Origin of the sequence: Marinomonas fungiae (genome assembly GCF_001418205.1) — a bacterium.
Lineage (GTDB): Bacteria > Pseudomonadota > Gammaproteobacteria > Pseudomonadales > Marinomonadaceae > Marinomonas > Marinomonas fungiae.
On record NZ_LIQF01000012.1, the window covers coordinates 43886 to 100696 of the forward strand.

57 protein-coding genes and 2 tRNA genes (1 of these 59 running past the window's edge) are annotated in these 56811 nt (G+C 47.3%); 36 read left to right on the forward strand and 23 right to left on the reverse strand.

Annotated features, from left to right (window positions below; translation table 11 throughout):
* Positions 1-228 precede the first annotated feature (228 nt).
* The 7 genes from ASC49_RS15400 to ASC49_RS15430 form a co-directional block, all read right to left on the reverse strand.
* Positions 229-312, reverse strand: a tRNA-Tyr gene (locus ASC49_RS15400).
* Between the two features lie 210 nt (positions 313-522).
* Positions 523-606, reverse strand: a tRNA-Tyr gene (locus tag ASC49_RS15405).
* A 53-nt stretch (positions 607-659) separates the two neighbouring features.
* The gene (locus ASC49_RS15410) at positions 660-1655 is read right to left on the reverse strand and encodes a ProQ/FINO family protein (RefSeq protein WP_055464142.1); all 996 of its coding nucleotides are present in this window, start codon (positions 1653-1655) and stop codon (positions 660-662) included.
* A 182-nt stretch (positions 1656-1837) separates the two neighbouring features.
* Entirely contained in the window at positions 1838-2305 is a 468-nt protein-coding gene (locus ASC49_RS15415; RefSeq protein ID WP_055464143.1) for a hypothetical protein, read from the reverse strand.
* A 4-nt stretch (positions 2306-2309) separates the two neighbouring features.
* Positions 2310-2531 carry a cell division protein ZapB gene (locus tag ASC49_RS15420; RefSeq protein ID WP_055464144.1) on the reverse strand — a complete coding sequence of 74 codons (222 nt, stop codon included), beginning with the start codon at positions 2529-2531 and terminating at the stop codon, positions 2310-2312.
* 47 nt (positions 2532-2578) lie between these two features.
* A complete protein-coding gene (locus ASC49_RS15425; RefSeq protein WP_055464145.1) occupies positions 2579-3769 on the reverse strand; it encodes a flagellar assembly protein FlgT in 1191 nt (396 codons plus the stop codon).
* 2 nt (positions 3770-3771) lie between these two features.
* Complete coding sequence (locus tag ASC49_RS15430) at positions 3772-4392, reverse strand: LPP20 family lipoprotein (protein WP_055464146.1); 621 nt, start codon at positions 4390-4392, stop codon at positions 3772-3774.
* 254 nt (positions 4393-4646) lie between these two features.
* Between ASC49_RS15430 and ASC49_RS15435 the strand changes: the two genes are divergently transcribed.
* The 9 genes from ASC49_RS15435 to ASC49_RS15475 all read left to right on the forward strand — a co-directional run bounded on the left by ASC49_RS15435 (position 4647) and on the right by ASC49_RS15475 (position 10979).
* Complete coding sequence (locus tag ASC49_RS15435) at positions 4647-5633, forward strand: hypothetical protein (protein ID WP_055464147.1); 987 nt, start codon at positions 4647-4649, stop codon at positions 5631-5633.
* Between the two features lie 80 nt (positions 5634-5713).
* Complete coding sequence (locus ASC49_RS15440; RefSeq protein WP_342667546.1) at positions 5714-6370, forward strand: alpha/beta hydrolase; 657 nt, start codon at positions 5714-5716, stop codon at positions 6368-6370.
* A gap of 9 nt (positions 6371-6379) precedes the next feature.
* A complete protein-coding gene (locus ASC49_RS15445; protein WP_055464149.1) occupies positions 6380-7195 on the forward strand; it encodes an inositol monophosphatase family protein in 816 nt (271 codons plus the stop codon).
* Positions 7196-7495: 300 nt separating this feature from the next.
* A complete protein-coding gene (locus ASC49_RS15450) occupies positions 7496-7957 on the forward strand; it encodes a DUF2489 domain-containing protein (protein WP_055464150.1) in 462 nt (153 codons plus the stop codon).
* 2 nt (positions 7958-7959) lie between these two features.
* On the forward strand, positions 7960-8328 hold the full coding sequence (locus ASC49_RS15455; RefSeq protein WP_055464151.1) for a hypothetical protein: 369 nt from the start codon (positions 7960-7962) through the stop codon (positions 8326-8328).
* Between the two features lie 24 nt (positions 8329-8352).
* Positions 8353-9180: a mechanosensitive ion channel family protein gene (locus ASC49_RS15460; protein WP_055464152.1), complete on the forward strand. Its 828-nt coding sequence runs from the start codon at positions 8353-8355 to the stop codon at positions 9178-9180.
* 103 nt (positions 9181-9283) lie between these two features.
* Positions 9284-9790, forward strand: coding sequence for a transcription elongation factor GreB (greB, locus tag ASC49_RS15465; protein WP_055464153.1), 507 nt, complete (start codon positions 9284-9286; stop codon positions 9788-9790).
* Between the two features lie 2 nt (positions 9791-9792).
* Positions 9793-10653, forward strand: coding sequence for a DUF72 domain-containing protein (locus ASC49_RS15470; protein WP_055464154.1), 861 nt, complete (start codon positions 9793-9795; stop codon positions 10651-10653).
* 14 nt (positions 10654-10667) lie between these two features.
* Positions 10668-10979: an NGG1p interacting factor NIF3 gene (locus tag ASC49_RS15475; RefSeq protein ID WP_342667545.1), complete on the forward strand. Its 312-nt coding sequence runs from the start codon at positions 10668-10670 to the stop codon at positions 10977-10979.
* Here ASC49_RS15475 and ASC49_RS15480 read toward each other — a convergent pair.
* From ASC49_RS15480 to ASC49_RS15490, 3 genes are all read right to left on the reverse strand, one after another.
* Positions 10960-11505 carry an NUDIX hydrolase gene (locus tag ASC49_RS15480; protein WP_055464155.1) on the reverse strand — a complete coding sequence of 182 codons (546 nt, stop codon included), beginning with the start codon at positions 11503-11505 and terminating at the stop codon, positions 10960-10962. The genes ASC49_RS15475 and ASC49_RS15480 overlap by 20 nt on opposite strands.
* Before the next feature lie 11 nt (positions 11506-11516).
* On the reverse strand, positions 11517-12773 hold the full coding sequence (locus tag ASC49_RS15485) for an HlyC/CorC family transporter (protein WP_055464156.1): 1257 nt from the start codon (positions 12771-12773) through the stop codon (positions 11517-11519).
* A gap of 71 nt (positions 12774-12844) precedes the next feature.
* Positions 12845-13612, reverse strand: coding sequence for a cytochrome C assembly family protein (locus ASC49_RS15490; protein WP_055464157.1), 768 nt, complete (start codon positions 13610-13612; stop codon positions 12845-12847).
* A 127-nt stretch (positions 13613-13739) separates the two neighbouring features.
* On the opposite strand from ASC49_RS15490, the gene ffh reads away from it, so the two are divergent.
* The 10 genes from ffh (at position 13740) to ASC49_RS15540 (ending at position 22901) form a co-directional block, all read left to right on the forward strand.
* A complete protein-coding gene (ffh, locus tag ASC49_RS15495; RefSeq protein WP_055464158.1) occupies positions 13740-15119 on the forward strand; it encodes a signal recognition particle protein in 1380 nt (459 codons plus the stop codon).
* A 152-nt stretch (positions 15120-15271) separates the two neighbouring features.
* Positions 15272-15520: a 30S ribosomal protein S16 gene (gene rpsP, locus ASC49_RS15500; RefSeq protein WP_055464159.1), complete on the forward strand. Its 249-nt coding sequence runs from the start codon at positions 15272-15274 to the stop codon at positions 15518-15520.
* Positions 15521-15535: 15 nt separating this feature from the next.
* Complete coding sequence (gene rimM / locus ASC49_RS15505) at positions 15536-16081, forward strand: ribosome maturation factor RimM (RefSeq protein WP_055464160.1); 546 nt, start codon at positions 15536-15538, stop codon at positions 16079-16081.
* A 21-nt stretch (positions 16082-16102) separates the two neighbouring features.
* Positions 16103-16855, forward strand: a complete 753-nt coding sequence (trmD, locus tag ASC49_RS15510) for a tRNA (guanosine(37)-N1)-methyltransferase TrmD (RefSeq protein WP_055464161.1) — start codon at positions 16103-16105, stop codon at positions 16853-16855.
* Between the two features lie 70 nt (positions 16856-16925).
* On the forward strand, positions 16926-17288 hold the full coding sequence (gene rplS, locus ASC49_RS15515) for a 50S ribosomal protein L19 (protein WP_055464162.1): 363 nt from the start codon (positions 16926-16928) through the stop codon (positions 17286-17288).
* A gap of 101 nt (positions 17289-17389) precedes the next feature.
* A complete protein-coding gene (locus ASC49_RS15520) occupies positions 17390-18097 on the forward strand; it encodes a thioredoxin fold domain-containing protein (RefSeq protein WP_055464163.1) in 708 nt (235 codons plus the stop codon).
* 153 nt (positions 18098-18250) lie between these two features.
* Complete coding sequence (locus ASC49_RS15525) at positions 18251-19546, forward strand: homoserine dehydrogenase (RefSeq protein WP_055464164.1); 1296 nt, start codon at positions 18251-18253, stop codon at positions 19544-19546.
* A gap of 12 nt (positions 19547-19558) precedes the next feature.
* A complete protein-coding gene (thrC, locus tag ASC49_RS15530; protein WP_055464165.1) occupies positions 19559-20944 on the forward strand; it encodes a threonine synthase in 1386 nt (461 codons plus the stop codon).
* A gap of 69 nt (positions 20945-21013) precedes the next feature.
* A complete protein-coding gene (locus ASC49_RS15535; RefSeq protein ID WP_055464166.1) occupies positions 21014-21724 on the forward strand; it encodes a 16S rRNA (uracil(1498)-N(3))-methyltransferase in 711 nt (236 codons plus the stop codon).
* A gap of 76 nt (positions 21725-21800) precedes the next feature.
* Positions 21801-22901: a GGDEF domain-containing protein gene (locus ASC49_RS15540; protein ID WP_055464167.1), complete on the forward strand. Its 1101-nt coding sequence runs from the start codon at positions 21801-21803 to the stop codon at positions 22899-22901.
* A gap of 93 nt (positions 22902-22994) precedes the next feature.
* Here the strand turns inward: ASC49_RS15540 and ASC49_RS15545 are convergent, their stop codons facing one another.
* Positions 22995-24233 carry a sugar MFS transporter gene (locus ASC49_RS15545; protein WP_055464168.1) on the reverse strand — a complete coding sequence of 413 codons (1239 nt, stop codon included), beginning with the start codon at positions 24231-24233 and terminating at the stop codon, positions 22995-22997.
* Between the two features lie 307 nt (positions 24234-24540).
* Here ASC49_RS15545 and recJ point away from each other — a divergent pair, with 307 nt between their 5' ends.
* The 8 genes from recJ (at position 24541) to ASC49_RS15585 (ending at position 34537) form a co-directional block, all read left to right on the forward strand.
* Complete coding sequence (gene recJ, locus ASC49_RS15550; RefSeq protein ID WP_055464169.1) at positions 24541-26271, forward strand: single-stranded-DNA-specific exonuclease RecJ; 1731 nt, start codon at positions 24541-24543, stop codon at positions 26269-26271.
* Positions 26272-26380: 109 nt separating this feature from the next.
* Positions 26381-27223, forward strand: coding sequence for a bifunctional methylenetetrahydrofolate dehydrogenase/methenyltetrahydrofolate cyclohydrolase FolD (gene folD / locus ASC49_RS15555; RefSeq protein WP_055464170.1), 843 nt, complete (start codon positions 26381-26383; stop codon positions 27221-27223).
* Between the two features lie 94 nt (positions 27224-27317).
* Positions 27318-27908, forward strand: a complete 591-nt coding sequence (locus tag ASC49_RS15560; protein ID WP_055464171.1) for a UPF0149 family protein — start codon at positions 27318-27320, stop codon at positions 27906-27908.
* 30 nt (positions 27909-27938) lie between these two features.
* The gene (locus ASC49_RS15565) at positions 27939-29264 is read left to right on the forward strand and encodes an aminopeptidase P N-terminal domain-containing protein (RefSeq protein ID WP_055464172.1); all 1326 of its coding nucleotides are present in this window, start codon (positions 27939-27941) and stop codon (positions 29262-29264) included.
* Positions 29265-29283: 19 nt separating this feature from the next.
* Positions 29284-30480: a UbiH/UbiF/VisC/COQ6 family ubiquinone biosynthesis hydroxylase gene (locus tag ASC49_RS15570; protein ID WP_055464173.1), complete on the forward strand. Its 1197-nt coding sequence runs from the start codon at positions 29284-29286 to the stop codon at positions 30478-30480.
* Between the two features lie 254 nt (positions 30481-30734).
* A complete protein-coding gene (locus ASC49_RS15575) occupies positions 30735-31748 on the forward strand; it encodes a Fe(3+) ABC transporter substrate-binding protein (protein WP_055464214.1) in 1014 nt (337 codons plus the stop codon).
* A gap of 27 nt (positions 31749-31775) precedes the next feature.
* Entirely contained in the window at positions 31776-33437 is a 1662-nt protein-coding gene (locus tag ASC49_RS15580; RefSeq protein WP_055464174.1) for an ABC transporter permease, read from the forward strand.
* A gap of 17 nt (positions 33438-33454) precedes the next feature.
* On the forward strand, positions 33455-34537 hold the full coding sequence (locus tag ASC49_RS15585; RefSeq protein WP_055464175.1) for an ABC transporter ATP-binding protein: 1083 nt from the start codon (positions 33455-33457) through the stop codon (positions 34535-34537).
* Between the two features lie 40 nt (positions 34538-34577).
* Here ASC49_RS15585 and ASC49_RS15590 read toward each other — a convergent pair whose 3' ends face one another.
* Entirely contained in the window at positions 34578-35444 is an 867-nt protein-coding gene (locus ASC49_RS15590) for an HDOD domain-containing protein (RefSeq protein ID WP_055464176.1), read from the reverse strand.
* A gap of 111 nt (positions 35445-35555) precedes the next feature.
* On the opposite strand from ASC49_RS15590, the gene ASC49_RS15595 reads away from it, so the two are divergent.
* Positions 35556-36752 (forward strand): class I SAM-dependent rRNA methyltransferase, encoded by a 1197-nt coding sequence (locus tag ASC49_RS15595; protein WP_055464177.1) that lies wholly within the window; start codon positions 35556-35558, stop codon positions 36750-36752.
* Positions 36753-36796: 44 nt separating this feature from the next.
* Here the strand turns inward: ASC49_RS15595 and ASC49_RS15600 are convergent, their stop codons facing one another.
* The 4 genes from ASC49_RS15600 to ASC49_RS15615 are packed head-to-tail and all read right to left on the reverse strand — an operon-like array spanning position 36797 to position 39755.
* A complete protein-coding gene (locus tag ASC49_RS15600) occupies positions 36797-37390 on the reverse strand; it encodes a Crp/Fnr family transcriptional regulator (protein ID WP_055464178.1) in 594 nt (197 codons plus the stop codon).
* A gap of 4 nt (positions 37391-37394) precedes the next feature.
* Complete coding sequence (locus tag ASC49_RS15605; RefSeq protein ID WP_055464179.1) at positions 37395-38291, reverse strand: DMT family transporter; 897 nt, start codon at positions 38289-38291, stop codon at positions 37395-37397.
* Positions 38291-39118, reverse strand: coding sequence for an arylamine N-acetyltransferase family protein (locus tag ASC49_RS15610; RefSeq protein WP_055464180.1), 828 nt, complete (start codon positions 39116-39118; stop codon positions 38291-38293). The genes ASC49_RS15605 and ASC49_RS15610 overlap by 1 nt, the downstream gene beginning before the upstream one ends.
* A 13-nt stretch (positions 39119-39131) precedes the next feature.
* A complete protein-coding gene (locus ASC49_RS15615; protein WP_055464181.1) occupies positions 39132-39755 on the reverse strand; it encodes an NAD(P)H-dependent oxidoreductase in 624 nt (207 codons plus the stop codon).
* Positions 39756-39997: 242 nt separating this feature from the next.
* Between ASC49_RS15615 and ASC49_RS15620 the strand changes: the two genes are divergently transcribed.
* The gene (locus tag ASC49_RS15620) at positions 39998-40507 is read left to right on the forward strand and encodes a LolA-like protein (protein ID WP_055464182.1); all 510 of its coding nucleotides are present in this window, start codon (positions 39998-40000) and stop codon (positions 40505-40507) included.
* 67 nt (positions 40508-40574) lie between these two features.
* Here ASC49_RS15620 and ASC49_RS15625 read toward each other — a convergent pair whose 3' ends face one another.
* Complete coding sequence (locus tag ASC49_RS15625) at positions 40575-41240, reverse strand: histidinol-phosphatase (RefSeq protein WP_055464183.1); 666 nt, start codon at positions 41238-41240, stop codon at positions 40575-40577.
* A 134-nt stretch (positions 41241-41374) separates the two neighbouring features.
* Between ASC49_RS15625 and ASC49_RS15630 the strand changes: the two genes are divergently transcribed.
* The 3 genes from ASC49_RS15630 to lgt are packed head-to-tail and all read left to right on the forward strand — an operon-like array spanning position 41375 to position 45016.
* Positions 41375-41875, forward strand: coding sequence for an RNA pyrophosphohydrolase (locus ASC49_RS15630; protein ID WP_055464184.1), 501 nt, complete (start codon positions 41375-41377; stop codon positions 41873-41875).
* A 35-nt stretch (positions 41876-41910) separates the two neighbouring features.
* Positions 41911-44196, forward strand: a complete 2286-nt coding sequence (gene ptsP / locus ASC49_RS15635; protein WP_055464185.1) for a phosphoenolpyruvate--protein phosphotransferase — start codon at positions 41911-41913, stop codon at positions 44194-44196.
* A gap of 22 nt (positions 44197-44218) precedes the next feature.
* The gene (gene lgt, locus ASC49_RS15640; protein WP_055464186.1) at positions 44219-45016 is read left to right on the forward strand and encodes a prolipoprotein diacylglyceryl transferase; all 798 of its coding nucleotides are present in this window, start codon (positions 44219-44221) and stop codon (positions 45014-45016) included.
* A gap of 78 nt (positions 45017-45094) precedes the next feature.
* Here lgt and ASC49_RS15645 read toward each other — a convergent pair whose 3' ends face one another.
* A complete protein-coding gene (locus ASC49_RS15645) occupies positions 45095-45946 on the reverse strand; it encodes a thymidylate synthase (RefSeq protein WP_055464187.1) in 852 nt (283 codons plus the stop codon).
* Between the two features lie 71 nt (positions 45947-46017).
* On the opposite strand from ASC49_RS15645, the gene folA reads away from it, so the two are divergent.
* Together folA and ASC49_RS15655 are read left to right on the forward strand one after the other, a co-directional pair.
* Entirely contained in the window at positions 46018-46518 is a 501-nt protein-coding gene (folA, locus tag ASC49_RS15650; protein WP_055464188.1) for a type 3 dihydrofolate reductase, read from the forward strand.
* Between the two features lie 5 nt (positions 46519-46523).
* Entirely contained in the window at positions 46524-46943 is a 420-nt protein-coding gene (locus ASC49_RS15655; protein WP_055464189.1) for a secondary thiamine-phosphate synthase enzyme YjbQ, read from the forward strand.
* 63 nt (positions 46944-47006) lie between these two features.
* On the opposite strand, the gene ASC49_RS15660 is transcribed toward ASC49_RS15655, so the two are convergent.
* The 3 genes from ASC49_RS15660 to ilvD form a co-directional block, all read right to left on the reverse strand.
* On the reverse strand, positions 47007-48230 hold the full coding sequence (locus ASC49_RS15660; RefSeq protein ID WP_055464190.1) for a PAS domain-containing protein: 1224 nt from the start codon (positions 48228-48230) through the stop codon (positions 47007-47009).
* Positions 48231-48272: 42 nt separating this feature from the next.
* Positions 48273-49115 (reverse strand): 23S rRNA (adenine(2030)-N(6))-methyltransferase RlmJ, encoded by an 843-nt coding sequence (locus ASC49_RS15665; protein WP_055464191.1) that lies wholly within the window; start codon positions 49113-49115, stop codon positions 48273-48275.
* 75 nt (positions 49116-49190) lie between these two features.
* Positions 49191-51035: a dihydroxy-acid dehydratase gene (gene ilvD / locus ASC49_RS15670; RefSeq protein ID WP_055464192.1), complete on the reverse strand. Its 1845-nt coding sequence runs from the start codon at positions 51033-51035 to the stop codon at positions 49191-49193.
* A 161-nt stretch (positions 51036-51196) separates the two neighbouring features.
* Here ilvD and ASC49_RS15675 point away from each other — a divergent pair, with 161 nt between their 5' ends.
* Positions 51197-52399 carry an EAL and HDOD domain-containing protein gene (locus ASC49_RS15675; RefSeq protein WP_055464193.1) on the forward strand — a complete coding sequence of 401 codons (1203 nt, stop codon included), beginning with the start codon at positions 51197-51199 and terminating at the stop codon, positions 52397-52399.
* 978 nt (positions 52400-53377) lie between these two features.
* Here the strand turns inward: ASC49_RS15675 and fdxA are convergent.
* A complete protein-coding gene (gene fdxA, locus ASC49_RS15680; RefSeq protein ID WP_055464194.1) occupies positions 53378-53701 on the reverse strand; it encodes a ferredoxin FdxA in 324 nt (107 codons plus the stop codon).
* Between the two features lie 114 nt (positions 53702-53815).
* Positions 53816-56467: a DNA mismatch repair protein MutS gene (mutS, locus tag ASC49_RS15685; protein WP_055464195.1), complete on the reverse strand. Its 2652-nt coding sequence runs from the start codon at positions 56465-56467 to the stop codon at positions 53816-53818.
* A gap of 74 nt (positions 56468-56541) precedes the next feature.
* On the opposite strand from mutS, the gene ASC49_RS15690 reads away from it, so the two are divergent.
* Positions 56542-56811, forward strand: the 5' portion of a protein-coding gene (locus ASC49_RS15690) for a CinA family protein (RefSeq protein WP_055464196.1). It continues 219 nt past the right edge of the window; only the first 270 of its 489 coding nucleotides appear in the window; the start codon lies at positions 56542-56544; its stop codon lies beyond the right edge, outside the window.

Here is a 56811-nt window from a genome sequence, read left to right on the forward strand (position 1 = left end):
TTTCTGCTTTCTGCTTTCTGCTTTCTGCTTTCTGCTATTCGCTATTTGGTGTGTTGAAATGGTGTGCTTGAAGCGTTCTAAGAAGGGTGCTGTGCTGACCCTGGCTTACGGCTTACGGCTTACGGGGAAGGCTTGGTTAGAGGTGGGGTGTTGATAGCGGTTGTTTGCTTGGAAAGATTGTTGAGGAATTTTGAGATGTTAATTTCAGGTTAGAAATTAAGAGAGAAATGGTGGAGGGAGGTGGATTCGAACCACCGAAACTTTCGTGGCAGATTTACAATCTGCTCCCTTTGGCCACTCGGGAACCCCTCCACAGCAGCGATACGTATGCTACGGATTGTTGTTGTTCTTGTAAAGGCTTTTGCGGCAGTTTGGTGAAAAAAATTATAGGTATATCGTTGATTTTAAAAGAGAAGATGATTAGAAGATGTGCAGGTGTTGCTATGTGTATCTGTAATAAGATAAAGGCTTTTGTAAGGTGGTAGAAGTAAGGGTATAGCGAGAAATGAGGAAAAGATAAGATGGTGGAGGGAGGTGGATTCGAACCACCGAAACTTTCGTGGCAGATTTACAATCTGCTCCCTTTGGCCACTCGGGAACCCCTCCACAGCAGCGAGGCGTATATTACTGATCGCCTCGCGCCTTGTAAAGCACTTTTTCTATTTTTTACCTAGAAGTTGTGCCAGTTTAGCTTGCATGCGCTCTTCAGCCGTTAGGTTATCAAACTGAGGATCCTGCTTAGGCTGGGCTTTATCCTTGTTAGTTGGACGTGGCTGGCCTTTTGCTTTGTTTGGCTGCGGTTTATTGTGTCCTTGTGGGCGTTTGCCTTTGTTGCTTTTAGGCATAGGCTTTTTGTCTTCCACAGGTTTTTTCGCGTTTGGCAGGGCTGGCTCATTGCTGACGGCATTACCTTCTAGGTCAATGCGTGGCTGACCTGAAAGTAAGCATTTCTTGTAGCGATCAGAGCGCGTGTAAGCGGCCATGGCGCGCTTTTGCTTGCTGGCGTTAAACTCTTCGTCCAACGTCATGTCTTTGTCGATACCAACCTTCAAAGGGCGTGGATTATTCCAATCAAATGCCTTTGGATAGCGCTCTTCTAGTAGCTTGATTAGACGACGGTTGTTCTTTTGGTTTTTCTGACGACGTTTCTCCTCGGCACTGAGTGCTGCTGTTTCAGGAGCGTCGCTTTGTGTCGTTGCTTGGGTTTGCTCAACTTCAGTCGCAGCAGTCTCTTGGATGTCAGCGCTGATCGCTGTTTGTTGTTCAGTAGTCATAGGAGAGTCTTTAGTTTCTTTAAGGTCTTCAGTTGGTTGATCTTCAAAAGCATTGTGAAGAAGGTCAAGGTTAAAATGGTTTTGGATCTCACTCGCAGTAGTGGTCTCTGATTGCGTCGGCTCTAGTTGCTCGTTGAAATCTGTTTGAGTGGTTGCAGAAGTCAGTAAATCCAAGCTGTCTTCGATGTACAGCTGCAGCTGCTCTTCGGTTGAGCGTTTGTGGCTCATGGTTGAGAGTAAGTCCAATGATACGTCACTGGGCTTGCTGTTGGGAGTAAGACTTGAGTCTGCTTTCAAACGAGCGATTTCTTGTTGTGCTTGCTGAAGCTGCACAACTAGGTCATCGATTCGATTTTCAAGGGCTTTGATTAAGCGGTCCATAGGTTAGTTTCCTGCGTCAGCCAGCCATAAGGGAACTCGAGGTGCTCCCGCACGGCCAACCATTTCATTGAGCTGCTTAGAGGTCGGGAGCACGATGTCTGCGGGAGCCTGACTTTCTACCCAGAGATACATGTTAATCAAAACGATGCTAACGATTAAAAATGCAAACAGCTTCATAGCGTTTAGAAGGTTAGGCCCGCACCAATGGTTGCGTGTTTGTCATAGGCAGTATCACTGCTACCATAGACTTTCATGAAAAGGTCTAGGCGAGTGTTATCGCTAATACCGATACGTAAGCCAATTTCTGGATAATATGCAACATTGTCTAACACGTTGGCACCTAAGCCAATATAAGTCCAGACAGGAGCGATGCCGTTAACGTAGAAAAGTGGTTCAGGCGTGTAAAAGCGACCGCCTAACTGAGCGGCCGTTTCAAAGCTATCGCGTAAAATGAAAGTGAAGCCACCGTAAACAGACAGGCTGCGTGGGTAAGAATACTCCATCAATGCATTGATCATACTAGCGGTGTTGCTAGTTGCTGTAGATGGAGTGCTGTATACGTATTCGTAGCTAATAAGTGGAGAAAATTGTCCAGCGGCAAATGCGCTGGTGGCCCCTGCAAGCAGTGCCGCTGTAACAAATTTTTTCATGCGCTTAATCCAGCTGGTTAAGTTTACTTAGCATTTGATTCAAGCTGTTTTCCCAGTTAGTGGTTTGTTCAGCTTGTTGTGTTAGTTTGGCTTGAGCTTCATCACGCTCTTCAGATAGCTCGTAGTTTTGCATTTCTAGTTCAGAGATACGCTGGCGCAGTGTAGAGATTTCTTCAACTGCAGCATTAATGCGTTGTTCTAGATGATGTAGTAATTCGTTATTCATGGTACTTCTGATCCTGATAATTTAAGTTGTGCGCTGATTTTATGGATTTACCAAGCGATCACAACATCTTGTTGTTGTACGTTTAGAATTCTTGCTTCCACCGCCAATTCACCGATTGCAAAATTAGGCTGCACTTGCGTAATAGTAACATTGATGTTGGCATTATTAAGCTGTGTTTGCGCATTCTGTAATTGGTCAAATATCTCATAGCGACGGAAAACTTGAAACTGGTCGCCTTTTTTAAGGCCGGCTAACGCGCCAGCATTTAGATAGATGCGGTTGCCTTCGGTGCGAAAAATATTCGCCACAAAAGGCTGGCAGTTTAAGTCGTCACTGGTGTCCAGCGACATGGACTTTAACGTTTGTGCGACAACTTTGCCGTACTGCAGAGCCCAAAACTGCGCTGAACCAAAACCTACCTTGTTATTGTCTTTGGTGTTCCATTTGCCAATCTCATCGTAACGATGTTGAAAGATTAACGCACCACTAAATCCATCATAAATATATAAATCTAAGACAAATTTACGTTGATCGTCCTCTTTGTTTGCCCAGCTGAGCAGGGAATTGAGAGGCGTCTTCTGGTTTGGGTGCTTCGGATACACTTCACCGATATCACGAACAACACCGCTGACGACGTATTGTACACCAAGCTCTTCACCAATGCGGGCAACATCGGTCAGAGAGCCGTCATTATTTGCCGAGGTCGGAGCATTAATTAAATCTGGGTAAACACTTAGGTGGGTGGCTGCTAAGGCTCGCAAGTAGCCTTGCTGATTCATGGCGTCAACTAGGCTTTTGGGCAGCTCTCGGCCAATATTATGTAATGCGCCCAAGGTTGCCTGCTGTGGTGTTTGTAAGGCGAAGCCTGTGACGCCCACTGACTTGCGATAATTATTGGTCGTACCATTGTCACACATACCTTCGGTTTCAATATCGGCTTCAATAGTCAAACTTAAAATGTCATCAATAATCTGCTCAGAGAGAATTCTGACGTCACTGGCTTGACCAGCCGATTGCACTCGGGTGTTGGACGTCAGAGCGCCATTGCTGAGGTTATCACTGGAGCGAACTGAGGCGCTCGCTTGTAAGCTGGCTTGTTTAATGGCCTGTTGTGTCGCGCGATATCTAGCATCATTAATATCTTGATTATAGATAACGGCCTGGCCATCAGCGCGCATGACCTGAGCGTGCATGCTCAACGACATCAATATTAGTAAGGGCGTAATCAGCGCTTTCATTGCTACTGCACACTATAAAACGTTGACGGTTGTTTTTTAGGGACGGATGTCGTGTTGCTGGTGCGCTTTGTTAGCTGACAATTCGGATTAGAGCGAATTGCTTCCGGTGAGCTGGCGCACTGGCGAAAGTTTTCCTGCAGGGCAAGTTCTACTACAGTTTCAAATGTGCCGTCTTCCAGTTCCCTTTGGGAAATAACTTTTGCTCCAACAAGGTAAGCATTAACGTAGGCACGAAGATCATCATGCTGGGCCATCATATTGCTCAAAGAACTAGAGCCATCCAAGCTGATACCGTAAACACGTTCAGATAAGTTGCGGTAGGCATCAAGTTTAGAACCACGTAGTGACATTAAGCGAGCTTGGGCTTTCGAAAACGATTTATTCGTTACTGGTGCGGAATAGCCTGTAGCGTTGATAATAATCGGTTCGCGAGGCTCAATGTCGACGATTTCAATGCTCTGGGCAGAAGGGTTGTAATTAGGGTTGCTGTTGGTCTGGCTGTTGATGCCATTCACGCAGGGGGAAGTGGAATTACACACTGGTGAAGTAGGTTGTGTAACCACGCACCCGGATAACAGTGTCGAAAAACATGCTAAAGCAAGCAAGCGACCTTTAAGACTCATTGAAGCTTCTCCATTTCTGCACCCGCATTGGGCGTCCAATCTGGTATCAAATTTCTTGGACAGTATCGATACGATCTTTTCCCCTAGTGTACGGTGTTTACTACCCAATCATGAAGTAAATTTGCTCAAAGTTAAGGGTTATTTGCGGAATTTTACGATTTTATGACCTGTCGAATGAAAGAGAGTCTGCCCTGTTGTCTGGTTAAATATTGATCGATGTCTATACTTACGAGGATATAGCGCGGAGGTGGTATATGATGAATGTTCTTGAACTTAGCTTGTTAAGTCAGGCTCATAACCTACCAGCTTCATTGGCAGAGCGTTTGCGTTTTGAAGTCGAGCAAACTCTAAAAGGGTTGTATGCTGATGAATCCTTGGTAGAGCGTATTGATGATCTCTTCTTACCTTTTGCAAGATGGGTTAGCGAGTACACCAAACCTAAACATACGCCTTTAATCTTAGGGTTAGGTGGCCCACAAGGGTGCGGTAAAACCACGTTTTGTTCAGTCGTCAGCCATATTCTAGCCAAGGGCTTTGATCTTAATGCCATAGAGGTTAGTCTGGATGATTTGTATTTGCAGCGTTCCGATCGTCTGCACTATGCCCAGAAAGTGCATCCGCTGTTTGCAACGCGAGGCGTACCTGGTACACATGATATCCCGCTGGCGTTGAATATTTTTGAGCGACTTAAGCACCTGCAAGCTGGCGAAGTGATGTATGTGCCTACTTTTGATAAGTCGCTAGATGATCGCAAGCCTGTGCATCGTTGGCAGGAAGTCGCAGGTCCAGTAGATGTTATTTTCTTTGAGGGGTGGTGTGTTGGTGCGCAGCCCATGTCCAAAGAGCACTTAATGGACCCAATTAATGCGCTTGAAAAAGACAAAGACCAAGACGGCAGCTGGCGTACGGCGGTGAATGAGCATCTTGAAAGTGATTACCGCAAGTTGTTTGATCTGATTGACGTGATAATGTGGATGCAGCCTCCTAGCTTTGATGTCGTATACGACTGGCGTAATAAGCAGGAGCGTGTATTAGAAGCGCATTTACATGATATTCATGGAGGGGTGTTAGATACCTTGGATATTAAGGTTATGTCACCGGAGGCCTTGAAGGGGTTTATGCAACATTATGAGCGTATCACGCGTCATATGATCTGCTCTATGTTACAGAATGCAGACGTGCAATTTGTCTTAGATGCAAAGCAGAAAGTGCTGGAGACAAAGTTGCCTATATCCCATTAAGTGGCGCAGTAGGTTTGTAAAATATGATAGGCTATCGCTTAAAACGATAGCCTATTTTTTTGGAGAGCTCTGTGTCTGAAATGCTTGAATACATTACCGTGGATACATCTGAAACCCCTACTCACGCCGTGATTTGGTTACATGGCTTGGGTGCTGATTGCCATGATTTTGAAGGGTTGGTGCCGCAGCTAGGTTTAGCGCATAAGGCCGTGCGTTTTGTCTTTCCGAACGCGCCGATTCGCCCTGTTACGATTAATGGTGGCATGAAAATGCGTGCTTGGTACGACATTTTGGAAATGTCGTTGGATCGCAAAGTGGATATGGACAATATTCAAGAGTCGATGACACAGATTGAAGCGATTATTGAGGCTTTGGGTAAACAGGGAATTTCGAGCGATCGCATCGTCATGGCGGGGTTTTCCCAAGGGGGGGTGATTGCTTATCAAGTCGCCTTGTTAGGTAAATACCCGTTAGCCGGTGTCATGGCGCTGTCTACTTACTTGGCTGATCCAGATGCGGTGCCGACGGCTCAAACTTCAGTGAACGGTAATGCACCGATTTTAATTCATCATGGCTCATTTGATCCGGTAGTGGCGCCGGTTCTTGCTGGTCGAGCGCGTGCACGCTTGGATGAGTTGGGGTATCAGACGCAGTACCAAGTCTACGACATGCCACATTCCGTTTGCCCGGAACAAGTGGGGGATATTGCTCACTGGTTATTAGAGCGATTGGGGTAGGGATATTGTATGGATGATGCATCGGTAAATGAATGGCTGGGCTATGCCAAAAGCTGGGCTACTCATGCAGGGGCTATGATGCTAGAAGCGCGTGAAAAAACAAGCTTCTCAGAGCAATACAAATCTGGGCATGAGCTAGTGACCTCCACAGATCTGGCGATTGATGACTACTTATGTGAGCAGATTAAGCAAACTTTCCCTGACCATTTGATCTTATCCGAAGAGTCTTCGCCGGATCTTGAGCTCGCGACACACAGCGATGTGCCTGTTTGGGTTATAGACCCGATAGATGGCACGATCAATTTTGCTCAAGGCTTGTTACATGTAGCGGTTTCAATCGCGGTGTATTACCAAGGTCAGCGCTGGGTTGGTGTAGTACATGCTCCTTTCCTAGGTGAAACGTATTCAGCGGTGAAAGGGCAGGGGGCTTGGTTGAACGGCACGGCATTGAAAGTCAGTGGGCGTTCTGAACTGCGCAATGCCATAGTGGCGACGGGTTTTCCGTATAACAAGGATACCTTGCCGGATTTAATAGAATTGCTAGGTCGTGTGCTTGAGCATAGCCAAGATATTCGACGCAATGGTTCTGCCGCGCTGGATTTGTGCGCCGTAGCTCGAGGTCAGATGGATGCTTATTATGAATCTGTAAAGCCATGGGATATGGCGGCAGGTGCTTTGATTGCTACTGAGGCGGGTGCCAAAGTAGGCCATTTTTCTGAATCCAAGCAATCTTGGCCGACGGCAATAAATGGTGATTATCTGATCGCGGCAACGCCTGATGTGTATCATCTCTTATTAGATGTTTTGCAAGTGAGTAAAAAATAAACTGATCTGCGTCATGCGCTGAAGGCTGGCTGAGTTCTACTCTTGCATCACAAGACTATGAACTAGGAGGTGGTTATGTTCTCGGATGGCGTTTTAATTGCAAGCATTGTGGTGATTGGTTTGTGTTCTGTGTTTATGGTTTGGTTTGGCATCATTGCCTACCGCCATATTATGCAGGATAAAAAATGAAATTTTAGGGCATTGTGCTCTGTACGATGCCCTGAATCCCTTCTTTTGCTGATCGTTTCCTGAAGCCTGTGTAGAATAGATGTCTTACATTGATAATGTTTCAGGAGACTTATGTCTATCGGTGCCTTTTCCATCATCCTAGCACTCTGCTTTGCGGTGATCGGTGTATCTATTTATTTTATCGTCAAGCAGCTTAAGCTGAACCGTCAGCGTGAAGAGCGTATTCAAGCGGGGGAGCAGCGCCTGAAAGAAGAGCGTGCGAAACGCATCGAAAGTATCCAAGTGATCATGCAGGCGATTGAACAGGATGAAAAGCTAACATGGACAGAAGCCTCCATTCGCGTGAAAAACTTATTAGATCAATTGAGTATCGATCTATCGGAGCATGAACATGTGCAAGCTATTTATGCGGTGGAAGCTGGCACTCAGCATATTCCAACTCATGAACAATGGAATACTCTGCCACTGTCTGCGCGTCGTAAATTTCGTGACGAGATGGAGGCTCTAGAAACTAAACATATTGAGCAACTGCGTCAGGCGAAAATCTATTTACTAGCCTACAAGTTTGATTGATCATGGCGCAAATGCTGTTTGCGATACTGATTAGCTTTATGTTGTTTGCGTCTGTCTTGGTGTTTTTTATAAAGCACAGGCAGCGCATGCCTTATTATCAGATTGACCAAGCGGGTTGTGTGCGTTTGTTAAAACAAGCCGTTGAAGGTGAGTTACTTGAGCGAGACTGGCATGTATTTATCGGTATCGGTGTGCGTTACGATCTTGAAATAGAACACCTGCGTTTGCAGTGTATTGAGATTGATGAAAATCATGTTATAAATTCTGTCACCAAAAAGGGGCAGACTTATGTTGTTTTCTCTAGGCAAGGCCTGTCTGAATTGCAGAGCCTGTTAGAGGAGTGGCAACATAAAGTGGACTACTTGGCCTAAATTAACAACAGAGTGAGAATATCTATGGATGAATTAGAGAAGTTATTGGATGAAGGGGGTCAGTGGCTACCTTGGTTGACCGAGAAGAGTGTATCGATTGTTGTCGGTATTCTGATCTTCTTTATTGGTAAGATGATTGCCCATCGTCTTGCCCATTGGATTGAAAATCGTTTATTGAAATCCAAGGTCGATAAAGCGGTTGCTGGTTTTGCTTCAAGCATTCTGTATGCTCTGATGTTTGCTGGCGTGGTTTTGATGGCGCTGGGTCAAGTTGGGGTCGAAACCACTTCCTTTATCGCCATCTTGGGTGCTGCAGGTTTAGCGGTCGGTCTAGCGTTACAAGGCTCGCTATCAAATTTTGCATCAGGTGTGTTGATCATTCTATTGCGCCCATTCCGTGCTGGGGACTTTGTTGATGCAGGTGGTCAAACGGGTACAATTGATCGTATTGAATTATTCCATACGTACATGAAGACCCCCGATAATCGTGTCATCATCATGCCTAACTCAAACATTATGGACGGTTCCATCATCAACTTCTCACGCGAAGCAACACGTCGTTTGGATTTGGTGATTGGTATTAGCTACGATTCCGACATTAAGCAAGCTCGTGACCTGATGACTCAGATTATTGAGGCGGATGAGCGCGCATTGAAAGACCCCGCCTTGGTTATTTGGGTGTCTGAATTAGCGGATAGCTCAGTGAACTTTAGTGTGCGTGTATGGGTGAATGCGGGGGATTACTGGGCGTTGCGCTCGGATCTACTAGAGAAGATTAAGTACACGTTTGATGCAAATGGCGTCGGTATTCCATTCCCACAAATGGATGTGCATTTGTCAAAAGAAGACTAAGTCTTCTTAGGGTCATCAAATGGCGCTACGAGATATCGTGGCGCCATTTTTTATTTGTAGGGTGGCTTTTTAGTGCTGCCGCAAAGATCTAAAGAGAGGTTGTATGAGTCGATATCGTCCACCAGGTGCTCCTAAAGGAGCTTACATCACTAAAGAAGGTGCCGATAAATTGCTGGCGGAGCTCAAGTATCTTTGGAAAGTAAAACGTCCGGAAGTAACACAAAGTGTCAGTGACGCAGCCAAACTGGGTGATCGCTCTGAGAACGCTGAGTATATTTATGGCAAGAAGCAGCTGCGGGAAATTGACCGTCGAGTGCGTTATCTAGAAAAGCGTTTAGATCAATGCACTGTTGTTGATCGTTTGCCAGTTGATCGCTCGATTGTGTTTTTTGGCGCTTGGGTGACATTGGAAGACGATGACGGCAATCAAGAACGCTTTCGAATTGTTGGGCCAGATGAGCTGGATCACCATGAAGCCTACATCAGCATGGATTCGCCAGTGGCAAAAGCGCTGCTCAAGCGTCATGAAGGAGATGAGGTTGTGTTACGTCGAGCTGGTGGAGAGCGAACGTTTTTTATTGAACAAATTGAATATGTGGAACCAGTGTGACCATGATTCGCTATGGTATGGCGCAGTGGCAGCATCCTGCGTGGGTTGACTACCTTTACCCACGCTCTGAAGCCACAGGTTTGCGTTTAGGGCATTACGCCAAATATTTTCATAGCGTCGAGGTGGGTAGTACCTTTTATACGGATGTGGCGCCAGATCAGATTGAGCGTTGGGTGGCACAAGTTCCTGATACTTTTCGATTCTGCTTTAAGGTACCGCGTGCAGTCGCTCATCAATTTGATGAGCTGAGTGAAGCGGAATGTTTGCAAGCTTGGCGCGCCTTTCAAAATCTACTCAAGCCGATTGAGCATTTGCTGGGGCCGACCATGTTGCAATTTCCAGCGTCAGTGGCGCCTCGACAGCTGCCCATCATCACGGCGCTGTGTCAGAGCTGGGCACTTGCTACACCCTTAAGCATAGAAGTCCGTAATCTTGAATTTTTCGATAAGGCGGAGCATGAAGCAGCTTTGTTACGCCTGTTGTCAGACTCGGGATGTAACAAAGTTGTGATGGATTCCCGTCCGGTATTCTCTTCTGAGGCCTATTGTGACAGCTTGATCGATGCTCAACGCAAAAAGCCCCGTGTGCCGTGTCATGCTGTGGCAACCGCTGCGCATCCTGTGGTGCGCTTTATTGGTCATCCTGATTTAGAACGTAATCATATCTGGTTGGATCAATGGGCTAATAAATTGGCCTACTGGCTAAAAGAGGGGCGTGAGCCGACGGTGTTTGTGCATTCTTCGGATAATATTGCAGCCCCCACATTGGCCAGTTGGCTCGATGCAAAACTGCAGAAAATCTTACCCAATTATGCTGCGCAGGTGAACTTGCCCGTGCAGCATGAACAAATGGGGTTGTTGTAAAAATGGAGAACGTAATGATGTATTCGTTAGTATTTTATGTGCCAGAAACGCATGCAGAAGCTGTAAAGTCTGCTGTATTTGCGGCTGGTGCTGGGCAGGTTGGCGATTATGAGCAGGTTTGTTGGCAGGTTAAGGGCGAGGGGCAGTTTCGACCCACAGAGCAAGCACAGCCATTTATTGGTCAACCTGGAGTGCTTGAAAAGGTACCGGAATACCGAATTGAAATGGTGGTGTTGGCGGAATATAAAGCAGCGGTGGTGAGTGCTTTGAAACAGAGCCACCCCTATGAAGAGGTGGCTTATCATCTTATTCAGGTTGAGTGTTGATAATAATGTTGTCTTCGTGGAAGCCATATTGGCCTGTTTTATGGTCTTCTAAGAAAAATTCTAGTGTTTTGCTGACGCTGCTAAAGGCTAGCTCATCCCAAGGAATGTCAGAAAATTCAAACAGTTCGACTTCGGAGCTCTCTGTAGTCGCATGAAAATCCGGTTTCTGTAGTTCAGCAATGTAATACAGGTGAACTTGATTGACATGCGGGATACTGATCATTGAGAAGGGTTGCTTAATGATTACGCGGGAGCCACTTTCCTCAAGTGTTTCGCGTAGTGCGCCACCAGTGGTCGTCTCGCCGTTCTCCATAAAGCCAGCAGGCAAGGTCCAATAACCAAAACGAGGCTCGATGTTACGCTTACAAAGAAGCACTTTGCCTTGATACAAGGGGATTGTGCCAGTGATCATGCGCGGGTTGTCGTAATCAATAAAATCACAGCTTGGGCACACCGGACGTTCGCGGTTGTCTCCATCTGGAATTTCCATGTTCACTTTATGACCGCATTTTGGGCAAAATCTCATAAGGTTACCTGCTAGCGTTTGTGTTCTAAGCGCGCGTATTTAACAACTTTATCTTCGATCTCTTGAATCTCGATCATGTAATTATCGACCCATAAGCTGATTGGATGCTCTGGGATAAACTCGAGTGTTTCAATAATCAGACCGTTCAAAGTTTTGGGTCCGTCTGTTGGGAGGTGCCAGCTCAGCGCTTTGTTAATGTCGCGGATGTGGGTGGTACCTTCAATGCGGAATGAGCCATCTTCAAGAATGGTGATTTCCTCTTCCTCATCTTCCATTGGTGGCGTAAATTCACCAACGATCTCTTCCAAGATATCCTCAAGTGCAGCAATACCTTGAACATCGCCGTATTCGTCGACCACGATGCCCATTTGTTGGTGATCTTTTTGGAAGTTTAATAGCACGGTGTTGATGGATGTGCTTTCAGGGATGAAGTAAGGCTCAAGTGTGGCTTTTAAAAGTGCTGCTTTGGTGGGGTTCTGCTCGCGTAAAAATTGCGCTGCATGGCGTGCGTGCAGAATACCAATAACCTTGTTGATCTCGCCGTTGTACACCGGCATGCGCGTGTGACGTGATTGGCAAATTTGTTCAATGATCTCTTCGATTGAATCTTCGATATCAATACCGATGACTTCGTTGCGCGGCACCATAATGTCTTCGACAGAAACCTTCTCAAGGTCAAGAATCGACAGCAGCATTTCTTGGTGTGCTGGTGGGATCAAGCCACTGGCTTCATTCACCACAGTGCGAAGCTCTTCAGACCCTAGTTTGTCATGGTTGCCATGAATATGTTTGATGCCAAATAAGCGCATTAGTCCATTAGACATGGTGTTAACAATGACGACTAATGGATAAAGTGCTTTTAGTAAAATGGTCAGCACCCAAGAAGCTGGGAAGGCAATTTTCTCAGGGTGAATGGTGGCCATGGTCTTAGGCGTCACTTCGGCAAAGATCAAGATGACCAATGTTAGCGCACCGGTCGCGATCGCGACCCCTGCATCGCCCCAGATGCGGACAGCAATAATCGTCGCAATCGCAGAGGCTAAGATGTTGACGAAGTTGTTGCCAATTAAAATGACACCGATTAGTCGGTCAGGTCGTTCAAGTAGCTTGCTCGCCTTTTTAGCGGATTTGTGTCCGCTTTTCACCAGATGTTTGAGACGATATTTGTTCATCGACAACATGCTGGTTTCTGAGCTTGAGAAAAAAGCAGAGAGAATGATTAGAAAAAACAGTATTCCAAAGAGAATACTTAAGGGAACTTCGTTCAAGAAAAATATGCCTCAGTTATTAGATCTGATCGGATTATTAGGGCTTGAGCAGCGAGTGTCAAATGCCATGCTCAATTACTCAGTATTTCCAGTGCAATCTGAGAGCCAAAATAGCCCAACATGAGAAGAACAAAACCGCTCAAAGTCAGTTTTACCGCTAATTGCCCGCGCCAGCCGAGGAATAAACGTCCCGCCAATAATCCTGCGAATACAAACCAGGATGCGATGGTGAAGGCTGTCTTGTGGACAAGGTGTTGTGCAAACATGTCTTCTATAAAATAGAAGCCTGTTGCCATGGTAATACTCAGTAAGACAAACGCCGCCCAAATAAATTCAAACATCAATCGCTCAAGTACCTGTAATGGTGGCACTCGTAAGAGCTGTTTCAAGTGGTGATGCTTAAGTTGGTATTCTTGAATGGCCAATAGAATACCAACACCGCAGGCGGCGGTAAAAAGGCTGTAGGCGACCGATGCAATCAAAATATGCAACGAAGTACCAAGTGAAGCACTGTGTAGCTGTTGCAAATCCCAAGGTTCGACCGCATTAAGAGCGATAATTGTCGCCGCCATAGGAAAAGCGATCGAAAGCAGTAGCGAAAGATCTTTGTCACGATTGCTAAACCAAAGCAATAAATTGCCAATCAGAGCAATTAAAAGACCAATGGTTAAGAAGTCGAAGCCATCTTTACTGGCGAGCAACTGTATTAGGGCCATAGTATGCAACACGATCGCAATCGCGCCTATGGACTGCGTTGTGCGAGCTCCGGGGCGCAGGTAGTAAGTGCCCCCAGCTGTGAGCGATAGAATACAAGCGAGCCAAAGCGTAAGATGTGTCATGTATAAGCCGATCCACTGGTTAAAACTATAGGGTGACGATCAAATCTTCGTTATAATAAAGTCAATTTCACCTTGGATAAACTGAATAAAACGGTTTTTTCCATCTAGAGCAATTTTTGAGGGCAACATGTTTGATAATTTATCAGAACGTTTAACGTCATCCTTAGACCGAATTCGTGGTCGTGCCAAACTCACCGAAGACAATATTAAAGAAGTATTGCGCGAAGTGCGCATGGCGCTGTTGGAAGCTGACGTCGCGTTGCCTGTTGTAAAAGACTTTATTAATGCGGTGAAAGAGCGCGCGGTCGGTACTGAAGTGACACGTAGCTTAAGTCCAGGTCAGGTGTTCCTAAAAATCGTTAAGCAAGAGCTTGAAGCGGTGATGGGGCAGGCCAACGATGAGTTGAACCTTAGAGCTAAACCGCCTGCGATCATTCTGTTGGCGGGTCTGCAAGGTGCGGGTAAAACCACCTCGGCGGCAAAACTGGCGAAGTTTTTAAAGGAGCGTCAAAAGAAATCGGTTGCAGTCGTCAGTGCCGACGTATACCGCCCAGCGGCGATTAAACAGCTGGAAACCTTGGCCAACGATGTGGGTGTCGAATTTATCCCAAGTGATATTTCGCAAAAGCCAATCGACATTGCCAATAACGCCATTGACGTTGCCAAGAAAGCGCACAAAGATGTGTTGATCGTCGATACCGCGGGTCGTCTAGCGATTGATGAAGACATGATGGCTGAGATCAAAGCGCTGCATGCGGCGATTGATCCTGTTGAAACCTTGTTCGTAGTCGATGCCATGACGGGGCAAGACGCGGCGAATACGGCCAAAGCTTTTGGTGATGTGCTGCCTCTAACGGGTGTAATTCTAACCAAAACCGATGGTGATGCTCGCGGTGGTGCGGCTCTGTCTGTACGTCACATCACAGGTAAGCCGATCAAGTTCTTGGGTGTGGGTGAGAAAACCGATGCGTTAGAGCCGTTCCATCCAGATCGTTTGGCGTCTCGTATTCTAGGCATGGGTGACATGCTATCGTTGATCGAGCAAGCTGAGCAGAAGATCGACAAGGAAAAAGCTGAGAAATTAGCTGGCAAACTGAAGAAAGGTAAGGGCTTCGATCTAGAAGACTTCCGTGAGCAATTGCAGCAAATGAAAAACATGGGTGGCATGGCTTCTATGTTGGATAAGCTTCCTGGTATGGGGCAGCTGGGGGATATCCAAGACAAAGTTAACGATAAAATGTTTGTGCAAATGGAAGCCTTGATTAATTCCATGACGCCTGCTGAACGTCGTAACCCCGATGCGATTAACGGTTCACGTAAAAAACGTATTTCTGCGGGTGCGGGTCTGCAAATTCAAGACCTAAACCGTTTGTTGAAACAGCACAAGCAAATGCAGAAAATGATGAAGAAATTCAGCTCAGCCGGCGGCATGAAGAAAATGATGCGCGGCTTGGGTGGAATGATGCCAGGCGGTTTTCCTGGCGGCGGGAATTTCCCGAAATTCTAAGACATGTGCTTAGAATGAAAAAATGTTTAAAGGGCGATCAATTCGCCCTTTTGTTTTTCGGTTGAATCGACTAGAATATGCCGCCTTCTTGTAGTAGGTCTCATAAAGAGGCCGACAAGAGGTGTTTCGTTAAGCAATAAGGAACCAATCATATGGTAACTATTCGTCTTTCTCGTGGTGGCTCTAAGAAGCGCCCATTCTATCACTTAAGCGTGGCAGACAGCCGTCGTGCACGTGATGGTCGTTTTATCGAGCGCGTAGGTTTCTTTAACCCAGTTGCTCGTGGTCAAGAAGAACGTCTACGTGTTGACCTAGACCGTGTTAATCACTGGGTAGGCCAAGGCGCTCAGCTTTCTGACCGTGTTGCTCAGCTTGTTAAAGAAGCTGGCAAAAACGCTTAATACTGAGGTAATGCTATGTCTACATTAAAGCAGGCGAAGGCTCCTGAGCAGGCGCTTGTAGTTGGACGCATTACATCAGTTTATGGTGTTAAAGGGTGGGTTAAGTTGTATTCCCATACCGAGCCAATGACTGGAATCTTTGATTACAAGCATTGGTGGCTGAAAACTCCCAGTGGGTGGAAAGTCATAGAACTAAGCCAAGGTCGTACCCAAGGGCGCGGATTGGTGGCAGCAATTAAAGGATATAACGATCGCGATCTTGTTAAAGAGATTTGTGGATTGGATATCTATATTGATGCAAAAGATCTTCCTGAGCTTGAGGACGGTGAATATTACTGGTCGCAGCTAGAAGGTCTAAAGGTGATTACTAAAGAGGGTGTTCTTCTAGGTAAGGTCTCACAAATGATGGAAACCGGCGCAAATGATGTGCTGGTGGTACGAGCTTGTGAGGGCAGTTACGATCGTGAAGAGCGTTTGATTCCCTATGCACCGGATCAGTTTATTCTAAACATCGATTTAGAAAAGCAAGAAATGGTTGTGGACTGGGATCCAGACTTCTAAATAGATCGAACGAGGCCTAGCGTGCGAATCGGTGTTGTGACGCTGTTTCCAGAGATGTTTCAAGCCATTACCCAGCATGGTGTAACGGGCAGAGCCGTCAAATCTGGCATTGTTGAAGTGGATTTTTTTAATCCCCGAGCCTTTGCGTACGACAAACACAAAACGGTCGATGACCGTCCTTATGGTGGTGGCCCAGGGATGCTGATGAAAGTTCAGCCCCTAAAAGATGCAATTGAGAGCGCCAGACAATGGGTTCCCAATGCAAAAGTTATTTATCTATCCCCTCAGGGGCGCACGCTAACACAGGAAGGCGTGCAACAGCTTGCTAAAGAAGCAGAATTTATTCTGGTAGCAGGCCGTTATGAAGGCGTTGACGAGCGTTTGATTCAATCTCAGGTTGATGAGGAATGGTCGATTGGCGACTTTGTCCTAAGTGGTGGAGAGTTGCCGGCTATGGTGTTGATGGACGCAGTCTTTCGCATGGTGCCGGGAGTGCTTGGTAAGCAAGCCTCAGCAGATGAAGATTCATTTGCCGATGGATTGCTGGATTGCCCGCATTATACTCGCCCCGAGGTACTTGAAGGTGAACCTGTACCACCTGTACTACTTAGTGGCAACCATGAGGCGATACGGCGCTGGCGATTAAAGCAAAAGCTCGCAAGAACTTGGCTACGTCGGCCTGACCTCCTGCAAGACCTTGAGTTGGACAAGGAACAGCAAGAGTTGTTAAAAGAGTTTATTCGTGAAACTGAAGTTTCAACCTCGGCAGAGTAAGAATCACGAGCTTGTCAGAACGTTAAACCTTCGCGCTGATAAGAAACCATATTCATTAGGAGTCACATCCATGAGCAATAAAACTAAACTGATTCAACAAATTGAATCAGAACAAATGACAAAAGAGATCCCAGCCTTCGGTCCTGGTGATACTGTTGTTGTTCAAGTAAAAGTTAAAGAAGGTACTCGTGAGCGTCTACAGGCTTACGAAGGTGTTGTAATCGCAAAACGCAACCGTGGCCTAAACTCTGCGTTTACAGTACGCAAAATCTCTAGCGGTGTAGGCGTTGAGCGTGCATTCCAAACTTACAGCCCGCTTGTAGACAGCATTGAAGTGAAACGTCGCGGTGACGTTCGTCAAGCTAAAATCTACTTCCTACGTGATCGTTCAGGTAAATCTGCACGTATCAAAGAGAAATTGGCTAAGCGCTAATCTCTTCGTAGTAAAAAAAGGCGACTTCGGTCGCCTTTTTTTATGGAACTTCATCAGGGTATGATGGCCTAATGGAGCAATTATAGAGAACAGAGGTTGATATGGGATATGTAGCCAAAACAATGTCAGCATTAGCGTTGGCATTATTCGGAATGACACAAGTTCAGGCGGGTGAACAGGAAGTACGTGATGCCGTAGCCAAGACTTTGCCGCAATACTCAATCGAATCGATTGAAGCGCATACGGGCAGTGGTCTGTATATAGTGACCCTGAATAATGGCCCAATACTGCACGTCACAGAAGACGGTAAGTATTTTGTCGCTGGAGATTTGTATCAGGTCGATGGTCAGAACCTTGTGAACGAAACTGAACAGGCAAAGTTGGCCAAGATCGAGCACATTCCAGAGTCCGAAATGGTGGTCTACAAAGCGGCCAACGAAAAAGCCCATATCTCTGTTTTCACTGACATTACGTGTGGCTACTGCCGCATGCTGCACAAAGAAATCGATGAGCTAAATGAGCAAGGAATTACCGTTCGCTACCTTGCTTATCCACGTGCTGGCGTCGGTTCTGAAGCCTACAATCAAATGGTCAATATTTGGTGTTCGGACGACCCTAAGAAATGGATGACAGCTGCTAAATTAGGTAAAGAAGTACCAGAAAACAAATGCACCAACCCAGTGGCTAATCAATATCGTCTCGGCAACGCTGTAGGTGTACGCGGTACGCCAAGCATCATTTTAGATAACGGCAAGTTCATCCCCGGATATCTGCCCGCAAAAGAGTTAGCAAAAGAGCTCAACCTTTAGTAATTTCGACAAATAATCTACCAAACTAGGGCGTAGTTCAGACTTTTCTACGTTGGGTTTATGCGCTACTGGCGTTATAATCCTTGAACATCTAAATCGCTTTATTTTTAGCGTGAACAAAATTATTAAAACCGTCAGTTGTGGGGTATCGTTTTGAAACCGGTAAAAGTCGGAATTTGTGGGCTTGGAACAGTAGGTTCCGGTACGTTTAACATCCTGCGTAACAACGCAGAAGAAATTACGCGACGTGTTGGCCGTAGCATTGTTGTTGAGCAAATTGCAGCACGTCAAGTTAACCCTACCTGTGACACCACTGGCATTAACACCACGAGTGATATTTTTGATGTGGCGAACAACCCTGAGGTTGATATTGTTGTTGAGCTGATTGGCGGTACAACGGTAGCCCTAGAGTTGGTGATGACCGCCATTGAAAATGGTAAGCACGTTGTTACAGCGAACAAGGCTTTGATTGCTGTTCATGGCAACGAAATCTTTGCTAAGGCGCAAGAAAAAGGCGTGATGGTCGCTTTTGAAGCAGCGGTAGCGGGTGGCATTCCAATCATCAAATCGCTACGTGAAGGTCTATCAGCGAACAAGATTGAATGGTTGGCGGGTATCATCAATGGTACTGGCAACTTCATCATGACGGAAATGAGCGAAAAAGGTCGCGCCTTCGATGACGTACTAAAAGAAGCACAAGCACTAGGTTACGCTGAAGCCGATCCTACGTTTGACGTTGAAGGTATTGATGCTGCGCATAAGCTTACTATTCTAGCGTCAATTGCTTACGGCATTCCGTTGCAGTTTGAGAAGACTTACACCGAAGGTATCAGCCGCATTACCGCAGAAGACGTGTCTTTTGCGAAAGAAATGGGCTACGCGATCAAGCATTTAGGTATCGCACGTCGTACTTCTGCTGGCGTTGAGCTTCGTGTGCATCCAACTTTAATCTCGCAGAAAACGCTACTTGCCAACGTTAACGGTGTGATGAACGCTGTCATGGTAAAAGGTGATGCAGTGGGGCCAACCTTGACTTACGGCGCTGGCGCTGGCGCGATGCCGACCGGTTCATCTGTCGTAGCGGATATTATCGATGTTGCGCGTACGTTGACTGCGGATCCAACTAATCGCGTACCACACTTGGCCTTCCAGCCAGAGCAACTGTCTGATGTAAGCATGTTGCCAATCGAAGAAGTGGAATGCGGTTTCTTCTTGAATATGAAGATCCAAGACCGTGCAGGTGTGTTGGCGAATATCACGCAAATTCTATCTAACAACGGCATTAGCATTGAGTCTGTCATCCAACGTGAAGGGACTGATCTAGTACCATTGGTGGTGATGACGCATGATGTGAAAGAGCGCAATATGAATGTTGCCATTGCCGCAATCGAAGCTCTGCCAGATGTCGCGGGTTCAGTTCAGCGTATCCGTGTTGAAAATCTGGCGTAAGAGGACCAAGTAATGAAATACATTTCGACTCGTGGCCAAGCTCCTTCATTAAGCTTTGGCGATGTTCTATTGGCTGGTTTGGCAAGTGATGGCGGTTTATACGTACCAGAGAAATTGCCAACTTATTCAGCAGAAGAAATCGCTTCTTGGGCGTCTTTGAGCTACCAAGAATTGGCTTTCAAAGTGATGTGGCCATTTGTAGAAGGCGAAATTCCTGCAGAAGAGTTCAAGCGCATGATTGATGAAGCCTACGCCGGCTTCAATCACTCTGCGGTCGCTCCAATGGTGCAAACGGATAACAACGAATGGGTATTGGAATTGTTCCGTGGCCCAACGTTGGCGTTTAAAGACTTCGCACTACAACTGCTAGGTCGTCTAATGGACTACGTACTAGCACAACGTGGTGGGAAGTTGGTGATTCTAGGGGCTACCTCTGGTGACACTGGATCTGCAGCGATCGAAGGTTGCCGTCATTCTGAGCACCTAGATATTTTTATCCTGCACCCGTACCAACGTGTATCGGAAGTGCAACGTCGCCAGATGACGACGGTGATTGATGACAACGTCTTCAACATCGCAGTAAAAGGCAACTTCGATGACTGTCAGGGCATGGTCAAAGCGAGTTTTGCCGATCAAAGCTTCCTGAAAGGCGCGAAATTAGGTGCGGTAAACTCGATCAACTGGGCGCGTATCATGGCGCAGATCGTTTACTACTTCTCTTCTGCTTTGGCAGTCGGTGCGCCACACCGTAAAGTGTCATTCTCTGTACCAACGGGTAACTTTGGTGACATCTTTGCGGGTTACTTGGCGAAGCAAATGGGGTTGCCAATTGATCAGTTAGTGGTAGCGACGAACCAGAACGATATCCTACACCGTACCATCGCGGCGAACGACATGAGCCGTCAGTCACTTAATGTGACGCTTTCGCCAAGTATGGACATCATGGTGTCTAGTAACTTTGAACGTCTATTGTTCGATGCCCACGGCCGTGACAGTGCGGCGTTAGCAGATCTGATGGCACGCTTCAACGCTGGCGACGTCACGCTAAACGATGATGCTTGGTCATTTGTGAAAGCGAACTTTGATAGCTACAAAGTAGACGACGCGCGTACTTGTGAAGTGATTTCTGAAGTCTTCAATTCGACTCAATACTTGCTTGATCCACATACTGCGATTGGCCTGGAAGCTGCGCGTCAGTGCTGGAAAGACAAGTCTGTGCCAATGATTACCTTGGCGACAGCGCATCCTGTGAAATTCCCTGAAGCAGTGGAAAAAGCGGGTTGTCAGTCACCAAGTCTGCCTGAGCACATGAAGGATCTGTTTGAGCGCGAAGAAGCGTACGAAGTGATCGACAACGATCTTTCTGCTGTACAAAGCTTTGTGGCTCAGCACATCTAAGCTCTATTCGGGTAGGCAGGTTCACCTGCTTACCCGTTATTCCTTCCTTTTATTTGGTTTATCTTTTCTATGAACCTTATCTTGCTTGCCCCAGATCAGGCTTTGTCTGACTCACATTACCAGCTCAACACTCGCCAACAAGAACACATCGCTAAAGTGCTTAAAAAAGCGCATGATGACACCTTGCGAGTGGGCTTACTCAACGGTTTGATTGGTGATGCGGTGCTCGATCTTGAGCGCTGGCAAGTGACGCTTGGTCAGCTCACCACTCAACCGCCTAAAGCTTTACCCATGGAGCTGATATTGGCGTTGCCACGTCCGAATATGCTTAAGCGCACCTTGATGAATATCACGGCCATGGGCGTAAAAACGGTGCATCTGCTGCACTCTGCCAAGGTGGAAAAAAGTTATTGGCAGAGCCCGGTGCTAACGGATGCATCGATCCATGATTATCTAATTGAAGGTCTAGAGCAAGCGCGGGACACGGTATTACCTGTGGTGCATCAGTACACCCGTTTTCGTCCATTTGTTGAGGATACGTTGCCTGACCTTTTACAAGGACGCGTGGGGCTTGTCGCGCATCCTTATCAGGCCGAAACCTGTCCTGTTGATCTTCAGGAACCTTGTGTATTAGCTATTGGTCCTGAAGGTGGTTGGAATGAATTTGAAATGGAAAAGTGGTCTGATGCAGGTATGCAATCTGTACATTTGGGCGAGCGGATTCTAAAAGTTGAGACGGCCGTGCCCGTGCTCTTGTCTCGGTTATACCCGGCAAAATAATAAAACTTTACTATCCAGTTGGTTGAGTTTTAAGCTATTGTCTAGTGGATCAAGTGGAAGGTAGGTTTTATTGAGCATGCCAAAGAGCAAAGCAATATTATGGCATCGAAAGTGGAAGCTGTGGTTTTCAACGACGTTGAATGCTGGTGAGATCAACCACTCGTTCACCAATAGCTCTCGTCGCGCTTTTATTATTAATCTGTTCTGTTTAGTTGGTGTTCTTTTTACTGTTCCATTAGGTATTTTATCGCTAGCAAAGGGTAATTTTTTAGTGGGCACAAGCCTGCTTACCATCGCTGCAATTTATACTTTAAATCATCTTTACCTCCGTCTAACTAAGAACTATTTATTTTCCGCAAACGTCATCTTATACCCCCTTTACACCTTAATGCTGTACTTAGTCTACAGTGGTGGTGTTAATGGAACGGGTCATGTTTGGATTTATTGTGTGCCACCGGTCTCGCTGTTTTTACATGGTTTGAAGCGAGGATTATTGGAAGTCTTCCTATTCATTCTGGCGCTGATTTTTATTTTATTTTTCTTAGACACGCCGTTTGACCGCTTGGGCTACCATCCTGATCTTAAGTCGCGCATCATTTACTCATTTGTCCTCATCGCATTTTTATCGACGATTTACGAATATATTTCCTCACGCTTCAACCAGTCTCTGCAAGAGCTTTCGGTGCAACTAGAACGCGCGGCAACCACTGATCCTTTAACCGGGTTATTGAATCGTCGTGGCTTAGAGCAGCAGCTCGAGCAACGTGACTGGGCTGCGCCTGCACTCTTGCTCATGGATGTGGATCACTTTAAACATATTAATGACGAGTATGGTCATGAATACGGTGACGCCTACTTGCAGCTGGTGGCCGCTACCTTGGAAGAACAGCTTACAAAGTATCCTAATCTGATTTCACGCTGGGGCGGTGAAGAGTTTCTGGTGGTACTAGAACAGACTGCTAGCAAGATGGATGTTGCCGAGTCGATACGCAAGGAGATCGCGCGAGTTCATCTAATAACGCAGCAAGGAGAGCCTATTAAAGCGACGATCAGTATCGGTGTGACTGAGCTAAAAGTAGGGGAAAGTGTGATCAGAGCACTGAATCGAGCGGATAAAGCCTTATATGAAGCTAAGAATTCAGGACGTAACAAAGTGGTTATGACAAAGAGTAAATGACGTATTTGAACGTCAAGACAGAAAACAGCTGCAAATAAAAAAGCCCTTTTAGTTCTTCTAAAAGGGCTTTTTCGTAATGTTAAAGCAGGGCAATTAATTGCGTACTTTAGAACCAATCAGACCGTAGTAGGCGATGTATAGGTAACATACGACTGGCAGTGCAAAAGAAATTTGCAGGCCAATGTTATCTGCTAAACCACCTTGCACCACGGGTACGATTGCACCACCAACAATGGCAAGACACAATAAGCCTGAACCGCGGCTCGTGTTGATCCCTAGGCCTTTTAGCGCCAAGCTAAAAATCGTTGGGAACATGATCGAGTTACACAAACCGACTAGCAAGATTGAGTACATTGCTAGCGCGCCATCGCTTGAAATAGACAGTGCGATCAAAGCCGCGGCGGCAACACTGTTGAAAGCCAGCAATTTGCCTGCGGCAACTTTTTGCATAAGGATGGCACCAGCAAAGCGACCGACCATGGCGCCTCCCCAGTAGTATGCGATGTAATGAGCGGCTTCAGACTCAGGTAGACCAGCGATGTTTTCTAGGCCGAAGTAGTTAACTAGGAAGCTGCCGATCGACACTTCGGCACCCACGTACATAAAAATAGCAACCGCACCTAATACAAGGTGGCGAAATTCCAATAAGCTACTTTGCGCACTGCCCACTTGGGTTTCTTCCTCAAGGTTAGGAGTTGGCAAGGAAATGCGGGTAAAGATAAGTGCGAGTACAACCAACACAATGGCAAGGCCAAAGTAAGGGGCGATCACGCTTTCCGCTTCTTGTGTTTTGGTGGCAAACTCTGCTGTGGCCGAGAAGATCAGGATGCTGCCGATGATAGGAGCAACCGTTGTACCTAATGAGTTAAAGGCTTGGGTCATGGTCAGGCGGCTCGAGGCAGTGTCTTCTGGGCCCATAATAGTCACCAGAGGGTTTGCGGCTACCTGCAAGATAGTGATGCCCGATGCCAATACAAACAGTGCCGTTAGGAAAACCCAGTAAGTTTGTACTTTGGCTGCGCCAATAAACAATAAACAACCAGCGGCGGCAATCATCAGTCCTATCCCTAGACCTCGTTGAAAGCCGACTTTTTTTACCAAGTTTCCCGCAGGAACCGATACCAAAAAGTATGCGCCAAAGAAACACAACTGGATCAGCATGGCTTGTGTGTAATTTAGCGAGAACACAGATTTAAGATGTGGGATCAAAATATCGTTCAGCGAGGTAATGAACCCCCACATAAAAAATAATGATGTCAGGGCAACTAACGCAAAGCGTTGTCCTGATGCACCTTGGCCCACTGGCGTGGCAGTCGTGGCTTGATTGCTCATAAAACCAACCTTTTTAATAGTTATGAATGGGATAGTTAGTGGGCGTGGATAATAACTGAGCCTGTTTCTGATGCGTCGTAAAAACGCACTAGAAACCTAGTAAATTCACTAAGCCTGCAAGGTTCTAGCGCCTATGTAACGCTTTCTTGCGTAGCCTAAATCATTGTAAGAAGGTGAGGGTGAAGATGTGATTACGGTACTTTAGAAAGGGGCTGTTGGCGCACCAATCCTCGTGTCACTTGTACTAGCGATAAATATGTTAAAGTGTCGCTTCCATTCGTTTGTTCAAGATAGGCCAACCGTTTTTATGCGCATTGTTACTCGCACTCAGCCGCAAGAGGTGGCGAATGATTTTCCTGCTACCTTCCCAGCCACTTTGGCACGCATTTATCGCGCCCGCGGTGTGGCGGGGCCCCAAGAGTTAGAGTACAAACTCACCAGTCTTGAGCATCCTAAGCAGTTTTTTGACATCCAAAATGCCGCCAAGATTTTGGCCGATGCCATCGAGCAAGAGCAGCGCATTGTCATTGTCGGGGACTTTGATGCAGATGGGGCGACCTCGACCACTTTAGGGATTTTAGCGCTGACCGCCATGGGCGCGATCGAGCCACAATACATAGTCCCCAATCGTTTTGAATACGGTTATGGTCTGACACCCGAAATCGTCAAGTTGGTTCAGGAATTAGAGGCTGATGTGTTGGTCACCGTGGATAACGGTATTGCCAGCATCGACGGCGTGGCAGCCGCCAAAGCAGCGGGTATGAAAGTTATCGTGACCGACCACCATCTACCGGGGGATACGCTGCCTTCGGCAGACGCCATTGTCAATCCAAGCCATCCGTTATGTCAATTTCCTAGTAAGGCTCTCGCGGGTGTTGGGGTGATCTTCTATGTGATGTCGGCGCTGCGTGCACTGCTGACTGAGCGTCAATGGTTTGAAAAAGCCCATATACGTCGCCCCAACATGTCCGACTACTTAGATATCGTTGCACTGGGCACCGTGGCGGATGTGGTGCCTTTAGATGCCAATAATCGAATCTTGGTGCAGCAAGGTTTAGCGCGCATACAAGCGGGCAAAGCGCGCCCAGGGATTCTGGCTCTATTGGAAATTGGTGGCCGTGATCCAAGTCGAGTCAAAGCCACCGATTTGGGTTTTGTGGTAGGGCCACGTTTGAACGCAGCAGGGCGTTTAGACGATATGTCGATTGGTATCGAATGCCTGCTGAGTGAACAAGTTATGTTGGCACGCTCCTATGCCGAGCAGTTGGATCTGTTAAACCGAGAGCGTAAGTCGATTGAATCGGATATGAAACAGCAGGCTGAAAGCTCTCTTGCAGAACTAGAATCGGGAACAGATTTGCCGTACGGCATGTGTTTCTATCGCGAAGACTGGCATCAAGGTGTGATTGGTATTTTAGCATCACGAATGAAAGAAAAATGTCACCGTCCAGTGATTGCCTTTGCTAAAGCCGATGATGACACCCTAAAGGGCTCAGCACGTTCAATCCCAGGTGTACATATTCGCGATGCCTTAGATTTGTTGGCGAAACGACATCCTCATCTTTTAACCAAGTTTGGTGGTCATGCGATGGCGGCGGGTATGTCGATAAAAATCGAACATTATGAGACGTTCGCCAAAGCCTTTGACGAGATCATTGAAGAATGGGTGACGCCTGAGCAACTTGAGGCGACTATTTATACTGACGGTGAGTTGGCTGCAGAAGATTTCAGTCTGGAGTTTGCGGAACAACTGCGTGTGGCGGGGCCTTGGGGGCAAGCTTTTCCTGAACCCTGTTTTGATGGTGAGTTTGAGCTACTACAGCAACGAATTGTAGGTGAAAAGCACCTCAAACTCACCCTAAGAGATCCCCAGACAGGATTGCTAGTGGATGCTATTCACTTCTTCTGTGATTTGTCTGTTTGGCCAAATACTGCGCAAAATGCCAAGTTGGTTTACAAGTTAGACATTAACGAATTTCGCGGGCAGCGCAATTTGCAGCTGTTAGTAGACTATATCGAGCCCATTGCAAGGAATTGAAAGAATAAATAGCGCCTATTTGCATACATGGGGGCGGCATTCTTCCGATAATAGGATATAATCGCCGTCCCTCACTTAACCACCGAATATTTTTTGCAGGAGTTCATTCATGGCTGCACTGGTTCTTGACGGCAAACAATGCGCGATAGAGACCGAAGAGCGTTTAGCAAAACAAGTTGCTGAACTAAAAGAACGTACCGGCGGTACCCCGATTCTGGCTACAATTCTAGTAGGCGCGGACCCTGCTTCTGCTACTTACGTAAAAATGAAAGGCAATGCTTGCCGCCGTGTCGGAATGGACTCTCTTGCGATTGAGCTACCAGAAACTACCACGACTGACGAATTGCTTGCGAAGATCGAAGAACTGAATGCAAATCCTGATGTTCACGGTATTTTGTTACAGCACCCGGTACCAGCACAGATTAACGAGCGTGCTTGTTTTGATGCGATCGCTGCCCACAAAGACGTTGATGGCGTTACTTGCCTCGGTTTTGGTCGCATGGCCATGAAAGAGCCTGCTTACGGCGCTGCCACCCCTGCGGGTGTGATGCGTTTGCTGAACGCTTACAACATTCCGATCGAAGGTAAACATGCCGTGGTCGTAGGTCGTAGTCCAATTCTTGGTAAGCCAATGGCAATGATGCTGTTAAATGCCAATGCAACGGTTACCATCTGTCACTCACGTACTCAAGGTCTGTCTGACATTCTTAAACAAGCCGACATCATTGTTGGTGCAGTAGGTAAGCCTGAGCTGATTAAAGCTGACTGGATCAAAGACGGTGCGGTAGTGGTTGATGCTGGTTATCATCCAGGTGGTATTGGTGACATCGAATTGGCACCTTTGTACGAGCGTGCGAGCGCGGTGACACCTGTGCCAGGTGGTGTTGGTCCAATGACAATCAACACTCTGATTTTACAAACCCTTGAAGCGGGTTTGAAACACTTAAGTTAAACTTGAAGTCACCCTAGGTGATCCTCATATAAGTGCTATCGAGCCGTGCCTTTGGTACGGCTTTGTTTTTTGTTGAAGATAAAGGTTGCTTTGCATGTCCACTGAAATGTTACTCGACGCGTTGGATTTTGATCTGATCGCAGACGTTTTTGTCACTGAATCCATTTCTGCGTCACCAGCTGAACTGCACGGCCAATTGTGTGGTTACTTGGCCTCTGGCGTAGGCTTGCCGCTTGAAGATTGGTTAACTATGGTGGCTGAGTTCTGTGATATTGAGGGCTGGAAACAAGACGCTAGCCGTGACGCGATAGTTGAGTTGTATCAATCGACCATTGCTCTGTACCAAAATGGTGAATACGCCCTAGTGCCCTGTATTAGTGATGACGATGCGCCCTTAAGTGAGCGCGGTACAACCTTATCTCAGTGGGCGCATGGCTTCTTGGCGGGATACGGTTTGTCGGGTCATAAACCAAATCTGTCGGACGATGCCAAACAAGTGTTGCAGGACTTCGCTAACATCTCGGCGATGCAAGCAGACATGGCGGACCTAGAAGACAACAACGACAATGATAATGACCTAACTGAATTGGTTGAATACGTACGTTTGTCAGCCATGATGCTGTATTCCGAGCACCATTCGCCATCTGATAACAGTCAGTCAGGCCAAGCACCACTGTTCCATTAATCCCCGAGAGTGATGTAAAAGGAGTAGGCAATGAACTTATCAAAAGAAATTTATCGCGAGCGCCGTCAGCGCTTGATGAATAACCTCGGTTTGAAGAACGGCATTGCCGTGCTGCGTTCTGGTGAGTTAGCCACCCGCAATAACGACTGTGAGTATGAATTTCGACCACATTCTAGCTTCTTTTACTTAACGGGTTTTAAAGAGCCGAGTGCAGTGGTGTTTATCCTGCCGTCCGGTGAAAGCCATATGGCCGTGTTACCCAAAGACCCTGAGCGCGAGCAGTGGGACGGCTTTCGCTACGGAATCACCGGAGCCATGCAAGACTTTGGCATGGATCAAGCGGTTGAGCTAGATGAATTAGATGACCTAGCACTGGAGCTTTTAGACGGAACGGATCAGGTGGCGTTGCTAATGGACGATGAGCTGCTACGTGATCAAGTACTAAATTGGCGTGATCAGCTGGCGGCGAAAGCGCGCCAAGGCGCTGTTGCGCCAGCCGGTCTAGTGGATGTAAGCGATACCCTGCATGAAATGCGTCTGATCAAAGATATGGGTGAGATTGAAATCATGGAGCGCGCCGCGCACATCAGTGTGCAGGCTCATATAGCCGCGATGCAAGCGGTAAAGCCTGGCATGATGGAGTTTGAGCTGGAAGCCGAGCTTAATTACATCTTTATGAAAAATGGTGCTCGTGTGCCGGCGTATAACAATATTGTGGCCTCTGGTAGTAATGCCTGTGTGCTGCACTATATTAAAAACGATGAAAAAATCGAAGACGGTGATCTAATTTTGATCGATGCGGGTGGGGAATTGGGCTGCTACGCATCGGATATTACCCGTACCTTCCCTGCCAACGGTAAATTTAGCGAACCACAGGCGCAGTTGTACCAACTAGTGCTAGACGCTTACCACGAAGCCTTGACGCATATGCAGGTCGGTAAACCTTATGAGGATTTCCACAACGCCGCCGTTAAAGTACTGACGACAGGGTTGGTTGAGCTTGGCTTACTTAAAGGTTCTGTGGAAGAGCTGATTGAGAGCAAGGCCTACCGAGAGTTTTATATGCACAATACTGGGCATTGGCTTGGTTTGGATGTGCACGATTGTGGTCGTTATAAAATCAATGGTGACTCACGTCCGTTTGAGGCGGGTATGGTGGTGACCTTAGAGCCTGGTCTTTATGTAAACCCAGATAACGAAAACGTGGACGCTAAATGGCGCGGCATCGGCATTCGTATTGAGGATGATATTCTCATCCGCGAAGACGGTCCTTACGTACTGACACAAGGGTTGGCAAAAGAAATCCATGAAATTGAAGCCTTAATGGCATCGAAAGCCCTAATGGCGTCTCATTAAGTTGAAGTAGAGGTTTGGCATGGCCAGAGAATACGACGTAATCATTGTTGGTGCCGGTATGGTGGGCGCATTAACCGCTGTATTAACGGCTCAAAAGGGGCTCACAGTGGCCTTGATTGATAAGCACTCTGGTCGCTATACCTTATCCACACCTCCCGCCTACGATGCGCGTGTCAGTGCCATTTCAAAGTTATCCCAGCAATTGCTTGAAGAAGCGGGGGCATGGCAACGTATCGCTCAAGATCGTCTGGCGCCATATCATAAAATGGCCGTTTGGGACGGACTTGGGGATGGTTATGTGGATTTCGATGCAAATTATCAACAGGCAGGCGATTTAGGTCAGCTTGTGGAAAACGCGGTGCTGTGCGATGCCTTGATGAAAAGTGTCCACGATACTCGAGGCATTGACCTGTATTTTGACGACAGTGTGGCGGCTCAGCGTCATAATGAAGCAGGAGTGGAAGTTGACTTGGCTTCGGATCGTCAACTGCATGGCGCGGTTTTGATAGCAGCCGATGGCGCCAATTCACAGCTACGCCAGCAAAATGGTTTTGACACAGTTGAGTGGGATTATGGTCATCACGCCATAGTGACTACCGTTGAAATCGACCAACCTCATGAAAATACTGCGTGGCAAGCTTTTGGCGAAGAAGGCATTTTGGCATTTTTGCCATTGCCAAGTGTCGATGACAAGCATTATGTATCGATTGTTTGGTCGGTTGCTCCAGAGGATGCTGAGCAATTGGTAGCACTGGACGAAGAAGCCTTCTGCAAACGCTTAACCTATGCTATCAATCGTCGTTTTAACGCTTTGTCGATTACGGTGCCACGCATTGCTATCCCGCTTCGTCAGCGTCATGCCAAGCAATATGTACAAGAAGGTTTGGTGTTGATCGGTGATGCAGCTCATACAATTCATCCATTAGCAGGGCAGGGCGCTAACCTTGGTTTTGCCGATGTCAGTGCGCTAGTGCCGATTTTGATCAAGGCACACCAACGCGGTGAGGCGATTGGTTCTTTAAAAATTCTTCGTCGCTATCAGCGTGCCCGCATGCTCGACAATATTGCCATGTCAGCGTCCATGGAAGCTTTTAAGCGCCTATTTACTACCCAGCAACCGATCGTAGTGCAGTTGCGCAATATGGGTATGAAACTGTGCCAATCTTCGCCCATGATTAAGCGCCAGCTGGTGGCGCATGCGGCAGGCGTTCGTTAATCATCTTTCGTTATGAAAAAGAGAACTTCGGTTCTCTTTTTTTGTCTATTCAGCCCCCTAATTTAGATTTATAGCAAGTCTGCGACCATCAAAGCGGAAAAGCTATGTAAACAAAAACAGTTTTCATTTATAGTGATATGTAAATCATTTACGCTACACAGTTCATGTGTCGGGCATTGGAAGAATAGGTTATTACGATGAAAGGTTCTGTAAAAGTATCGGGCGCTAGCCCACTTTCTAAAACGCTAAAAGCTATGTCTCTGTCAGTGGTTGCAGGTGCCTTGTTTACGAGTTCTCTCGCGACAGCTGCAGGGGAAGTAAACGTTTATTCTGCTCGTAAAGAAGCCTTAATTGAGCCAGCTTTGACTGCATTTTCAAAAGCACATGATGTCACCGTAAACCTTGTCACGGGCGATGCGGATGCTTTGCTTCGTCGCTTACAGGTAGAAGGTTCTGCTAGCCCTGCGGATGTATTTATTACCGTCGATGCCGGCCGTTTATACCGTGCCAAAGATGCGGGCGTATTGCAGTCGTTTGAAACGGATATCTTGAACGATGTGGTGCCAGACAACCTGCATGATCGTGATGGTTATTGGTATGGCTTGTCGCAGCGTGCCCGTGTGATTTTCTATAATCCAGAGAAAGTGGATGCAAGTGAGCTTTCGACCTATGAAGATCTTGCTGATCCAAAATGGAAAGGCCGCATTTGCACGCGTTCGTCTTCCAACATTTATAACCAATCTCTAGTGGCTTCAATGATTGAAGCCGATGGCGCGGAAGCGACCCAAGCATGGCTGAACGGCTTTGTTAGTAACCTTGCGCGTCCGCCATTTGGTGGTGATACCGATTTATTGAAAGCTGTAGCGGCAGGTGTGTGTGATGTGACGCTAGCAAACACTTACTACTTTGGCCGCCTTGGTCAGAGTGACAAGGCCAGCGATCGCGAAGTGTACGAAAAGGTGTCACTGTTCTGGCCGAACCAAGGGGAAGGTGATCGTGGTGCGCACGTGAACGTAAGTGGTATTGGTTTGACCGCGTCAGCCACCAATATCGACAATGCTAAGCTATTGGTTGAGTTCCTGACGAATCACAAAAGTCAGGTATGGTATGCGGATGTGAACAATGAGTACCCTGTGGTAGAGGGTATTGCTCCGCCTAAGAGCCTACAGCCATTTGGTGATTTCAAAGCGGATTCTATGTCGCTAAGCGTACTGGGCGATAACAACCGTCAAGCGGTTGAAATGATGGACGCTGCAGGTTGGAAGTAAGCTCGCTGAATTAGAGTAAGTGTTTTAATGTCGACATTGACCCAAACTCATCCCATTTCGAAACATCGAAGTGGGATTTCTTGGTTAAAGCTAAGCGCGATTCTAGTCGCCTTAATGCTGGCCATTCCTGTATTGATTGTTGTATTCAACATCTTCCTTGGTGGTAGCGGTGTATGGCAACACCTGTATGAGACGTTGCTGTTTGACTATGTCTCAAACTCTTTTCTGTTGATGCTTGGGGTCACCCTTGGCACTTTAGCGATGGGGGTGCCGGCTGCTTGGCTAACCAGTGTTTGTGAATTCCGTGGTCGTGGTCTTTTCTCTTGGGCGCTATTGTTGCCTTTGGCGATGCCCGCTTACATTATTGCTTATACCTATACTGGCTTGTTTGATTTCGCTGGGCCAGTGCAGACGTTCATTCGCGATGTCACAGGACTGGGTTATGGCCAATACTGGTTCTTTGAGATGCGCTCATTAGGTGGCGCTTTTGCCATGCTGTCGTTGGTACTGTATCCCTATGTCTACTTGATGAGTCGCGCCGCTTTTCTCGAACAATCGGCGAATACCTTGGAAGTGTGCCGTACTTTGGGTTACTCCGCACCGCAAGCCTTTTTCCGTTTAGCTCTGCCGATGGCGCGTCCAGCGATTGTTGCCGGTGTAACCTTGGCGATGATGGAAACCTTGGCTGACTATGGCACGGTTCAATATTTTGGCGTAACGACCTTTACCACTGGGATTATGCGTACCTTCTATGGTTTCGGTGATTTGGCTGCAGCCTCGCAGCTAGCCGGTATTTTGCTACTGTTTGTGGCAGTGCTGATTTTTGCAGAACGCTACTCGCGTCGTGAAATTAGCTACCACGGCTCAGGCCTGCGTAAAGCTAGTCAGCGAAAGATCGAACTGCGTGGTCTCTATGGCGCCGCCGCCTTCGTGGCCTGTGCCATTCCTGTGCTCGCAGGTTTTGTTATCCCTGCTGCGGTGCTTTTATACTGGGCTGTATTTGAAGCGGAAGCGGTGGGCTGGGACTTTATACAGTTGTCTTGGAACTCGTTCTATTTGGCGGCCTTAGCAGCGTTGATTACCGTTTCGTTGGCCTTGGTACTGGCTTACGCAGGGCGTTTGCATAAAGATAAAAGTGTACAAACCGCGATCATCACCTCCGGTATGGGCTATGCCTTGCCTGGTACCATTATTGCCATTGGTGTGATTGTGCCATTAGCTTGGTTGGATCACCGCATTATCGAGTTTGTGCAACACACTTTTGATAGCAAAATTGGTTTATTTTTCTCGGGTACTATTATTGCCTTGTTGTTTGCCTACACAGTGCGTTTTATGGCGGTTTCGTTAGGTTCTGTGCAAAGTGGTCTAGGTAAGATCAAGCCAAGTATGGATATGGCGGGGCGGTCACTAGGCTGTTCCCCAGCACAGGTATTGCGACGCATCCATGTGCCTTTGCTGAAGAGCTCGGTGCTCACTGCGCTGTTAATCGTGTTTGTGGATGTGTTGAAAGAGTTGCCCGCGACGCTGATATTGCGTCCGTTTAATTTTAATACGCTGGCGGTGCGAGCTTTTGAGCTGGCTTCCGATGAGCGTTTGGTTGATGCGGCCCCTGCTTCACTGATGATTGTTGCAGTAGGTCTGATCCCAGTAATTTTATTAAGTCGATCGATTTCATCGAGTGCACACTAGGCTTAATGGGGAATAACATGACGGCAATGCCACCAAATAAGATGTTAAAAGAACTAAAACTTAGCAACATTGCTGTGGGCTACCAAGGTATACCTGTGGTGCAAGAAGCAAACTTCCGTATCGTTGAAGGTCAAATTGGTTGTTTGCTGGGACCAAGTGGCTGCGGTAAGTCGACATTATTGCGTGCAATTGCGGGCTTTGAGCCGCTTATGGCAGGTGAAATTACCCTAGACAATGAGCTGTTATCGTCTGCAACGAAAACAGTGAGTCCGGAAAAACGCAGTATTGGCATGGTGTTTCAGGACATTGCCTTATTTCCGCATTTGACCATTGGCGCTAATATCGCTTTTGGCTTGAAAGGCTGGTCGAAGAAAGATGCGAGTGCGCGCATTGATTATTTGCTGCAATTGGTAGGCTTAAGCGGCTACAAAGATCGTTATCCGCATTCCTTGTCTGGTGGACAGCAGCAACGTATTGCGCTGGCTCGTGCCATTGCTCCAAAGCCTAAACTTCTATTAATGGATGAGCCTTTTTCTGGTTTAGATGCAAAATTACGCGAAGAGCTGGTGCCGGATATCCGTGCTATTTTGCAGCATGAAAAAGTCAGTGCCATCTTGGTGACCCATGATCAAGCTGAAGCGTTTGCGATGGCCGATCAAGTCGCGATCATGGAGTCTGGGCGTATTCTACAAGTCGGTACACCTTATGAGATTTATCATGAACCTGTATCGCGCTTTGCGGCAATGTTTATTGGCCAAGGGGATTTCTTGCCCGCGGTTGTGTGCGGTGAAAACTGCGTGCATTCAGACTTAGGTGAGATTCGTGGTCGGTTAAACCATGGCTTTGCGTCAGGGGCGGAAGTCGATTTATTGGTGCGTCCTGATGATATACTGCATGACGATGACAGTGCTTTCAAAGGCTTAATCGTCAGCAAGTGGTTCCGTGGTTCCTACTTCTTATATCGGGTGAAGCTGCCCTCTGGCAAGGTTACTTACTGCTTTGCTTCATCTCACCACAATCACTCGATTGGCCAAGAAATCGGTTTAAGTGTGAACCTCGATCACTTAGTCATGTTTCCAAGAGAGCCATTAAATTCATAACGAAAAAGAGCGCCGCGGCGCTCTTTTTTATGGACGATGATTACAGGTTGCCAATCCCTTGCTCTCGGCAGGTGTCAATAATGCCTTCAAAATCATATTCGGTCAGTTCCAAGTGCTCTAGGGCATAATGACCAATTTGCATCCATTCATAATCTTCCGTCGCTCGGCCCAACTGTTTATAAGTGGTACTGATGTGCTCTGCCATTTTTAAAATTGACATAAAGGTCAGATATTTACTGTCGCCAGCAATACGTTCTTCATACAGTTTCAGGGCTCGATGATGATGGGCAATCACGTAGCAACAAGCTTTCGGTAATGCCCATGACTTGGCTAAGTAGTAGCCAACAACGGAGTGGTTCGTACGAAACCGCTTATTTTCCATGTCGGTCAGTTCAAAATCAAAACTTTGATAACCTTGCTCTAGCACCTCTTTATAACCATCAAAGCGGCTCATCATCAGTGGAATGCCAGCGTTATGGAACAAGCCCAAGGCATAACACTCGTCTTGATATTTAAAACCTAGCTGGTTGGCAATACTGGAGCAGATCGAGGCCACGTCCATGGCGTTGTCCCAAAAATTGTGCAGCTCTTCAATGGCGCCATCGGACAGTTCACTTTTGACCGCTAAGCCATTAACAATGTTAGCGATGGAGCGGATGCCGAGCATCATGACGGCTTGTTGAATAGAAGAGATTTTGCGTGGCAAACCATAGTAAGCCGAGTTCACGAATTTTAATACGGCAGCTGACAGGCCAACGTCCTGAGAGATGATTTGCGCGATGCGAGACATGTCCGGTTCTGGCATCGCCTGCTCCATATGCAAATCAACCATAACCTGAGGTTGAGGTGGAATCGTAATTCCTTGCAGAACCCGCTTTAATTGCTCGTCATTTAGGCCAGTAGACATGGTAACCCCTGTAAATATTGGCGGTGAAATAATGTGAATTCCGCCATTAACGTAGAAATCCATAACCGAACACTTATAATAGCGTTTTTTTATGTAACCTTGGTGAGAACTTTGAGTGTAATTAGGTTAAAAGGGCAAGCAGACAGAAGACTTCGTGCTGGCCATCAGTGGATTTATAGCAATGAAGTGAATACCGATGCGACACCTTTGAAGCAGTTTAATGCTGGGGATCAAGTGATCGTGGAAACGGCACACGGCAAACCAATCGGTGTTGCCATGATCAACCCTAATACTCTGATTTGTGGTCGCCTGGTCAGTCGTAGCACGGATACCGTGTTGAACAAATCGACCATAGTGCATCGTCTAAAGATCGCCTTGTCATTACGTGAGATGAGTTATCCAGAACCTTACTACCGTTTGGTGTTTGGTGACTCTGATGGTCTATCTGGCTTAGTCGTGGATCGTTTTGGTGACATTCTTGTCGTACAGATTTCAACCGCTGGTATTGAGCGTCTGAAAGACGAAGTTATCGAAGCGCTGCAAGAAGTGGTCAAGCCAAGTGCGATCTTGATGAAAAACGACGGCAAAATGCGTAACGTGGAAGGCTTGGACACCTATGTGGAAGAAGTCTTTGGTCACGTGCCTGAAGTGGTATACCTAAAAGAAAACGATGTGTTGTTCCAAGCGCCAGTTTGGGATGGTCAAAAAACTGGTTGGTTCTATGATCATCGTGAAAACCGCAAAACCATGCAGACGTTCTGTTCTGGTAAGCGTGTGCTGGACGTATTCTCGTATGTCGGTGGTTGGGGCGTACAAGCCGCTGCAGCGGGTGCGACGGACGTGACCTTTATCGATGCCTCAGAAGCGGCGTTGGATCATGTGGAAGCGAACCTTGCTTTGAACCAATACGAGGGTGAATCTAACTTGATGCAGGGCGATGCGTTTGAAGCAATGAACGCTCTGATCGAAGAGAAACAACGTTTTGATGTGGTGGTGATGGACCCACCAGCGTTCATTGCTCGCCGTAAAGACATTAAAGCGGGCGAAGGTGCTTACCACCGTGCCAACCAACTAGCCATGCGCCTAGTGGCGAAGGGCGGTATCTTGGTATCCGGTTCTTGTTCGATGCACCTAGAAACCGGCCGTTTGCATGATATCGTGCGCAGTAACAGTCGTCAGCTAGAGCGTTTCTCACAGCTGATATATCGCGGTACACAAGCGCCAGATCACCCAGTGCATCCAGCGATTCCGGAAACGGAGTACCTAAAAGCACTGTTCTACCGAGTGCACAACAATATGGGTCTATAAGACTTTGTAAGATCTTAAAAACGCAGCTTCGGCTGCGTTTTTTGTTAGCGCTGATCGGTTTTCAATTGTGTTCGAATACGGCTTAAAGCGATCGGTGTAATGCCAATGTAAGAGGCAATTTGTTGCTGTGGCAGCGTGTCTTTGAGCTCAGGAAAGTCACGACAAAAGTCCAAATAGCGCTGCGTGGCTGAGTGCTTAACCATGGCGTGCTCTTTTTGTTCCTTGTGAATAAAAATGCTTTCCAGAAACATTGCATAGGCTTGTGTAAAGGCTAAGTCTTGGCTCATCTGTTGATAAAATGGTTGCCAAGGAAAAGAGATAGCAGTGCTAGCATGAAGCGCTTCAATACTGAATAACGCAGGTTGGGAAAGTGTCAAAGCCCGCGTTGAACCTACCAATCTAGGGCTTTTAGCAATGGTCTGTGTGTATTCCTTCCCACTTTCTGAAACACTGTAATAACGTACTAAACCACTGCAGAGAAAGAACATATTGGCAGAGCGCTCACCTTGTCTAAGTAAGCAGTCGCCTTTATTCAACATATGCACTTGAATGTCCGTCTGATACAAATCCCAATTAATATTGGCCTGATATTGATCGAAGAATTGCATCAGTTGCTGTGTTAAGTATTGCTTGTCCATCGTGCTATTCCAGTTGCTGTCTTGGTTGGCAGTCAATTAAGATCAAGGCCACTAAGACCATACATGAACCTATGATAAAGCCGTAAGAGTACAGCATCATTACTTGATTTTGAGTGGCCTGATAAACAGCTACCCAAATGGGTATGGTATAGCTGAAAGCTAATAGGCGCGATGCACCACCGCAACGAATAACGCGCTGCTGTAAGACAAAGGTTAAGAGGGTGGTAAACACCGTTAAATAGAACAGAAAGCGCCAGAACTGAGCGTTTTGCCACGCTACGCTGCCAAGGTCTCCCCATATCAGAGTGATGGGAAGCAGCCAAATACTACCAAATAGCATGATGCGATAGGCCCCGAAGAAGGCTGTGACTTGCCTGCCCCAACGCTGTACGCTGATCACGTGGAAAGCCAGTAAACCACAAGCGATAAAATAGATTCCATCACCGCTATGCCAGGTCAGCGCTCCTTCTCGGGTAAAAACTAAGACACTGATCGCACCAGCTGATCCCATCATATAGCCCAGCCAATGTTGGTAGGAAGTGCGTTGCCCAAAGAACAACATCAGAGCTGCCCCGAACAGAGGCACAAAGGTATAGATGACCGAAGTATTTAACGATGAAGTGGTTTTAAGGGCGCTGAATAAGCCAATGAAGAACCCCACGAGCGTGCCGCTGATCACAAGGTACTTGAACGTCAGTGATGTGGATTGAAACACGCGACTGAGCGAATCCTGTGGCTGTTTTGGCAGACAGTAATAGATCGGCGTCATCAGCAATAAAGCCATTAAAAAGCGTAGTCCCGTAGTCGCCAGCGGTGATGCGTAGGGGGTGACGTGGGCGGAGACTACAAATGACGAGGCCATCAACCAAGCCCATATTAAGGCGGCAAAAATGGATTGCATCAGCTGTGCCTCTCAATCGTGTTCGTAAGCCTTGGCGCAATATGGTGCGCAAACAGGAATTCGCAGACCTCTTGCTCGATGGTTAAGTTAAAAATCTGGCGCAATGCCTTATACAGAGCCTGTGGCGACTCAAGCAGAGAACTTTTAGTGCCTGCATTGGTTCGATGTTGTAAATGCTGATTGGTGATGACAAAGGTGGCGGTAGCGTTTTTTTGGCTGACGACTAAATTATTTACAAACACAGCGGTAGGATTCTTGTGTGAGTAAAAATGTCCCATATCGCAGTCTGCATCCGTATAGTGTGTTAAATCGAAACGGTACAGTAAGAATGGCCCAGCCTCTTGTTGCTGCCACAGCTCGAACTCTCCAAGAGTATTCTGCTGAATTTGATAGTGCTCAAAACCTGCCGATTGTATGGCTTGGCTATCTAATGCTATCGGAGCAATAGGGCAATTTGCGCCAAAACCAACGTCAACCAGATAGCGTTTACCTTCTATTTCAACAAGGGTGATTCGATGCGTCCGCGGTACCGCCCGCTCGTTATTATTAATGACTCTGGCGAGGACTATGCGTACTTTGTACCCCCAATAAGAAAGGGCTTCGTAAGCTAGCTTATTGTGTTCAAAGCAGTAGCCCCCCACACCGCGATGCACCACCTTATTGAGGACTGCCTGACACTCTAAGGAGATGTCTTCTTGTAGTAATACCGCCAAATTATTAAAGGTAAAACGTCCAATATGACGTTCGGTTAAGGTGCACAGAAAGTCTAAGCTTGGCTGTTGTGGCGGCATTAAATCTAATGCGTTTAAGTAGTCTGTGAAATTCATCAGCGAAAATCTCCTAAGCCAAAAAGTGAGCGAACTCTTCTGTTGGAATGCGCACTTTCACGGGCGGCTCAGCCGTCTGATCTCGGTAACCGATGGCGCAAATCACACAGGCGTTTAGCTGCTTGTCGTCCAATCCTAAAATTCGATTGAACGCTTCCGGCTCAAACCCCGTCATCGGACAGGTGTCAATTCTTTGCATTGCTGCTTCGCTTAATAACGCTCCCAAAGCGATATAGGTTTGTTGTTGCGCCCAAGACTGACCTTCTTGTTCATCTTTTACTGCTAAGGCTGACTTAATATGATCGGCGTAACCTTCAGCGCTGCCAATGGCAGCAGACGTTTGCTGGTAATAGCGTTGAAAATAACGATCCACGATCTGATCATTGATTTGGGTCTCATTGGCGAACACCAACAGATGTGAGCAGTGCTTTACTTGGCTTTGTCCATAAGCGTGCTCGGCCAGTTGTGCCAAGAGGGTTGGCTCTTCAATGATCCAAACTTGATAGGGCTGTAAACCGTAAGACGAAGCCGATAAACGGGCCGCTTCGATTAGATCATTTACTTGGGATTGAGGAACTTTACGGTTGCTAAAGTTTTTCAGGGAGTAGCGCCACTGTAAGGCTGGAAGAGTGCTCATTATATTTCCTCTGGTGTGTGATATTAGCGTTACTGTAATGCGTGCTTAGAAGGGCGTAATTAACCTAGGTTTAGAGAAGGAAATTTATTTGCCTTTGACCGTAATAGAGAAAAGGAGGATGCGGCTTGTAAGTGAGTCATTGGCATGCAAGGCACGTTCGTCTGCTAAACTGCCTGAGTACTAGCAACCATTAATTAAATATGTGTAGCAATTATTTTCACCGAGTTGAATTGGAGCCAATAATGAAAAAAATCTTAAGTGCTTTTGCGTTAGTCGCCATATTGCCAATGGTTGGCTGTGCTTCGAAACCTGCCACACCGACACTGATGATGGGAGAAAGTGTGATTTTAGATGGCATAGAAGACCAACGCGGTAATCGTTTTGAGCACCAAAACAGTATGCAAACGCTATTAGTTGTTGATGGTATGGATGCCAAAAATGTGGCCAGAGAAAGTCTTAAGAGCATTGATGTAAGTTGTATGGAAGCAGGCAAACTTGTCTATTTAGCCGACATCAGTAGCATGCCGAGTTTGATTTCCAATCTGATCGCAATTCCGAAGTTGCGTCATTACCCTTACTCGATTTGGCTTGACCGGGAAGGGGATGTGTCCGAATCGCTGCCAGTACGTGATGGTAAAGTGACGGTCATCGGTGTTAAGCATCAGGTTATTGAGTCGGTAATGTTTGCGGGGGATGCCACGACTTTATCCGAGCATATTGGTACGCTTTGCCCTCCAGTCACGACGCCATAGCGCCAGTCTAGTGAGGTGTTTAGAATGAAAAAAGCGAGTCACTTGGACTCGCTTTAGGGGGTGGTGATTACCAAGAGTTACCGCGTAGGGAAATATGCGGCCAGCCGCGTTCTTTGGCAATATCCGTAAGGGTTGGGTCTGCGTCCACAGCGATTGGATGATCCACTAGTTCAAGCAGGGGGAGATCGTTGCGTGAGTCGCTGTAAAAGTAACTGCCTTCCATTGAGTGGCCGGTTTCTTTTAGCCATTCGTTAAGGCGCGTCACTTTGCCAGCTTGGAAGCTAGGAATCCCAACGATGTTGCCTGTGTAGACATCGTCAATGACTTCAGGCACTGGCGCAATGATATGATCCATACCTAACTCGTCAGCAATGGGGCCCGTCACAAACTGGTTGGTTGCCGTGATCAAAAGTAAAAAGTGACCTTGATCTTTGTGGAATTTGAGTAGCTTGGTGGCTTCTTCCTGCATCATGGGACGTACTTTAAGATCCATGAATTCTGCATGCAGGGCGTCACGCTCTGCTTTACTAAAACGAGTCAGTGGTTTTAGGCTAAACGCAAGGTATTCAAAAATGTCTAACGTACCGGCTTGGTATTGCTCAAAAAAGCGGTCGTTTGCTTCTTTGTAGAGCTCTACATCTACCAATCCTTTCTCAACTAGAAATTGTCCCCAGTTGTAGTCGCTGTCGCCGCTAAGCAGCGTACCGTCTAAGTCAAATATTGCCAGTGTCACAGCATCACCTATCGATTAAATTGTGCGGTACAGTATAGCGATGGCATTGACAAATTACAGCCCGATTAATTGTGTGGAACACGGAATTATGGAACAATGCTGAGCATTAGATTTTAGTTATAAGGTGAAAGCTCGTGATTGATGCAGACGGATACAGACCGAATGTTGGCATCATCTTGATGAACGAGCGAGGCCAGCTTCTTTGGGCGAGACGCGTAGGTCAAAACGCGTGGCAATTCCCCCAAGGTGGCATTAAAGCGGATGAAACGCCAGAACAAGCTTTGTATCGTGAGCTCAAAGAGGAAGTGGGTTTAGAACCTCACCAAGTTGAGATTGTCGGTAGAACTCGAGGCTGGTTGCGTTATCGTCTTCCTAAGCGAATGCTTCGTCATAACAGTAAACCCTTGTGCATCGGACAGAAACAGAAATGGTTTTTGCTTTCCATTCGCTGCGCGGATGCGTGCGTTTGTGTTGACGGAACAGATTGTCCTGAGTTTGATGGATGGCGCTGGGTAAGTTATTGGTATCCGCTAGGCCAAGTGGTTGCGTTCAAGAAGGATGTCTATCGTCGTGCGTTGAAGGAATTAGTGCCTAATGCACACAGATGGCTAAAGCGTAGGAATAAGCCGTTGTAAGCTTCTTCCTACCCTACTTAGACAGTTGAGGATATATGTTAAGTTTATTGAGACGAATCACCCAAGAGGTTACTGCTGCGCAGTCGCTACAGGCTGCGCTCGAAATCATCGTGCGTCGAGTGCGTCGTGCGATGCGCTCTGAAGTGTGCTCAATTTACTTAGTCGATCCGAACACGCAAGATTATATCTTAATGGCAACTCGAGGCTTAAATGCAGACGCGGCCGGCAAACTGAGTTTGAAATCCGATGAGGGTTTGGTCAGTTTGGTTGGGCGACGAGCAGAGCCCGTGAACCTTGAAGACGCGCATGTTCACCCTGCGTTCCACTATCTAAGTGGTACTGGGGAAGAACGTTACAAGTCGTTCTTGGGGGTGCCGATTATTCACCATCGTCAAGTGCTCGGTGTTCTGGTTGTTCAGCATGAAGAACGTCGTCGCTTTGATGAAGGTGAGGAAGCTTTTCTCATTACTTTATCGGCTCAGCTTGCCGGCGTCATTGCTCACGCCGAAGCGACTGGCGCCATGATGTCGCTCACCTCGAATACCCCCGCAGGCTCCGACTTTCGTTATAAAGGGGTGGCGGGTAGTTCCGGTGTGGCCATTGGTAAAGCTGCGGTCATTTTTCCGCCTGCCGACTTGGATGTGATTCCTGATCGTGTACCGCAAAGTGTTGAAGCTGAAGTCGAAGATTTTTACCAAGCTTTAGAAGCCGTCCGTGGGGATATTAAGAAAGTCAGCAGCCGCTTAAGTCAGCACATCAGTGATGATGAAAAAGCTTTGTTTGATGTCTACCTGAAAATCCTAGATGACAACTCTTTAGCAGCCGAAATTATTAAGAAAATTGAAGAGGGTAACTGGGCGCCAGGCGCATTGCGTCAAGTGATTAAGTTACACATCTCCTTTTTCGAGCAAATGGAAGACCCTTACTTACGTGAGCGAGCGACTGACATTCGTGATTTAGGTCGTCGAATTCTGTCCCATTTGCAAGAGAAAACCCCGAGTGTGACCGAAGAGTTAACGGAGCCGGTGATCATTGTCGGTGAAGAGTTGACCGCTTCGATGTTGGGAGAGTTTCCACTCGATAAAGTCAAAGGTCTTGTGTCTGTGATGGGCTCAAGCAGCTCTCACGTTGCGATCTTAGCCCGCGCTATGGGCATCCCAACGGTGATGGGGGCTGTCGACTTGCCTTACAGCAAGCTAGACAAAGTGGATATGATCGTTGATGGCTACTCAGGCCAGATCTTCACTTATCCTTCCGAGGCGATCATCGACAGCTACCAGCAAATTGTCGATGAAGAGCGCCAACTGGAAAGCGAGTATGAGCAGCTCAAAGACTTGCCTTGTGAAACACTGGACGGTCAGCGCATCGGTCTATACGTCAATACCGGATTGCTCGCGGATATCAATCGATCATTGGATCGTGGTGCAGAGGGTGTTGGTTTGTACCGTACCGAAGTGCCGTTTATGATTCGTGATCGCTTCCCAACGGAAGCTGAGCAGGAGCAAATTTACCGTCAGCAATTGGAAGGCTTTGCTCCGGCCCCTGTGACTATACGTACACTGGACGTTGGTGGTGACAAGGCTTTGCCTTATTTCCCAATTAAAGAAGAAAACCCTTTCCTTGGGTGGCGTGGTATTCGTGTTACCCTCGACCATCTTGAAATATTTATGGCACAAATTCGTGCCATGATTAAGGCCAGTGCAGGGCTGCATAATCTTAAAATCATGTTACCGATGATTTCCAACGTGGCCGAAGTGGAAGAGGCGTTAGCCTTGATTCGCCGTGCCTATGCAGAAGTCAAAGAAGAAGGCTACGATGTGGTGATGCCACAAGTGGGCGTGATGATAGAAGTACCAAGTGCCGTGTACCAGGCCAAGGAGTTGGCTGGCATGGTGGACTTTATGTCCGTGGGCAGTAACGACTTGACCCAGTACCTGTTGGCGGTCGATCGTAACAATTCCCGCGTAGCGAACCTTTACCATACTTTCCATCCTGCCGTACTACGCGCTTTGGCTGATATCGTTGAGCGCACTAAGGGGGAAGGCGTGAAATTGAGCGTATGTGGTGAGTTGGCAGGTGATCCTCTGGGCGCCATTTTAATCATGGCGATGGGGTACAACACCTTGTCTATGAGCTCTACCAGCTTGCCGAAAGTCAAAGCGGTGCTGCGTAAATTAACCATGGAACAAGCGCAAGACATGTTGCGTCAAGTGTTGCCATTGGTACACTCCGATGCGGTACGCCAGACCATGATGAAACTCGTGCGTGAAGCCGGTGTCGAACGTCTGATCCGTCCGTCTAAAACGGCTGCGCTTCAATAATTCAACAGACTGTAGACCCTTTATGATTGCCTATCCAAATATCGATCCGATAGCGGTATCGCTCGGCCCTATTGCCATTCATTGGTATGGCCTAATGTACTTAATTGGTTTTGTTTCCGCTTATTACTTAGGCGTGTACCGCGCCAAGCGTTCTCATGGTTTATGGACCTCCGAGCAAGTCAGCGACATGATTTTCTATGGCGCGGTGGGCGTCATCCTCGGTGGCCGTATCGGATACATCCTGTTTTACCAATTCCCTTCGTTTATTGATAATCCCTTGGTGCTGTTCCGTATCTGGGAAGGGGGCATGTCCTTCCATGGCGGCTTGCTGGGTGTGATTGCCGCCATGTGGTGGTTTTCCCGTAAAACGCAAAAACACATCATTGATATCTTAGACTTTGGCGCGCCGTTTGTGCCGATTGGCTTAGGCCTAGGCCGTTTGGGCAACTTTATCGGCGGTGAGCTGTGGGGGCGTCCAACGGATGTATCCTGGGCAATGATTTTCCCGGGTGATCCTTTGCAGCTTGCCCGTCACCCATCCCAGTTGTACCAGTTTGCACTGGAAGGCGTGGCGCTGTTCACTATCTTGTGGTTCTTCTCACAGAAATCAAAACCAAGATATTGCGTCTCAGGCATGTTTCTATTGTTCTACGGCATATTCCGTATCCTAGTGGAATTTGTGCGCGAGCCAGACCCACAGCTTGGCTACATTGCCTTTGGCTGGCTCACTCAAGGCCAGATTTTATCAACACCTATGGTGTTGCTGGGCATTGGTTTGTTGGTGCTAGGTTTTAAAATGCAGCGCTATCCAGAAAAGTAAGCCGATCCGCCGAATAAAAAAATGCCGCCTGTTTTATGCAAAGCAGGCGGCATTTTTGTTACGCGTCAATTCGAGTGCCTACACTGAGAATGGGTAAGCGATAGGTTCGTGGAACTGGTAACCTTCTAGCTCAAAATCATCCAGTGTGACCCAAGTTTCCAGATCTTCTAAGGATGTAATGGCTGGATTAATCCTAAAGCTTGGTGCCGCGAATGGCTCACGTTTAAGCTGTACATCACGCATCAATTCTAGTTGGTCTTCGTAAATGTGGGCATTGACGATTTTATGGTAAGCCTTGCCCGGTTTTTTACCGGTGATTTGCGCCATAATGGCCAGCAGGAAGTACACCTGCACCATGTTGAAATTCAGGCCTAGGGGAACATCACAACTGCGCTGAGTGCTGTTGAGGTACAGTGTGTCCCCTAAAAGAGAAAAGTGGTGGCTGTACATACAAGGACGCAGACACGCCATATGCAGCGCACCTGGATGGTAGAAGGTAAAAATCTCACCACGGTTGTCTTGGCCTTTTGTTAGGTCATCGACGATTTGACGCAGTTGATCAACCGAGCCGCCGTCCGGCTTAGGGAAATTGCGGCCTATGGCACCGTAGCAAAGACCCATATCGTCTTCGCCTTTGCGGTAAGGGTTGTTCAGCCAAGCTTGGTTTTCGTTGGCGTTTGCGTCCCACGTTTTAGTTCCTAGAGCACGAAAATCGGCGGCGTTATCATAGCCACGCAAATAGCCCATCATTTCAGCAATGGCCGATTTCCAGTAACTTTTGCGGGTTGTGACCAAGGGAAATTCGCCTGCACCCACATCATAGGTGAGGTCAGCGTTAATCACCGTCAGGCAACGTTTGCCTGTGCGTTCATTCGCTACCCATTCGCCTTCATCAATAATGCGACGACAAAGATCTAAATATTGTTTCATGCAATTGAGTCCATGGTCGGTATAATATTGGCGCAAAGTATATCAAATTGCCTTCAGAGTTCGGAGAGAAAATGCTATCCCTAATCGTTGCGATGTCGACTAACCGAGTAATCGGTATTAACAACTCATTACCTTGGCACCTGCCGAATGACCTCAAATACTTCAAGCAAGCGACTATGGGTAAGCCGATTGTCATGGGCCGTAACACCTTTGAGTCGATTGGTAAACCGTTGCCAGGCCGTCGTAATATCGTCATCAGCCGTAACCCAGATTACCAGCCAGAAGGCGTGGATGTGGTGCGTTCCTTGGACGAGGCGATTAAGTTGGGCGAAGACATTTGCCTGATTGATGGTCAAGAAGAAGTGATGATCATCGGTGGTGCGCAAATCTACTCTTTGGCGCTTGAGCGTGCCGATCGTCTCTACATCACCCACGTGGATGCAGAGATCGAAGGGGATGCGTTCTTCCCAGAAGTAAATTGGGAAAACTATGAAAAGATTGCCGAAGAAGCGTTCCCAGCCGAAGGACCAAACCCTTACGACTACCGCTTTAGCGTGTATCAGAAAGGCTAATCCCGATGTGGTTGCAAAAAGAGATCAAGTTATCGCCCCGTAAGCGCGGCTTTCATCTGGTCACCGATGAAATTCTGCAACAACTGCCGGAGCTAAGAAAGTTTGAAGTCGGCATACTGAATGTGTTTATTAAACACTCCTCGGCCTCGTTGACCATCAATGAAAATGCTGATCCCACCGTTCGAGTGGACTTTGAAAGCTACTTTAACCACGCGGTGCCAGAAAATGAGCCTTACTATCGTCATGTCTATGAAGGTAGCGACGATATGCCAGCCCATTTAAAGAGTAGTATCTTGGGCTCTAGTCTAAACATCCCTATCACTCGGGGGGATTTGAACTTAGGCATTTGGCAGGGGATCTATCTGTGCGAACACCGTAATCACGGCGGTGCTCGCAGCTTGGTGTTAACGCTGCAAGGTGAATGATCTGCTAAGCATAAGAAAGGAGCCATTGGCTCCTTTCTAGTAAGATCGTTTCAAGCGAGAGTGCTATTCCGCAATGGAGATTGCAATCCCTGCTGTACGGCCTTTTTCTACCGCCGAGTTGGCGCTTTGGGCAAGCTCTTCAATAGTTTCACCATCCTCTGGGAAGGTCGCTAAGCCAACACAAAGGTTGAGATGACTAGCATCGGAGAATTCCAATACTTTTTGCTCTTCTTCACTTGGGTTCAAAAAGCCCTTAATCAACTTCTGGGCGTCTCTTAGGCTAGTATTTGGCAACAGCAGTAACAGCTTGTCTTGCGCTACTCGGGCTAAGATATCCGCTTCACGAATCTTCTTATAGATAAAACGGGCTGTTGTATGAATGGCCGTATTACGCTTTTCTAGTGGCATATCGGCAAGTAGGCCGCGAGCATCTAAGTCAATCTTAGCCATGGTTAAAGGCGTGTACTGGCGACGAGCCAAGCCCAGTTGTTTGGTGAAATGGGTCAGTGCCGCGCCACGATTTAGCAAACCGGTTAGCTCGTCAAAGGTAGCTTGCGAACGCAGATGTTCTTCCAAGGCTTTTTGAGAGCTGATGTCTTCAATAAAACCGATGACTTTTGCTACTTCTGCATTCGGGCCTTGGCTGTAGGTGCGGCCGCGTTCACGAATCCAAATGTATTCATCGTTACCACGACGAATACGGTATTCGGATTCATAGTAGCGTTGTTTATGCTTCACATGCTCTTCGACGGTGCGTTGCATTTTGGGCAAGTCATCCTTGTGTACTCGACTGCGCCATGCTTGACTGCTATGCGGGGTGTCTTCTAAAGAGCAGCCTAACAAGGAGGCAATGGATTGTGAGCAAGAAATGGTGTCTTCCTCAACTTCCCACATCCAAATTCCGGCTGAGGATTCTGTCAGAGCAAACTTAAGGAGGGTATTTTCAGCGACGCTGAAGTCCAAGTGCTCGGTGTGAGAAATATAGCCAAGTACATGCTCGTCATCGAGTTCGACCAGAGAAATTTCAGCCGTTAGGAAGCGATCACCCACTTCCAAGCGAGCGCTGATTCGCTCCACCTCTCCATGCTTAAGCTTGGCAACGATATCAGCAAGATTCGACTGATCATCATTCACCAAAGAACACCAAGTGTCTTGGCGAGCGGCACCGACATTTAGGTAAAGACTCTCCAAACGTTCATTTGCCGCTACGATGTCACCACTTTGAATCTGTGCGATAAACGCAGGAGTGGGCATATGATGAAATGCAGTGGTAAACGGGATGGACATTTAAAGACTCCTTATCAAGTCAGTGTGCTCGCCTATTGAGCATTACTCAGGTGTAATCCAACGCAGTTGGAAGTGTGCGTCTTGGTCTTCCGCTAACGCATCACGTAAAAATGGAAGAAATTCTTGCGCTTCTTTTTCCAGCGTCCATGGTGGGTTAACAACGATCATGCCACTACCCGCCATACCGCGCTTAGTTTCTGTTCCGCGAATATTCAATTCCAATAATAAAGTATTTCTAATTTTGGTTGCCGCGACCGCATTAATCAAATCGTCCGCTTGGCGGCGATTCAATACTGGGTACCAAATAGCATAGCTACCTTGGGAGAAACGTGTGTAGCCTTCTGCCAATGCCTTGACTACTGTTTTATAGTCATTTTTTACTTCGTAAGGTGGATCCATCAGTACGAAGCCACGTTTTTGTGGCGGTGGTAACATCGCTTTGACGGCCAAGAAACCATCATCTTTTACCACATTTGCCACTCTTTTTTTAGGGAAAAGTGAAGCAAGTAGTGGATAGTCATTTGGGTGAAGCTCACACAAATGCATTTTATCTTTTTGGCGCAGGTAATGGTTTACCACCATTGGGCTACCAGGGTAAACATTTAATTTGCCATCAGGGTTTAGTTCTTTGACGATCTCAACGAAGGCCTCAAGTGGCTCGGGTAAATCGTTTCGCTCCATTAGGAGACTAATACCGGTGTCGTATTCTTGGTTTAGCTGAGCTTGATCAGAATCCAGTTCATACAAGCCAATACCAGCATGGGTATCCAGATAAAAGAACGGCGCTTCTTTTTTTGTTAAGTGACGGCAGATTTGACTTGCAACAAGGTGCTTAAGAATGTCGGCGTGGTTGCCAGCATGATAAATATGGCGATAACTAAGCATGGCATAGGGTCCAATATAATTAAAAAAAGCCGCTCCTCTTGTGGAGGCGCGGCTTTCAGAGGTTTAACGGTCAGCTTAGTCTAGTTGATCTAGATCGCGTACCGCACCTTTGTCTGCACTGGTAGCAAAGTGTGCATACACTTTCAATGCAGGAGATACTTTACGTGGGCGAACTTCGGCAGGTTTCCAAGCGTCCGCGCCTTTCGCTTCCATCGCTGCACGACGGTGCGCTAGTTCTTCATCAGACAGCAATACGTTGATAGTACGGTTCGGAATGTCGATTAGGATACGGTCGCCATTTTCCACCAAACCAATCGCACCACCCGCCGCTGCTTCTGGTGAAACGTGGCCAATTGATAGACCAGAAGTGCCACCAGAGAAACGGCCATCTGTCAGTAGGGCACAAGCTTTACCTAGGCCTTTAGACTTGATGTAAGACGTTGGGTACAGCATTTCTTGCATGCCTGGGCCGCCTTTAGGACCTTCGTAGCGAACGATCACAATATCGCCTGCTTCGACTTTGTCAGCCAAAATGTTGCTCACTGCTTCGTCTTGAGATTCCGTGACGTGGGCACGACCTTCAAATACTAGGATCGATTCGTCTACACCAGCACTCTTCACTACACAGCCGTCTAGGGCGATGTTACCGTAAAGAACCGCTAGACCACCTTCAAGTGAGAAAGCATTCTCTAGAGAACGGATACAACCGTTTACGCGGTCGCCGTCAAGTGTTGGCCAACGGCATGATTGGCTAAAGGCCACTTGCGTTGGAATGCCACCAGGACCTGCTTTGTAGAATTCTACGACTTCAGGCGTTGGTGATTCCATGATGTCCCATTTCTTTAAGCCATCAAGCAGAGTATCAGAGTGCACTGTGTGAACTTGGTTGTGCAGAGCGCCAGCACGATTCAGTTCACCTAGTAGACCGAAGATACCACCGGCACGGTGAACGTCTTCGATATGGTATTTTTGAGTGTTCGGCGCCACTTTACATAGCTGAGGTACTTTACGAGATAGACGGTCAATGTCTTTCATCGTGAAGTCCACGCCCGCTTCACGAGCCATCGCTAGCAAGTGAAGGATAGTGTTGGTTGAACCGCCCATGGCAATGTCTAGGGTCATGGCGTTTTCGAACGCTTCGAAGGTTGCGATAGAGCGTGGTAGCCACTTCTCTTCGTCTTTTTCGTAGTAGTTCTTAGTGATTTCAACGATGCGGCGGCCAGCTTCAAGGAATAGACGCTCACGGTCAGCGTGGGTCGCAACGACTGTACCGTTGCCAGGTAGACTTAGACCTAGCGCTTCGGTTAGACAGTTCATCGAGTTTGCTGTGAACATACCAGAACAAGAACCACAGGTTGGACATGCCGAACGTTCGATTTCCGCTACAACTTCGTCAGAAACACTGTCATCAGCCGCGATCACCATGGCATCAACTAGGTCAAGTTTATGCTCAGAAAGCTTAGTTTTACCCGCTTCCATTGGGCCACCAGATACGAAGATCACTGGGATGTTTAGACGCAATGCGGCCATTAACATCCCCGGTGTGATTTTGTCACAGTTAGAGATACAAACCAGCGCGTCAGCGCAGTGAGCGTTCACCATGTACTCCACTGAGTCTGCAATCAAATCACGTGATGGCAGGCTGTACAGCATGCCGTCGTGACCCATGGCGATACCGTCGTCAACTGCGATCGTGTTGAATTCTTTCGCCACACCGCCAGCCGCTTCAATTTCACGGCAAACAAGCTGACCTAGGTCTTTAAGATGCACGTGACCTGGTACGAACTGAGTAAATGAGTTCGCGACAGCGATAATAGGTTTATGAAAATCTTCATCCTTCATGCCTGTTGCACGCCATAGCGCACGAGCACCGGCCATGTTGCGGCCGCCAGTGGATGTTTTGGAGCGGTATTCTGGCATTTGTATCCCCACAATTTATTTTGCTTTCTTTATGTGCTTCATGTTACCAAGTTTATTGCCCTCGCCCAAAGCGAAATTTGGCAATATACTGCGTAATATCTTGGCAAGGTTACATCACCCATGGTAGCACTGCAGTTAATGATTAGAAGGTACGAGAACATATGATGTATCACAATGTTGCGCTCGCTCGACAGCCTATCGTTGATAACAAGCTATCGACGATGGGTTATGAGCTGTTGTATCGCCGCGACGCTGACGCCGTTAATGCCGATGTTTATGACCAAGTGGGTGCGACGGCACAAGTGATTACGACTTGTTTGCTAGATCTGGGGTTGCACAACATTGTGGGAACAGGAAAGGCTTTTGTGAACTTTCCTCGAGGCTATTTAGTTAACCCTAGCGGCGTGCCACTACCAAAAGAGCACACTGTGATTGAAGTGTTGGAAAGTGCGGGTTTTGATGCGGTTCTATTGGCATCGTTACGTCGTTGGCACAATGCTGGCTTCAAAATTGCCTTAGACGACTTTGTCTATGAACCGCGTTTGACCCCATTTGTTGAGATTGCCGATTACGTCAAGTTGGACATGCTAGCGTTGGGCAAAGATAAATTTCACCAGCAAGTGGAAGCATTACGTCCTTATAACGTGAAGCTGATCGCAGAAAAGGTCGAAACTTGGGACGATTACCACTTTGCTAAGTTGTTGGATGTGGATTATTACCAAGGCTACTTTTTTGAAAAGCCACAAGCGATTGCTAAGAAAGCCTCTACTGTGAATCAGATGACCTTAATGCATTTGATGGCCTCTTTGATGCGCGCCGACGATATGTCGATTTCGGAATTAGAAGAGTTTGTTGGGCAGGACATAGGCCTTGTGCATAAATTGTTAAAATATCTGAATTCGCCTTTGATGGGATTAGTAGCATCGGTTGATTCGCTGCGTTTAGCCATCATGCTGATTGGTACAGAGCAACTCAAATCGATCACTAACTTATTATTAATGTCAGACATAACGGCTGATCGTGAAGTGCTGCAAGGGCAAGTGTTATTGCGTGCCAAGCATGCAGAGCTGTTTGCAAAAGCACAGCATTATGCCAATGAAGAGCGTTACTTCCTTGCGGGCATGCTTTCCATGATCGATGTTTGTGTTGGCATAGACTTAGACGACATTTTAGCAGAGCTGCCGCTGCCGCTTGAATTTACTAATGCCATCCTAGAGCGCACAGGGCGAGTGGGTTACACCCTAGATTTGATTGAAGCGTATGAAAAAAATCGCCCGATTAAGTCTGACGAAGACATGAAAACTCTCGCCCGAACCTATGCCGAAGCCGTAACTTGGGTAGAAAGCTTCCGCGCAACGCTTTAAAAATAGGGTTGTGTGTAGGGGGATTCCTACGTGGACTGTAGGGGATGTCTGAGATATTGCGAGAAAATCAGAAGAGTCGCTTCTTATTTTTTGTAACTTAATGATTGTTAAGGATAAAATCAGTTTTTTAGCAGATGTTCTCTTTTTTGCAAACTGTCTAAAATGCCGTATAGTTGATTTATCCAAAGGGAGCTCAAGGACTGAGACGCACAACGAAGTGCAGCAAGGTAGGATTCCTTGTGGGATATAAAATGGATGAGCGAGGGACGCTCTAAGAAGGATTTTAAAATTAGGAAGCGGACTCTAGGGAACAGAGTCTTGGCACTAGGATTTGGTGAATCTCAAGGACTGAGTCGTTAGGATAACGATTACTCAATGGATGAGCGCTTTAAAGGATTTAGAGCACAACGACGGGCAGCTTAGGCTGCCCTTTTTTGTTTTTGTCGTTTACTCATCTAGAAAGATTCTAAGCTGTACTGGCTATTTTTGTAGGGAATATCTGACAGGGGTGTAGGACTTTTCAGTAATGTGCGCAGGATAACGGAAAATTATCCAATGAAATTATCTAAGTGTATGATTTTATTGGTTAATTTTTGTTTTTTTGGTTTTTTTCATAAGTTGCATCTGGCTCAAAATAGGGTACATTTAGCTTATCCAAACGGAACTCATGGATTGAGACAGCACAGAGACGTGCAGCAAAGCAAGATGCTTTGTGGGATAACTGGAACAGAGTGAGGACCACTCTAAGACGGATTTTGACAGGACAAACTAACTCGACGGATTTGAGTTACAGGCCAAGATGGCAAGTTACGGATCGACAGCGACGGAATCGCACACTCAAGGAACGAGCGCTTTAATGGACTAGAGCAACAAACGGGCAGCTAAAGCTGCCCTTTTCTTTGCCTGAAATTTAAGTGACACCTTTCCATCAGGCCTAAAAAAAGCAGCCGGAGCTGCTTCTTTTTCAAGTACTTAAGCTTAGCGCTCTAGGTACTCAAGCTTGTCTTCAACACCGTCCCACTGCGCTGCATCTGGTAGAGCGTCTTTTTGCTCAGTGATGTTTGGCCAAATTAGAGACAGTTCTTGGTTTAGCTCAACGAATACTTCTTGGCCTTCTGGTAGCTCGTCTTCAGAGAAGATCGCACCCGCAGGACATTCTGGTTCACAAAGAGCACAGTCGATACATTCGTCTGGGTTAATCGCTAGAAAGTTTGGGCCTTCGTAAAAGCAATCTACAGGGCAGACTTCTACACAGTCTGTGTATTTACAACGGATACAGTTGTCAGTAACGATGAAAGCCATTCGACTTCTCCTAGAATCAGTTCAAAATTTTGCCAGTATTTTAGTGGTATAGGCCGTAAAGCGGCAAGGGACAATTGGCTGTCCCTCTAAATTTTCTGATATTAGCTTATGCAGCTACAGACCACTTTTCAATTTATGTAATAGATTAAGCGCTTCCAGCGGTGTGGTGTTGTCTATATCAAGCGCTGCAATGGCCTCTTTTAATTGGCTGGCAGCATCTAGCGCAAACATATCCGCTTGCATCGGTGTGGCTTTGCTGGTGCTCTTGGCTACAGGAGCTGGCGCAGGTGAGGGTTCCGCCACCACGGCTTTGACCGGCTCAATGGCTGTTGCGATCGGTTGTGCGACACGTCCACCCTCCAATTCGCCTAGCTTTTGGCGAGCCTCTAGAATTACGCTACGTGGTACACCGGCCAATTGCGCAACTTGTAAGCCGTAGGACTGACTCGCCGGGCCATCGTGTACTTGATGCATAAAGACGATCTCGTCTTCGTATTCAGTAGCGGTTAAGTGTACATTGGCAGCATTTGGTAAGCGCTCTGCCAGCGTGGTCAGTTCGAAGTAGTGGGTAGCAAACAAGACATAGCTGCCCAATTCATTAGCAAGGTATTCCACCGCAGACCAAGCCAATGACAAACCATCAAATGTACTGGTGCCGCGGCCCACTTCGTCCATTAACACTAAGCTGTCTTTGGTGGCGTTATTCAGGATATTGGCGGTTTCTGTCATTTCCACCATAAAGGTCGAACGGCCACCTGCTAAGTCGTCAGATGAGCCCATACGAGTAAAGATACGATCGACCACAGAAATCGATGCAGACTCAGCAGGGACAAAACTACCGGTATGCGCTAACAGCGTAATGATAGCGATTTGACGCATGTAGGTGGATTTACCGCCCATGTTGGGGCCGGTAATCATTAATAAGCTGCGACCTTCATGAAGATCTAAGTCGTTTGGAATGAACGGATCAGAAATGACCGCTTCGACAACTGGGTGACGACCCGCTTGGATCGACATGCCGCCACGATTGTGTACCTCTGGGCAGCAGAAACTTAAACGATTAGCGCGCTCGGCAAAACACGCTAAGACATCCAGTTGTGCTACGGCTTGGCTGGCTGTTTGAAGTGGCCCAAGCACCTCGTTAAGTTTATCTAGCAGTTGTTCATAGAGTTGCTTCTCACGTGCGAGCGCTTTTGATTTGGCGCTGAGGGCTTTGTCTTCAAACTCTTTAAGCTCTGGAGTGATAAAGCGCTCTGCGTTTTTCAGAGTTTGGCGACGCACGTATTCTGTTGGCGCTAAGTCAGAATGTAGACGGCTAATCTCGATGTAATAACCGTGCACACGGTTGTAGCCTACTTTAAGTGATGAAATCCCGGTGCGCTCTTTCTCACGGCGTTCCATTTCAGCCAAGAATTCTGTGGCATTGGTAGAAAGAGAGATCAGTTCATCTAGCTCGTCATCGTAACCTTCTGCAATCATACCGCCATCACGAATTACCGCTGGTGGGTTGTCCACGAGAGCACGTGCTAATTCATCGGTCAGCTCAGGTTGCTCGACCAAGCGATCGTGCAGTTGTGCCAAACGGGTGTTGTCCGGAATGTCCCGTAGAGTACGACGCAGCTCAGGCATGGTTTCCAGTGCCATGCGTAGGCGCACTAAATCACGAGGGCGGGCGGAACGAAGCGCTACACGCGATAGAATTCGTTCCATGTCACCCACCGCTTTGATGGTGCTTTGCAGGGTTTCAAAGGCAAAGTTAGCCATTAAATCGCGCACTGCTTGTTGGCGTCCATGGATCTCATCAAGGTTGCGAATCGGTGTGTGCAACCAGCGCTTCAGCAAGCGCGAGCCCATCGGCGTAGCGCAGCTATCAATCACGCTCATCAGCGTATTGCTGGTGCTGCCGTTTAGGTTTTGGTCGATTTCTAAGTTACGGCGCGTAGCACCGTCAATCAATACCGAATCATCGCGCTGCTCGACACTAATGGATTGAATGTGCGGTAGCGCCGAGCGCTGAGTATCTTTGGCGTACTGTAGCAAAGCTCCTGCTGAGGCAATCGCTGCGGTCAGTGCTTCACAGCCAAAGCCTGACAGATCTTTGGTGTTGAATTGTTGGATCAACTGACGGTAGCTGGATTCGTAATCAAAATGCCAAGGCCCCAATTCGCTGACGCCACGTTCTAATGTAATGATATCGCGGGCAGGGAAGTCTTCTGATAGCAAAATCTCTTTTGGTGATAAGCGCTGTAATTCGCTCGCTAATGCTTCATGGCCATCCACTTCAAACACACAGAAACGGCCGCTGGCCATGTCTAAGTAGGAAAAGCCAAACACGTCAAGGCCTTTTCGTTGTACGTGAGCGACAGACAACAGTAAGTTTTCACGTTTTTCCTCAAGGAAGGCTTCATCACTGATGGTGCCCGGTGTCACAATACGTGCCACTTGGCGCTCTACCGGACCTTTGCTGGTCGCTGGATCACCGACTTGCTCGGCAATGACCACAGATTCTCCCATGCGAACTAAGCGGGCAATGTAGTTTTCTGCCGCATGAAATGGGATGCCGGCCATCGGGATTGGTTTACCACCGGAATGACCGCGAGCCGTAAGCGTAATATCTAACAGTTCGGCAGCGCGTTTGGCGTCGTCGTAGAACAGCTCATAAAAGTCACCCATGCGATAAAACAGCATTTGATTGGGATGCTGTGATTTAAGGCCAAAGTATTGGCGCATCATGGGGGTATGATTGTCTTTGTCTGATTGGCTCATGTGAGGCTCACGTTGTGTGGATGAAACAGGGCCGATATTCTAAGGCATAATTTATTGATATTTAAGGGAACAAAATGGTTCAAGAAAAATTCCTTAAAGACTTGGTGAAACAAGTGGCACGCCGCTTGTCCGAACGCCAACAAATGTTAATCACCGCGGAATCCTGTACCGGTGGCTTAATTGGTGCTTATTGCACGGAATTGGCGGGCAGTTCGGAGTGGTTTTATGGTGGGGTGATCAGCTACGCCAACGAGGCAAAAGTGGCGGCTCTGGAGGTATCAGAGACGACGTTGAATACAGAAGGCGCGGTCAGCCAAGCTACGGTGCGTCAGATGTGTGCTGGT

What these genes read in the sequence shown, in the direction of transcription:
- ASC49_RS15410 (WP_055464142.1), bottom strand. Translation starts at nt 1,655, where the DNA reads ATGGACCGCTTAATCAAAGCCCTTGAAAATCGAATCGATGACCTAGTT.
- ASC49_RS15415 (WP_055464143.1), bottom strand. Translation starts at nt 2,305, where the DNA reads ATGAAAAAATTTGTTACAGCGGCACTGCTTGCAGGGGCCACCAGCGCA.
- ASC49_RS15420 (WP_055464144.1), bottom strand. Translation starts at nt 2,531, where the DNA reads ATGAATAACGAATTACTACATCATCTAGAACAACGCATTAATGCTGCA.
- ASC49_RS15425 (WP_055464145.1), bottom strand. Translation starts at nt 3,769, where the DNA reads ATGAAAGCGCTGATTACGCCCTTACTAATATTGATGTCGTTGAGCATG.
- ASC49_RS15430 (WP_055464146.1), bottom strand. Translation starts at nt 4,392, where the DNA reads ATGAGTCTTAAAGGTCGCTTGCTTGCTTTAGCATGTTTTTCGACACTG.
- ASC49_RS15435 (WP_055464147.1), top strand. Translation starts at nt 4,647, where the DNA reads ATGATGAATGTTCTTGAACTTAGCTTGTTAAGTCAGGCTCATAACCTA.
- ASC49_RS15440 (WP_342667546.1), top strand. Translation starts at nt 5,714, where the DNA reads ATGCTTGAATACATTACCGTGGATACATCTGAAACCCCTACTCACGCC.
- ASC49_RS15445 (WP_055464149.1), top strand. Translation starts at nt 6,380, where the DNA reads ATGGATGATGCATCGGTAAATGAATGGCTGGGCTATGCCAAAAGCTGG.
- ASC49_RS15450 (WP_055464150.1), top strand. Translation starts at nt 7,496, where the DNA reads ATGTCTATCGGTGCCTTTTCCATCATCCTAGCACTCTGCTTTGCGGTG.
- ASC49_RS15455 (WP_055464151.1), top strand. Translation starts at nt 7,960, where the DNA reads ATGGCGCAAATGCTGTTTGCGATACTGATTAGCTTTATGTTGTTTGCG.
- ASC49_RS15460 (WP_055464152.1), top strand. Translation starts at nt 8,353, where the DNA reads ATGGATGAATTAGAGAAGTTATTGGATGAAGGGGGTCAGTGGCTACCT.
- greB (WP_055464153.1), top strand. Translation starts at nt 9,284, where the DNA reads ATGAGTCGATATCGTCCACCAGGTGCTCCTAAAGGAGCTTACATCACT.
- ASC49_RS15470 (WP_055464154.1), top strand. Translation starts at nt 9,793, where the DNA reads ATGATTCGCTATGGTATGGCGCAGTGGCAGCATCCTGCGTGGGTTGAC.
- ASC49_RS15475 (WP_342667545.1), top strand. Translation starts at nt 10,668, where the DNA reads ATGATGTATTCGTTAGTATTTTATGTGCCAGAAACGCATGCAGAAGCT.
- ASC49_RS15480 (WP_055464155.1), bottom strand. Translation starts at nt 11,505, where the DNA reads ATGAGATTTTGCCCAAAATGCGGTCATAAAGTGAACATGGAAATTCCA.
- ASC49_RS15490 (WP_055464157.1), bottom strand. Translation starts at nt 13,612, where the DNA reads ATGACACATCTTACGCTTTGGCTCGCTTGTATTCTATCGCTCACAGCT.
- ffh (WP_055464158.1), top strand. Translation starts at nt 13,740, where the DNA reads ATGTTTGATAATTTATCAGAACGTTTAACGTCATCCTTAGACCGAATT.
- rpsP (WP_055464159.1), top strand. Translation starts at nt 15,272, where the DNA reads ATGGTAACTATTCGTCTTTCTCGTGGTGGCTCTAAGAAGCGCCCATTC.
- rimM (WP_055464160.1), top strand. Translation starts at nt 15,536, where the DNA reads ATGTCTACATTAAAGCAGGCGAAGGCTCCTGAGCAGGCGCTTGTAGTT.
- rplS (WP_055464162.1), top strand. Translation starts at nt 16,926, where the DNA reads ATGAGCAATAAAACTAAACTGATTCAACAAATTGAATCAGAACAAATG.
- ASC49_RS15520 (WP_055464163.1), top strand. Translation starts at nt 17,390, where the DNA reads ATGGGATATGTAGCCAAAACAATGTCAGCATTAGCGTTGGCATTATTC.
- thrC (WP_055464165.1), top strand. Translation starts at nt 19,559, where the DNA reads ATGAAATACATTTCGACTCGTGGCCAAGCTCCTTCATTAAGCTTTGGC.
- ASC49_RS15535 (WP_055464166.1), top strand. Translation starts at nt 21,014, where the DNA reads ATGAACCTTATCTTGCTTGCCCCAGATCAGGCTTTGTCTGACTCACAT.
- ASC49_RS15540 (WP_055464167.1), top strand. Translation starts at nt 21,801, where the DNA reads ATGCCAAAGAGCAAAGCAATATTATGGCATCGAAAGTGGAAGCTGTGG.
- ASC49_RS15545 (WP_055464168.1), bottom strand. Translation starts at nt 24,233, where the DNA reads ATGAGCAATCAAGCCACGACTGCCACGCCAGTGGGCCAAGGTGCATCA.
- recJ (WP_055464169.1), top strand. Translation starts at nt 24,541, where the DNA reads ATGCGCATTGTTACTCGCACTCAGCCGCAAGAGGTGGCGAATGATTTT.
- folD (WP_055464170.1), top strand. Translation starts at nt 26,381, where the DNA reads ATGGCTGCACTGGTTCTTGACGGCAAACAATGCGCGATAGAGACCGAA.
- ASC49_RS15560 (WP_055464171.1), top strand. Translation starts at nt 27,318, where the DNA reads ATGTCCACTGAAATGTTACTCGACGCGTTGGATTTTGATCTGATCGCA.
- ASC49_RS15565 (WP_055464172.1), top strand. Translation starts at nt 27,939, where the DNA reads ATGAACTTATCAAAAGAAATTTATCGCGAGCGCCGTCAGCGCTTGATG.
- ASC49_RS15570 (WP_055464173.1), top strand. Translation starts at nt 29,284, where the DNA reads ATGGCCAGAGAATACGACGTAATCATTGTTGGTGCCGGTATGGTGGGC.
- ASC49_RS15575 (WP_055464214.1), top strand. Translation starts at nt 30,735, where the DNA reads ATGTCTCTGTCAGTGGTTGCAGGTGCCTTGTTTACGAGTTCTCTCGCG.
- ASC49_RS15580 (WP_055464174.1), top strand. Translation starts at nt 31,776, where the DNA reads ATGTCGACATTGACCCAAACTCATCCCATTTCGAAACATCGAAGTGGG.
- ASC49_RS15585 (WP_055464175.1), top strand. Translation starts at nt 33,455, where the DNA reads ATGACGGCAATGCCACCAAATAAGATGTTAAAAGAACTAAAACTTAGC.
- ASC49_RS15590 (WP_055464176.1), bottom strand. Translation starts at nt 35,444, where the DNA reads ATGTCTACTGGCCTAAATGACGAGCAATTAAAGCGGGTTCTGCAAGGA.
- ASC49_RS15600 (WP_055464178.1), bottom strand. Translation starts at nt 37,390, where the DNA reads ATGGACAAGCAATACTTAACACAGCAACTGATGCAATTCTTCGATCAA.
- ASC49_RS15605 (WP_055464179.1), bottom strand. Translation starts at nt 38,291, where the DNA reads ATGCAATCCATTTTTGCCGCCTTAATATGGGCTTGGTTGATGGCCTCG.
- ASC49_RS15610 (WP_055464180.1), bottom strand. Translation starts at nt 39,118, where the DNA reads ATGAATTTCACAGACTACTTAAACGCATTAGATTTAATGCCGCCACAA.
- ASC49_RS15615 (WP_055464181.1), bottom strand. Translation starts at nt 39,755, where the DNA reads ATGAGCACTCTTCCAGCCTTACAGTGGCGCTACTCCCTGAAAAACTTT.
- ASC49_RS15620 (WP_055464182.1), top strand. Translation starts at nt 39,998, where the DNA reads ATGAAAAAAATCTTAAGTGCTTTTGCGTTAGTCGCCATATTGCCAATG.
- ptsP (WP_055464185.1), top strand. Translation starts at nt 41,911, where the DNA reads ATGTTAAGTTTATTGAGACGAATCACCCAAGAGGTTACTGCTGCGCAG.
- lgt (WP_055464186.1), top strand. Translation starts at nt 44,219, where the DNA reads ATGATTGCCTATCCAAATATCGATCCGATAGCGGTATCGCTCGGCCCT.
- ASC49_RS15645 (WP_055464187.1), bottom strand. Translation starts at nt 45,946, where the DNA reads ATGAAACAATATTTAGATCTTTGTCGTCGCATTATTGATGAAGGCGAA.
- folA (WP_055464188.1), top strand. Translation starts at nt 46,018, where the DNA reads ATGCTATCCCTAATCGTTGCGATGTCGACTAACCGAGTAATCGGTATT.
- ASC49_RS15655 (WP_055464189.1), top strand. Translation starts at nt 46,524, where the DNA reads ATGTGGTTGCAAAAAGAGATCAAGTTATCGCCCCGTAAGCGCGGCTTT.
- ASC49_RS15660 (WP_055464190.1), bottom strand. Translation starts at nt 48,230, where the DNA reads ATGTCCATCCCGTTTACCACTGCATTTCATCATATGCCCACTCCTGCG.
- ASC49_RS15665 (WP_055464191.1), bottom strand. Translation starts at nt 49,115, where the DNA reads ATGCTTAGTTATCGCCATATTTATCATGCTGGCAACCACGCCGACATT.
- ilvD (WP_055464192.1), bottom strand. Translation starts at nt 51,035, where the DNA reads ATGCCAGAATACCGCTCCAAAACATCCACTGGCGGCCGCAACATGGCC.
- ASC49_RS15675 (WP_055464193.1), top strand. Translation starts at nt 51,197, where the DNA reads ATGATGTATCACAATGTTGCGCTCGCTCGACAGCCTATCGTTGATAAC.
- fdxA (WP_055464194.1), bottom strand. Translation starts at nt 53,701, where the DNA reads ATGGCTTTCATCGTTACTGACAACTGTATCCGTTGTAAATACACAGAC.
- mutS (WP_055464195.1), bottom strand. Translation starts at nt 56,467, where the DNA reads ATGAGCCAATCAGACAAAGACAATCATACCCCCATGATGCGCCAATAC.